The following is a 57,671-nucleotide window of genomic DNA, read 5'->3' as shown; positions in this document are numbered from 1 at the left end:
TTTTCAATTCAAGAGTGTTAACCCTTCAATTGAACATCTAACAGTCAATTTAGATTGTTTTAATGAATATATTGCTCAAAAAGACAGCTCAGCAACTATTGAAAAGATTGAATCGTTTTTACCTCCCCTGGACATTAATGTCGCTAATTTGCAACTTATAAAAAATAATAATAATCTTTTTAATTCCCAAGAATTTCCTATTAAAGGCAGATGGGTTTTTGCCAAAAAAATCCATCAATTCCTTTTTAATAGCCCATCGTTAGAATTGGAAGGGAAATTACGAAAAAATCAGTGGTATGAACAAATCCCACAGTTTATAAATAATAGCTCTTTAAAAAAAAATACTGAACTATTGCCACATTTCGTAACAAAAAATTCAACAACAGATCATCCGTACTTTGATTCATTTCCTTTAAATAACGAAAGTCATGATTTAAATCTTTTAGGTTTAAATACTCCTTTTGATTTTGAAAATAATGCTTATTTTCTTGAAATAACAAAAGTGAACCTGATATTTGAAAATGCGTTAAGGTTTAAAGGAAATGCTAGGTTTGTCCTAAATAATGACTTTAAAGAACGCCCTTTAACTGGACAGTTACGGACTCAAGTAAGAAGTCTTACAGATGAATTTGAACCAATATTAGTTAATGTAGATCTTATAGATAACGATTTGACAACCTACATTTTTGACTCAAATAATAATGAGCTATTGTATTTACCCATACTTTTTTCTAAAGACGATTTAAAAATAATTAACGGGCGATGGTCATATCCAAATAAAAAGCATAAGTTACAGGGTAACATTTATCTACAAGCTATTAACATTTTTAATGCAGATCCTGTTACTCTGAAAGGTCGATTAAATCTTATCACTTATGGAACCAGGGGGAAAAACACACTGGTATTATCTGTACCGCAAATCATTTTAAAACAGATGAAAGACAATATACCTTTTCAACTTAATGGTGGTGTCAATTTTAACGATCTCGTTTTTACGATTTCTATTCCAGGACAGCTAAATATTGAAGATACATCTATTAAATTATTACCAGGTTCCCTTGTTAGAGGATGGGGTGACTTATTTGATGGTGTTTATATCGAGGAAGTCCGTCTTCCACTTGCTGGGATAAAGGTAAACAAGTCGGGACTCAGTGGTAGGTTGCAAGCTATTTTAAAAACACGTGAAGCTTTGTGGGGACAAGTAGAGCTCCATCTTGATGGTAAAGCTTATGATTTTAATTTTGATAAAGGCTCTTGGTATTGGCTTGCTTGGGGTAATGGTCAAATGCCATTATTTGAAGCAATTTGGGATATGAAAGGTAAAGGAAAATTTGAGAATAACGGACTTTATCTATCTCAATTATCGACAGGCTTAAATCAACTCAAATATGGCATTGTTGATGTACAAAAACCACGTATTGAGATGCTTTACCCTCTCCGCTTATTGAATATTAAATCAGATGAGGCCACAAACCTACTCACTACAATTCAAAAACTCGATGTGACCCGGCATGATCTGGTGGGTGGATTGAGCCTCAAAGCTGATCATATAGATTTTAGAAATGGGGGTACTATAGTGGATCCCCATTTAGATCTAGATGTTCAAGGATTTGATTTTTCAAACTTTATTTACTCTGGAACACTTGCATCACCACTTTTTGAAAATATTGAATTGGCTGGGCGATGGGATGGTGTACGTTTAAGAGGTCAAGCGTGGTGGCCTGTACAAAATGCAGCTGCTTTTCGCCATTTATTTTCTAAAGATACTGATCTTGACGTTCATCAAGGTCAATTTAGGGCACAAGCAAGCTATTCTGCCGCTCCAGAACAAGGATTCATCATGGGCGGGCATTTAGTATTTGATGATGTCAACGTGCGTTATAAAAATAACCATATAAAAGCGCTAAATTTTACTATGCCCTATCAATTTAAAAATCACCGATGGCATTTTGGACATACTACGCCAGTCACTTTAAAATTATCTTCATTAGAGAATATCATTGCCTACGAAAACATTTCTCTGGAGTTTAAAGGCTATTATCCATTTAATAATCAATACCCTCTCGAATTCAAAGCTATTCATACAGATTTACTTGGTGGCAGTCTTAATATGGATGTGATCCGCTTGCCACAAATTACGCCAACCGAATTAGTTATTGAACATCTTGATACAACAAGATTTTGGTCTTTATTCGCAAATAATTATATTCAGATGACTGGAAGCTTAGGTGGAAATTTTAAGATCTTATTTAATGATTCAGATTATTTAATTAAAGAAGGCTATTTATTTAATGAAAATAAATTGACCCTACAGGTTGATGAAACTCTTTTGAGTAAAATGTCGAAAGATAGTCTTGTACTACCGCCTGTATTTGATTTGATTAAAACATTGAATATTGATAATTTTGAAACTAATCTAAGCCTAACCAATTTTGGTGATTTATTCTTAGAAAGTAAAATAAAAGCCACAAATACCCAACTTAATGCGCCAAGAGAAATTATTTTGAATTATAGTCATAAAGAAAACATTTACACTTTATGGCAAAGTTTAAGCTTTACAGATCGATTAAATTATTGGCTAGAAGAAACCATGGAAAAAAATAAATTATAGGGAATGAGTAATTTAAAATAACTTATTCAAAATAAATATTTTTAGAATACCTATAAGGTGAGTCTAAAAGAGCAACGAAATATTATCTAACACTTATAAAATTCAGCACAAATTGATAAAAATAGATAGACTAAAAGTAGTAGGATCAAATTAGCATTTAAAATTAACTCAGCACCAAGAAATTTCTGTAATAATTAAGCTAATAAACTATTATACTTTGTTTTCATCATGTATATCATCATGCTTCTCATGGCAAGCATTACATATACTTTCAAGTTCTAACTGCATTTCGTTAGATTTAAAACCTGCAGATAGAATACTCTTTTTTAATGATTCAATTGTACTTTCTTCAATATCAAACTCTTTAACATTGCCGCAAACTTTACAAATTAAAAATTGTGGGAACTTGTGATCATGACCACAATTCATATGAATACACGCTATATATTTATTTGCACTTTTAAGTCGGTGGATAAGATGATGTTCCTCTAGCACATTTAACATGCGGTAAATGGACATAGGCGTTATAATGAGATCATGTTCTATTCGGCATATATCTATAATTTCATAAGCAGATAAAGGAATATTAGAACCAACTATGGCACGCAAAATAACTTCTCTTTTAGAAGTCAAATTGACCCTTCTTTTCAAACAAGTAATTTTTGCTGCACTAATGATATCTTCTATGTTAGCCAATGGTTAAATTTCCTCTTTAAAATTTATATTTTTCATGCATTATATGGGATTAGATTAATTAAGTAAATTGAAGGTCAGCTTTCTCTTTTTCCTTTGACCTAACTTAGGTTTATTTTATATGAGGGCAGTTGCCGTGTTTTTATCTCTATCAGAAGTGGTTTTTAGATTAAATTACAATCGTTTTTTTACTATTAATTCAGCCAGAATTGAACGCAATGATTTCCTTGTTATTGTAGGTCAAAATGGCAGTGGAAAATCAGCTATAGGTGCGGCCTTAGCAGGCTATTTAGATATCTTATCTGGGGATGTAAATAACTCATTTGAATCAATTGAGCTTGTTTCTTTTGAGTATTTACAGCGTATCTTGAATAAAGAATGGGCTCGTGATAATACAGATAATCTTTTAGAAGACGAAATAGGCAAAACTGCCCAAGAATTTATCCTGGAAGATCAAAAACAAAAAATTAACGATAAAAAATTTAAAGATCTTATCTGTTTGTTTAATATTGAATATTTACTAAAGCGTCCATTTAAATTGTTATCTACAGGTGAGATGCGTAAAGTTTTTTTATGCCAAAAACTGCTTAAATCACCCGATTTACTTATTTTAGATGAGCCATTTGATGGGTTAGATGCTGAATCAACCCAATATTTAAAAAATGCTCTTACTCAATTGCATAATAAAGGAACAACGATTGTCCTCATTTTAAATCGTTTTAATGATATACCCTCTTGTGCTCTAAAGCTAGGGATCGTTTCACAGCTTGAGCTTATTGAAATAGGGCCTAAAGCGGCATTGATGGGTAAAATAGAGATAGAACAGTTAGCTTCTTTGGAAAATTTAAGTGCAAATAAATTGCCTCCTCCTCCAATCAGTGCCATAAGATACGACCATGAGCATCCAAAAGTTATTCTTAAAAATGGCCACATCAGCTATGGTGATAGCATCATTTTTGATAATTTTAATTGGCAAGTATCAAATGGACAGCATTGGCAAATTACAGGAGAAAATGGATCTGGAAAATCTACACTACTTAGCCTTATTACTGGCGATCATCCTCAAGGTTACGCAAACGATTTAACTTTATTTGGAATTAAAAGAGGGAGCGGAGAAACCATTTGGGACATTAAAAAGCATATAGGTTATGTCAGTAGCAGTTTTCATCAATCCTACAGAGTAAAAACAACTGTTGAAAATGTGGTTATTTCAGGTTATTTTGACTCAATAGGGCTATATGAAACACCCAGTGAAGAGATCAAATCTTTAACCAATCAATGGTTTGAATTTTTAAATTGGCCTGAGTCAATAAAAAAAGCCCCTTTTCACAGTCTTTCCTGGGGACAACAAAGGCTTATATTAATTGTGAGGGCTTTTGTAAAGCACCCTGCTTTGTTGATATTAGATGAACCTTTTCAAGGCTTAGATGCGTTAAATAGAGAATGGGTAAAAATTTGGATTAGCAAACTCATTGAACTTAGTAGTACACAACTCTTATTTGTGTCACACCATATTGAAGATGCACCTTCTATAATCACTCATCGTTTACGACTTTTTAAGGGAAAAACACCAGTTTTAGAGCAAATATGAGCAAAAAAAAAGCGCTTCTTGTGTTATTTTAATCAATTTCTAGAAAAAAGCCTCAAGATTACTTATAATTAGTAATTGTAATAACAATTGAAGAAAGTTTATCTTCTGTAATTTAATATGTAAGCAATTTATTTTTGTTACATAAGCAAAAAATTAATGTTGTTTTCAACAAAATAAAAATAAGTAGAATAAACCTTATTCATTAATCTGATAGTACAACCTCTGATAATCAATTATACTATTTATTGTCAGTAAATAAAAAAGGTAATTATCTTAGCTTGAAGTATGCTTGTTTTGGTAATTTCATGAATATTTGTTAACTTTAGGAATATGTCTTTATGCGTCGTATTTTAAGTTTTATTTTAGTATCTGTTATGTCGATTGGTACTATTTTTAACACCGCTCAGGCAACTGAGTATCCTCTTCCACCTGAGGGAAGCCGCCTTATTGGTGAAAACATTATTTACAAGATTCCTGATGACAGCACAATGGATTTAGAAACTATTGCAGCTAAATATAAAGTTGGATTTTATGCTATGCTCCAGGCTAATCCAGGAATAGATGCTTGGTTGCCTAAACCAGGATCTGAAATTATTATACCCCATCAAATGCTTCTCCCTGATACCAAGCGTGAAGGTATTGTAGTTAATCTGACAGAGATGAGACTTTTTTACTTCCCGAAAGGTCAAAATAAAGTTATCGTTTATCCTATAGGGATTGGTCTACAAGGTATTGACACCCCTTTAATGACTACGTCTATTAGCCAAAAAATTCCCAACCCAACTTGGACTCCTACCCCTTCAATCAGAAAAAGATATGCTGCTCAAGGTGTAACGTTACCTGCAGTGTGGCCTGCAGGCCCAGATAATCCTATGGGTGAGTTTGCATTACGCTTAGCTTATGGTTCTGGTACTTATCTCATCCATGGTACAAATGCTGATTTTGGTATTGGCTTACGCGTAAGCTCAGGTTGTATTCGTTTACGCCCTGATGACATAAAAGCACTTTTTGGCAAAGTCGCCAAAGGGGAAAGAGTTCAAATCATCAGTGAAGCAATTAAAGTTTCAGTTGAACCTGATGGTAGACGTTATGTTGAAGTTCATGAACCTCTTTCTAAAAGAGAAGGTGAAGACACCAAAACATTACCAATTCCTTTAAATCAATCAGTAAAAGCATTCTCTACCCATCCTAATACTGATACAGCACTATTTGAAGAACAGTATAAAAGACGTTCAGGATTACCAACTCAAGTCGGTCGCTTATAATCCTACTGAGTAATTACTGAGTATTAAAATAGAATATAAAAAAACCGAATTTCAGTTTTACTAATTTTCGGTTTTTTTTAATTCTAATACTGTCTGATTAAATACTTTTCAGATTTAGGTTTCCCCCTGTTTTATTTGCACTTCCCATTTACTTACATTAGGTTAAAACTTAAACTTAATCACAATAAAAAGACTACTATTTACTTCCTTTTAAACTTCAAAATGAAATTATCATTTAGCGAGTTAAGTCAAATGGGTCCATTTTTCTTGAGCAATGTCTACTTTACGCTCATTTTGTAGTAATAAAATTACAAAATAATATCAATTTATGTCTTGTCATTTTGGTAATTTCTTTTGAGCGAAAGCTTTAGCTCTTAACATATATGATTTATGATAACTCAATATTTTGATACAAAAAAAGAACTCAAAGGTTAACTATTTTTAATCTTGAACGACTTCAATTAGATTCTGAAATTATTAGCCTCATTTAAATTTTGCTCAATTAACCTGACAAATGAAATGATTTACCCAATTAGAATACCAAAAAATAGAGCTTCACTTAAACAAAGGGGGGTTAAATAAAGAGAGCTAACTTATCTTAAACCCTTTTGATTTTATATATTTAATTAACTATTTAAATGATTAAATGATTAAATGATTCTGAATAATGAAACCGACTTTATTAAATGAAAAGATTGTGACTCAAGCACTTGTGCAGAGCTTGAAAGATCGTTTACTAAATTTCCATTTTCTTGAATGGTAGTGTCAAGTTCACGAATAGATCTTGATACCACCTCAATACCAATGCTTTGTTCTGTTGATGCAGTTGATATCTCAGCAATTAATGCATTAACTTTTGCCACTGAGTGTACAATCTCTCTCATGGTATCACCTGCAACATTGACTAAATTGCTACCAAGCAAAACTCTTTGATTAGACTCTTCTATGAGTTGTTTTATCTCCGTTGCTGCTTCTGCACTCCTCAATGCCAAATTTCTAACTTCATCTGCAACAACAGCAAAACCTCGACCAAGTTCCCCTGCTCTTGCCGCTTCAACAGCGGCATTTAATGCCAATATGTTTGTTTGAAATGCAATTGAATCTATCATATTTAGAATATCAGCTATTTTCGAAGCACTCTCTTTTATGGAGTCCATAGTATTTGTTACTGTCTGTGTAATTTCCTCTCCTTTCCTCGCTGCCTTAGCTGAAAAATCGGCTATTTCTGATGCTTTAGAAGCATTAAGGGCATTTAGTTTTACCGTTTCAGTCAACTCATCCATACTTGAGGCTGTTTGCTGAATGGAACTGGCTTGCTGATCTGTTCTGACTGCTAAATCACTATTTTTTAAGACAACGTGACTAACTCCTTCAACTAAAATGTCAGAAGAATTACGGACCACTTGCACCGTTTCAATTAAGTAACTTTGCATTTTTTCAAAATAGGAAAAAAGCTGCGCAATTTCATTTTTACCACAATACTCTATTTTTTTACTCAAATCTCCATTGGAGATATAAGTAAAATGAGAGATCAAATCATTTAAAGGCTTTTTAAGGACTACATAATTCCATCTAATAGCCCCTAAGAGCATCAAGATTAAAAGTACTGTCTCGATAATAAATTGATTAAAAGAGTGCTCATGCATTTTTGCTGAAAGTGCATCATATTCTTTTAATAAATTAGAGACATTAAAAATCACTTCATCTGTTATTCGCAAAAAATTTTCTTGAGTAAGGTGCACATCTGCAGCCCGATACCCCATAAAACCCTCAGTTTTCAATTTTGCTTGCTGATAACGTAAGTCGGTAAAAAGTTGAGTATACGCCACTTCTAAATTTTTAATGAGTTCTGCATTTGTAGTTAATGGATTGTCTAGTGATAAAAAATAGTCCATCTCCTTTTGAACCCCATTAAGGTTAGCAATAGCTTTACCCAAATCTGACTCAAATTGCACGGGATTATTCTCTATTAATGAAGCAGCTGCTCTATAGGTGTCTAAACGTGACTGTATCAAATTCAATTTAATAGCAGCAAGAGAATCTATTTGGTGGTTTAAGGTAACAGTTTTTGAGAAATTATTATCATTGAGCGCAGAACGGTAAACTGAAATACATGAAGAGATAATATGCATCGTGACAAATGAAATAATTAGAATCGTAAGACTTGTAGTAATTTTAATTTTATTGAACATGGTTTCAATCCTTTGAAATGCAAAAATTAAGTCTAGAGTGAGCGATTTGTGGTACTATTCCATTTTTCAATGGACCTCAGACTTCTTTTGTGACGTTGAAGTGTATAAATGATACACGATTAGACATTTTTTATGATATATTATTACATTGAAAGCATTCGTCATTTTTGTCAAATTTATAAATCAATGCATAAATTGACAATAAAGCCATTATTTATGGTTTTCGATAAGAAATCATTTATTGAATGTAACATTTATTATGTATCATTCATTATAGTTAATAAAATCAACATACCGTTTTTGCATTACTTAACGCCCACTGAATAGGCTTATGCATATGTCTGTGCCTGCAACTTAATGTGATTTTGGTACATAAATGCTAAAAACTACTAAGTTTGATTTGCCGATAACGTTGTTCAAGAAAAAACAGAGGTGCTTCCAATGATTCAAAGAGATAATTATATTTTTAATGTTCCTAGACTAAACCTAATTACACAAAAAGATATGCATATCCTCCCTGAAGGTGCCATGATGGCCACTTTTGGTATGGGGTGTTTTTGGGGGGTTGAGCGCTTATTTAGTAAAATCCCTGGGGTCATTAATACATCTGTTGGCTATTGCGGTGGCATATTACCTTTCCCCACATACGAAGAAGTTTGTCAAGGTAAAACCCTTCATGCCGAAGTTGTTAGGGTATTTTATTCGCCCTCTGAGGTCACTTTTAAGACCCTTCTATCTGCTTTCTGGGAAAATCATAATCCAACCCAGGGAATGCGCCAGGGTAATGATATTGGAACACAGTATCGCTCAGTAATTTTTTGTCATGATAATGCACAATTCACTGAAGCTATTGCTTCAAAAGAGATTTACCAAGAAAAACTTAATGAATCAAGAATAGAAACGCCTATTACAACTGAAATTAATTCAGCATTAGATCATGTTTACTATTTTGCAGAAGATTATCATCAACAATATCTATTCAAAAATCCAGATGGTTATTGTGGTCTTGGTGGAACAGGCGTTTGCTTTATTTAAGCCTAAATGGATTTTTTTTAAACAAAGGAAACATTATTTATATGGTTAACGAAGTTTTAAACAGTTTATTTATTATATTCATACTCATTTTGATAAGCGCATTTTTTTCAGTTTCTGAAATTTCACTAGCAGCTTCAAGAAAAACTAAACTCAAAATGATTTCAGACAGTGGCGATACTCGTGCCGATTTAGTAATTAAATTTCAAGAGAAACCAGGTAAATTTTTTACAGTTGTACAAATTGGGTTAAATGCTGTGGCTATTCTCGGGGGGATAGTTGGAGAAGACTCTTTTGCTAGAAAACTAGATCTATTTTTCCAACGTTTTTTCTCTGAGTCTGTCGCTGGTAATCTTGGTTCTATTTCATCATTTATTCTTGTGACAAGTGCATTTGTGCTTTTTGCAGATTTAACCCCTAAACGAATGGGAATGATAGCTCCAGAATTAATATCAATAAGAATCATTAAGCCTATGAGATTCTGTATAACGATATTTTCTCCTATAGTTTGGTTTTTTGATGCACTAGCCAATTTATTCTTCAAAATTTTTAAAATCCCAACAACACGAAATGATGATGTAACTTCCGAAGATATTTATGCACTTGTTGAAGCGGGTGTAATGGCTGGTGTTCTTAACAAAGAAGAACATAAGTTTATTGAAAATGTGTTCGATCTTGATCAGAGAACAGTACCCTCTGCAATGACGCCTAGAGAGGACGTAGTCTATTTTGAAAAATCAGAGACGGATGAAATGATTAGAGCTAAAATCGCCGCTCATCCACACTCTAAATTTATTATTTGTGAAAATGACATTGATCATATTATTGGCTATGTTGACTCTAAAGATTTACTCAATAGAGTGCTCAGTAATCAAAGTATTTCTCTCGATAGTGGTGTTACAATTACAAGTGTTCTCATGTTCCCCGATACTATTACACTTTCAGAAGCCCTTGAGAGTTTCAAAACATCTAAAGAAGATTTTGCTGTTGTATTAAATGAATATGCCATTGTTATGGGTGTTATAACACTTAACGATGTATTGACCACTTTAATGGGCGGACTCGTTTCTCAAGGTGATGAAGAACAAATAGTTAAACGAGATGATCATTCTTGGTTAATTGATGGAGTCACTCCGATTGAAGATGTTCAATGGGCGTTAAATATTAATGATTTCCCTGATACCGATAATTACGAGACTATTGGTGGATTTATGATGTATAAATTGCGTAAAATCCCTAAAAGGACCGATGTAGTTTCTTTCGAAGGCTATAATTTTGAGGTTGTTGATATCGATAATCATAAAATAGATCAACTGCTCGTCACACGCATCAATAAAGAAGAAATTTATAAAGATGTAACTATGGAAGAAGTTTAAATTGCTACATAAATGCACTCATCTGATTATTAATTAGACATAGAGTCTTTAAATTGTGACAATTCTCAATCAAAAATATGATTTTACTTGACGAACGTCACACTTTTGGTAATTTATAGTAAGTATTTTGATTTTTTTAATTTCCACAAACAAAAAAGAGGTATTTTTTATGACAATTAAAATTGGTATTAATGGCTTCGGTCGTATTGGTCGTATCGTTTTTCGCGCTGCTCAAGCCCGCAAAGATGTAGAAATTGTTGCTATCAACGATCTTTTAGATGCTGACTACATGGCTTATATGCTTAAGTACGACTCAACTCATGGTCGTTTTGATGGGACTGTTGAAGTTGTTGATGGCCATTTAGTGGTCAATGGTAAAAAAATTCGTTGTACTTCAGAAAGAGATCCTGCCAATTTAAAATGGAATGAAGTAGGTGTTGATGTTGTTGCTGAAGCAACTGGCCTTTTCCTAACAGATGATACTGCTCGTAAACACATCGAAGCTGGTGCAAAAAAAGTGGTTATGACAGGTCCATCTAAAGATGATACACCAATGTTTGTTATGGGCGTTAATCAAAACAGCTATAAAGGTCAAGATATTGTTTCAAATGCGTCATGTACCACAAACTGTTTAGCCCCTTTAGCCAAAGTTATTAATGATAACTTTGGTATTGTTGAAGGATTAATGACTACAGTACATGCTACGACAGCAACTCAAAAAACAGTTGATGGTCCATCAGCTAAAGATTGGCGCGGTGGTCGTGGTGCAGCACAAAACATCATACCTTCATCAACAGGGGCAGCTAAAGCGGTTGGTAAAGTTATTCCTGAATTAAACGGTAAATTAACGGGCATGTCATTCCGTGTACCTACACCTAATGTTTCTGTTGTCGACTTAACTGTTCGTTTAGAAAAACCCGCTAGCTATAAAGCTATCTGTGAAGCAATTAAAAAAGCAGCTGATGGAGAAATGAAAGGGGTACTTGGCTACACTGAAGATGAAGTTGTTTCAACTGATTTTAATGGTGAAATTTTAACATCTGTATTCGATGCTAAAGCAGGTATATCATTAAATGATAACTTCGTTAAATTAGTCTCTTGGTACGATAATGAAGTGGGTTATTCAAATAAAGTTTTGGATTTAATCTCTCATATTTCTAAATAATTACTATTAAGTTCATTATAAGGCGGCCTAGGCCGCCTTTTTTACATATAAGATAAAATGAAAAAAACTTCTCCTCTCTCACAGTATCAAGGTGCCTTTTTTATTATTTTGGCAGGAAGTGCATTTGCAGGTGTGAATGCTTTTACCCCTTACGTGGCCTCTACTTTTTCTCTTAATGCTAGTTGGATCGCTTTATATCAGTATTTTTTCGCTCTCATTGTTATGCTTCCATGGCTATTAAAAAGTGGTATCGGCAAACATGTAAAAACAGACTTTTTTTGGCGCCATTTTTGGCGGGTTATTTTAGCCGTAATTGGTGTACATTTTTGGATAAAGGCGCTTACCGTTCCTATTCCTATCGGCCAAGGCTTATCACTTTTAATGATTTCACCATTATTTGTTTGTTTAGGTGCTGTTTTTTATTTAGGAGAAACCATTTCTACTAAAAGAAGCTTAGCATTAATTACCGGATTTATTGGTGCTTTGATTATCTTAAACCCCTGGTCTGATTCGTTTAGCTACGTGATGTTTTTCCCCTTAATAGCAGCTTTTTTTTGGGCTTGCCATACGGTTATGCTTAAAAATATAACAGGTAAAGATTCTGCATTAACGATTGTGTTTTATTTATACATTCTCACTCTTCCTTTTAATTTTATACTGGCAATTACCGATAATTTAACCCAATTTTCCACATTTATGTGGATTAAGCCTAATAACACTGGATTGTGGTATTTATTTTTACTAGGGGCATTAACTGCACTAGGACAATGGTCTCTAGCAAAAGCATACAGTGCAGCAGACGCTACCTATATCCAACCCTTTGATTATTTCAAGTTACCTATCAATGTGCTCCTAGGATATATTTTTTTCGGTTGGGGCATAGATGGCCTATTTCTCATTGGGGCCTCGTTAATTATTTTAGCAACTCTTTATTTGACCTTCGGGGACAAACCCAAATTACTAAAATAATTTTTAATAACTATTCTAATTGATAGGGGTACTTTAAATGCAGGCTAAAATATAGCCTAATGTCCAGTGAGTGGGTGTTAATTAATGCAAAAATCTGCATTTTGAATTACATTACATACATAAACATAAATTCATGCGCGTTTCAGGGCACTTAACTTATCCCTCCATACCCAAGCACCATTTTTTACAGATGAGAATTGATTACACTACTCTGTAGTGTAATCAATCTTTAAAAATCATAATCAATAATCACTCAACTTTAAGGAGTTTATTATGGCAAAAGATTATCAAACCTTGGTCAAAGAGATCATTACGCTTGTAGGTGGTAACACCAATATTAATTCGGTTGTACATTGTGCAACACGACTGAGATTCAACTTGAAACAGACTCATTTAGCGAATATTGACGCGATTAAAGATCTTAAAGGTGTCTTAACGGCAGTTTTAGCCAGTGGACAATTTCAAATTGTCATTGGTAATGAAGTACCAGAAGTATACGTTGCACTGACTAAAGAGCTTGCACTCTCCAGCGAAAACCATCCTCATATTTCTATAGAAGACTCTGTTGAAACAAAAAAGAAATCAATCGGAAGTCGTCTTATTGACACCATCTCAGGCGTATTTGCCCCAGTTTTAGGAGTCATGTGTGCATCAGGTTTGCTCAAAGGCATAATTGCAATTCTGATGATGAAAGGCGTGCTTATAGAAAATAGTGGGACACATCTCATCTTAAACGCTGTTTCTGATGCCCTGTTCTTTTTCTTGCCCGTTTTACTTGGCTATAGTGCTGCTAAAACATTTGGTGGTAATGTATTTATCAGCATGGTGCTTGGCGGAGCATTAATCCACCCAGCAGTTAGAGGCTCAGTAATTGATGATACAAATTTAGAATTTCTATTTTTTAAACTCACCTTAATTGACTATGCCTCTTCTGTCCTTCCTATCATATTAGCAGCATATGTTAGTGCGCACTTAGAACGCCTATTCAGTAAAATATTACCACAGGCCATTAAAAATTTTATTGGCCCTATGCTTGTATTATTAATAGTAGGCCCCCTTACTTTTTTACTTATTGGTCCTGTTGCCAATTTTTTAAGTTTTAAATTAGCCTCTGGATATCAAGCTGTTTATTCATTCAGTCCTGTTTTAGGCGGTGGGCTTATTGGAGCACTTTGGCAACCATTAGTTATTTTTGGTTTGCACTGGAGTTTTATTCCTATTATTCTTAACGACTATGCCACTGTAAAAACCAGCTTTTTAGATCCTATGACCCAAATTGCGGTAATGGGTCAGGTTGGTGCTGCATTTGGTTTACTCATACGTATGTTGATGACTAAAGACAAAGTCAACTCAGGATTAACTGCCTCAGCGACACTGTCTGGTGTTTTTGGTATTACTGAACCCATTATTTATGGTTTAACGCTACCAAGAAAAAGCCCCTTTGTTATGGGGATCATTGCCAGCGCATGCGGAGGAGCCATCGCTGGTCTTTTAGGTGTTAAAGGCTATACATTCAGTGCGCTGGGTATTTTTTTCCTCGCATCTACTATTTCACCTGAAGGAATAGGTGCAAGTTTCAATGCTGCTGTAATTGGTACATGCACTGCTTTTGGTATTGGTGCTTTGCTCACTGTAATATTTTATCGGCCCAAAAATAAAAATAAACTATAATCTTATTGTCTCAGAGCAATGTGAATAAGTTCTATCAATAAAGAGTTATATTTCTATAAAAATTATCTTCAATATTAATAGGTAAGTTATCTATATATTTATTAAATTAGCAAAAGGATTTTTAATATGCAATTATTTAACACAAAACTACTTAATGAATCAGAACGTTTTCCTGAAGGTTTTTTATGGGGCGGTGCTACTGCAGCGAATCAAATTGAAGGCGCTTATTTAACAGGTAATAAAGGACTTACAATCGCTGACATACTACCTGGAGGGAAAATAAGACTCGAATGGCTGCAAGATGAAAGACCACTTGAAATTATAGCAGATAAATACACCTACCCAAATCATGAGGGTATTAATCATTATGAACATTTTAAGCAAGATATAGCGCTTTTTGCTGAGATGGGATTTAAGTGCTACCGTTTTTCCATATCTTGGGCGCGCATTTTCCCGACTGGAGAAGAATTAACGCCTAACCAAGAGGGGCTAGATTTTTATGGGAATATTATTGATGAATTAATTAAGCACAATATTGAACCCGTTGTAACTATCTCTCATTTTGAGATGCCTTTGTATCTTGCCAAAACTTATGGTGGATGGAAAGACAGAAAACTTATTTCTTTATTCTTAAATTATTGTGAAGTTCTATTCAAGCACTTTGGCAAGAAAGTTAAATATTGGATGACCTTTAACGAAATCAATAGTGCATTTATGATGCCTATAATGAGCCTGGGTTTTCAGACTAATGGCGATAATTTTAAAAATAAAGACATATTTCAAGCGTTACACCATCAATTTGTTGCAAGTAGCTTAGCCATTAAATTGGGTCGAGAAATGATAAAATCTGTAAAAATTGGCTCTATGGTTATCGCAGCACCCTTTTACCCATTGACTTGTAATCCTAAGGATATCCTATATGCTTTTGACATAGAAAGGATGTGGAATTTCTACTGTAGTGATATCCAAGTGAGAGGCGAGTATCCTTCTTATAGCCAACGTCATTTTAAAGAAAATAATATCGAATTAGAAATAGCTCCTGGCGATTTAGATATAATCAGATCAAATACAGTGGATTATATCGCATTTAGCTATTACAACAGTTGTACAGAGAAACATCCCTCTGGTGATGAAGTTAGAGTGGGAGGAAATATGATGTCTGGTGTCGAAAATCCATATCTCACTGCAAGTGAATGGGGATGGGAGATAGATCCAACAGGTCTAAGGATTATTTTAAACAAAATATATGATCGTTATAAAACCCCCCTCTTTATTGTTGAAAATGGTCTAGGTGCAAAAGATACTGTTAAAGCTGATGGCTCTATAGATGATGATTATCGTATAGAGTATCTCAAAGAACATCTTATCGCGGCAAGTGAGGCAATTAAAGATGGCGTAGAATTAATGGGCTACACTATGTGGGGTTGCATCGATTTAGTCAGTGCATCAACGGGACAGATGAGTAAACGCTACGGATTTATTTATGTCGATAAACAAGATGATGGCTCAGGAACATTTGCACGCTCAAGAAAAAAATCTTTTTATTGGTATAAAGAAGTCATTACACAAAACGGAAATAACATTTAATTATCAATTAAAGACAGTTTAGCTTGTAAGTTGATATTTTTATAAATGTCAACTTATTGATAATAAAAACATCCTACTCATTTATATAGAAAGTGTCTCCTTTTTGTTAGACCGTAAACTATAAGCGTCTCAAATTAACGACACTTAAACTACTGTATTTAAAGCATATATTTTTATCATCTGTTTTTTGTCGTTTTTAAGCAACATTTTTAACTATTTTTTTCTTTTTATGGTCAATTTCCTCTTTTTTTATTCAGAGTTTAAAGCCTTGTATAATTAAGCATAATTAACCATTTCTAAGACTCATAAGAATAGCAGGAAATAAGCCTTTTAAAACATAAACTTAAATAAACAAAAGATGTTCTTTTAAATTATTATAAAAAACAAATAAAAGTTGGCACGACTTTTGCTTTAATACAAATAGCTCATTTGCTTTCGTATCATTCTATATAATAGAATTTACACTTAAAATGACGCCCTATATGGTGCCTATCGTCCTACTGTTGATATACCCATTTGGATTATCAAATTTTGGACGTAACGTTGAGTTAGGCACCTCCATAGTCTTATTTATGTTTCATTTGTCTTGATAATCGCACAAGTTACATCATTACAAAATTGTAGTAAAAAATACGCAAGTCTAATTTGATAATCAGTTATCGCCCCTAGACAATTGTGTATTCTTAATGTTCTTCTTCATTTTCTATTATTCATATTTCCTATCGTTAGTAACTGGTTTTCCAGTTACTTTTTTTGCTTATTTATAATCAAATGAATTCGCTTTAAAGAGCCATTTTCATGTACAATATAATTGATAAGCTTTTAAACTCTTTTCAATTATTCACGGTAGCTAATAATGCGTATAAACACAAAATTTAAAATGATCGCATTTTATTCCTTGCGCCAAATTGTCATGGTCGCATTTTTGCTTGTTTTACTCCCCTTACTTTGGCTCGCTTATCAAGCATATGATGGATTTAATCAATTAAGTAAAAAATCCAATGAGATTAACCGTAACACCGCAATATACGCCAGACGAAGTGAAGTAATGGCAACGGTCACTCTGGAACTAGAAAGAAGTGCTAGACAATATTGCATCTTAAATGATGAAACCTTTAGAGTTTTGCATCAAGAGCAAAAAAAACAATATGCTCAAATGTTAGAGGCTCATAAACCTGTTTTATCTGAACTCTTTTACTATAATACCCTTAGTAATATACTTAAAAAACTTTCTAATTTAACCTGTAACGATACTCTGCCTAGTGAAGACTATTTTAATTTATTGATCGATCTGACTTTAACACAAACAAAACTATCACAAGCTACAAGAGAGGCCATTTTTGATAAGGGGCAAGAGTTACAAGTGGCTATAGCAGACAAAGGCAACAGTATGGGACAGCAAGCCCTGCTTCTTTGTATCATCAGTTTTATTCTTGTCCTACTTTTTACACAAATGATCATCCGTCCGGTCAATCAGATAAGAGAAATGATATCTCTTATTGCAGAAGGAAGAAAACTTAACATCAACAAATTTAATGGTCCTAGAGAACTTCAAGTACTGGCTCAAAGGATTGTATGGCTTAATGAACGGCTTAATTGGTTAGAATCACAACGTCATGAGTTTTTACGACATGTATCACATGAACTAAAAACACCGCTTGCAAGTATTAGAGAAGGAACTGAATTGCTAGCCGATCAGATAGCGGGTGCTCTCTCCCAAGAGCAAAAAGAAGTGGTTACTATACTAGATAAAAGTGGAAGAGAATTACAAAATCTTATCGAACAATTACTTGAATATAATCGTTTAGCCTTAATCGATGAAATACAACTTTCAGAAATTGAACTTGAAAGAATCATTGATAATACCTTACAATCACATGAACTTCTTGTAACTCAAAAACAAACAACTGTAATTAAAGAGTTATCAATAAGAATAATTCAAGCAGATGAAATGCTTTTAAAAAGAGTGATTGATAATCTCATCTCTAATGCCGTTCATTATAGTTCTGCCAAGGGACAAATATTTGTAAAAAGTTACCATGATGAACTTCATGATTTTATTGAGATCGCTAATTCAGGTAAACCTATCTCTCAAAAAGATAGAACAATGATTTTCGAGCCTTTTTATCAAGGAAGTAGCCAACGCACAGGGCCTATTAAAGGCAGTGGCTTAGGTCTCAGTATCGCGCAAAATACTATCCGCCGAATGAGTGGAGAATTAACCCTTATAGATGTAGAGTATGCAGAGGTATGTTTTTTGATAAAACTTCCTAGAAATACGCTATAATAGACTATCTATTACAACAACAACTCTTGAAAGTGATATGACCGTGAGAAAAACCCATAAACTAGCAAATTTAAAGTTAAAGAGTAGAACAATCATTTTCCCACTATTGATTGCTTTAACACTTTATCCTCAGGTCAATGCGAACAATTTGTTGTATCCAGATACGCTGAAAAATTTTTATTCAGTGAGTTGTGAAGAAATTTTCAATGATACTCTCTATAGAATGACCAATATTACCTATTGGCAAAAATTGATTACATGTGCAAAGAGTAATACTTCCAGTGTAAATAGAAAATTAGCCAAACAGTTTAACTCCCCTATTATGCCAGATGCACTTATTTGGTCCATCTTAATCTCTTACGCTTCGCCCACCCCTGATGAAGTAAATCATATTATTAATTTGTTACATAAAAACGAACACCATATTCCACTAGAAATTAGTCCCATTACAGATTTAATGTTTGAATATATGCAAATGAAAAAAGCAGTAATGGAACAGGCTGAAACGACGGTCAGCATGGAAGAGTATGAAGCTATTGTGAAAGAGAATACCCTTTTGAGTGATTCTTTAGCTAATGCCGAAAAAAAATTATCTAATTTAGCTGAAATAGAAAGACAACTTTCTCAAAGAAGACAAATCCAGCTAGAAGCACAATTAGACGCTCCAGTTGAGGATAAAAGTTTAACTACAAGCAAAGACTCATCTGAGGCTAATTCACAAATTGCAGCTAAAATTGCAGCAAATCAGTCTCTAAATAATAATGACGCTGCTCACTCAGGCTTTCCCTTAAAACAATCTTTGGAGTCAATTAAATCCCCTCCAATAGTGCCTTATTTGCTCTCACAACAAACACCGAGTTTATATGCACAACCTCCAGAAAAAGCTAAGTTAAGGCAAATTAATGAAGGAGAGCTATTTTTTAGTTTCCTCTATCAAAACAATTTATTAATGCCATTAAAAGATATTAATGTCCATGATTTGAAAAAAAATATTAAGCAGGATTTATCTAAATGAGTACAACAAAACAAGCACATATCCTATTAGTAGATGATGATCCTAACTTATTAAAGTTATTAGGTATCCGTCTTAAAAGCGAAGGTTTTGTAATCACTACAGCACTCAGTGGACAAGAGGCGTTAAAAATTCTTAATAAAGAGTCTATTGATCTGGTTATTTCAGATCTTAAGATGGATGAAATGGATGGTCTAGACCTGTTTGTCGAGGTACAAAAATCCTATTCTGGTTTGCCTGTTATTATACTTACAGCACATGGTTCTATTCCTGACGCAGTTCTTGCGACACAGCAAGGTGTTTTTGGTTTTCTGACTAAACCTGTTGATAAAGATGCGTTGTATAAAGCAATTGAAAATGCTTTAGCTCAATCTTTTGGAAATAAGGCTAATGGAGATGAGTGGGATGAAAATTTTATTACAAAAAGTCCCATAATGCTACAAGTGATAGAGCAAGCAAAAATGGTTGCTCTATCTGAGGTATCCATTTTAATTAATGGTGCTAGTGGTACTGGAAAAGAGGTTCTTGCCAAAGCTATTCATCAAGCAAGCCATCGCAAAAACAAACCTTTTATTGCTATTAACTGTGGCGCACTGCCTGAACAATTACTTGAATCTGAACTATTTGGGCATACAAAAGGGTCTTTTACTGGCGCTGTTGCTAACCGAGACGGGCTTTTTAAAGCAGCTGATGGCGGCACACTCTTTTTAGATGAAATTGGCGATATGCCATTTTCTTTACAAGTCAAATTATTAAGAGTCATTCAGGAAAGAAAAGTCAGACCACTTGGTGCAAATAGTGATATTGATATTGATGTACGTATTATTTCAGCAACTCACAGAAATCTGATTGAAGCAATGGAAAAAAATGAGTTTAGAGAAGATTTATATTATCGTTTGAATGTGGTCAATCTAAAACTACCCACCCTAAATGAACGAAGTGAAGACGTACCGTTACTGGCTAATTTATTGTTAAAAAAAATTGCAGCAAAAAATAAGCCTTCTGTTAAATCATTTTCTCCCGAAGCATTAAAAAAACTAGCCAGTGCAAAATGGCCAGGCAACATCCGCCAACTCGTAAATGTCATAGAACAGTGTGTAGCGATCACCAATGCTACCGTCATAAATGACACCCTTATTGATAAGGCCCTTCAACAAGAGAGTAATTCATTCACAACACTCACTGAAGCAAAAAATCAATTCGAAGCGACTTATTTAAAAAAAATTCTACACATGACTAAAGGTAATGTTACCCAAGCGGCGAGACTGTCTGATAGAAATAGAACGGAACTTTACAAGTTATTTGCTAAACATGATTTAGATCCACAAGATTTTAAATAATCCACCTGAATATTATGTATAAGGTACCTATAAATGACAAATAAAGAAAATATCTGTTTTGGTATTGCCCAATTAAATTATCACGTTGGAGCCATAGAAGCGAATACTGCAAAAATAATTGAGGCACTTGATTTACATAAAACGCAAGGCGCTGATATAGTCATTTTTTCAGAGCTTGCAATTTGTGGCTATTCCCCTCAAGATTTGTTATACAGAAAGGACTTTCATGAAAAAATAGCGTCCGCCATTAAATTAATTCAGCTTAAAACCAAAGAATTAAATATTGTTGCTATTTTGGGTGTGCCTATTAGAGATGCAAATAAATCTCGCTCCACCCAAAGTGGAGAGTTTGTCTTATATAATAGTTTATTAGTCATTGAAAACGGCATTATCAAGCACACGTATCATAAACGTTCATTACCTAATTATGGTGTTTTTGATGAAAAACGTTATTTCTCTCCAGGCACTGATAACGGGATTTATGAATTCAAGGGGATTAAGTTAGGCCTACTCATTTGTGAAGACATTTGGGATAAAGCAACCATTAAGCAAACAGCAGAGGCTGGTGCACAAATTCTTATCTCCATTCATGGTTCTCCTTATTATTTAAATAAGCAAAATGTAAGATATGATTTGGTAGAGAATATAATCAAGCAATTCAATATCCCCTTAATTTATGTTAATCAAGTGGGTGGACAAGATGAGTTAATTTTTGATGGACACTCTTTTGCGCTAACCAGCAACGCCTATTTACTTCACTCTTTACCTGCATTCGAAGTGAATCATTGCCAAGTGAAAAGTATTGATTTATTTTCCAAAATCTTATCTTCACAATTGCCTCTAGCGTCCCCCTCCCCTGAGGCAGACAAGCTCCTTAGAGGTCTTACACATACCGAACTAGAAAGTTTATATCAAGCCCTCAGTTTGGCAACAAAGGATTATGTAACTAAAAATGGTTTTGACGGAATTGTTTTAGGCTTATCTGGCGGTATTGATTCTGCGTTAACTTTAGCAATAGCTGTAAATGCGCTCGGGGCAGAAGCTTGTAGGGCGGTTATGATGCCGTTTAGATATACTTCTGAAATAAGCATCATTGATGCTAAAGAAGAAGCTGATAATTTAGGGGTGCAATTTGATATTGTGCCAATTGAACCCATGTTTGAGAGTTTTATTGGGCCTCTGAAATCACTTTTTAGTAGTAATGAGAAAGATACGACCGAAGAGAACCTTCAAGCTAGATGCCGTGGAGTGATTTTGATGGCATTATCAAACAAAGAACGTAAATTAGTCCTAACGACAAGCAATAAAAGCGAAGTGGCTGTTGGCTACTCTACTTTATATGGTGATATGGCTGGTGGTTTTAATGTCCTAAAAGATTTACCTAAAACCTGGGTTTATGCCTTAAGCGAGTACCTCAACCTCAAAAAGGAAATAATCCCAAACCGTGTTATAACAAGACCGCCTTCGGCAGAGTTAGCTCCTGATCAAACAGATCAAGATAATCTCCCCCCTTATGAAGTTTTAGATCCCCTTTTAAAAGCATATGTAGAAGACGATGCGGGTGTAGAGGATTTAATTACACTCGGTTTTAGTCTCTCTGACATTAAACGTGTTTTGCGATTAGTTAATCTAAATGAGTATAAACGTGCACAATCACCAATCGGTCCTAAGCTAACAAAAAGAAGTTTTGCTAAGGAAAGGCGTTACCCCATTACGAACGGATTTAATCCTGTAAATAAATAAGCATTTGCACTGTGCTATGATAAGCCAACATAAGGAGCAGCACTATGAAAAAAATAGAAGCTATTATTAAACCTTTTAAATTAGATGATGTCAGAGAAGCACTTAGTGAAATTGGCGTTAACGGCATGACCGTGACTGAAGTTAAAGGATTTGGCAGGCAAAAAGGTCATACTGAGTTATATCGTGGTGCTGAATATATGATAGACTTTCTGCCTAAAATAAAATTAGAAATCATTGTCACTGACGATCTTGTTGAACGAGCCATAAATGTCATTATGTCAACAGCACAAACAGGTAAAATTGGTGACGGAAAGATCTTTATTTATGATATTGAGCGCGTTATTAGAATTCGCACAGGCGAAGAAGACGAAGAAGCAATTTAGGTTTAATTGTGGATATACGTTCTCAATTTTAACCTATCATGTTATACTATTTGATTAAAAAATTAAAATATACGTGATGATAATGTGTCATATTACTTATGAATATGTGATTCATACGAGGAATCACTAAAAACCCGGTACAATGAAAAAATGAATATGCTAAATACAATAAGAACGACTGAAAGTTTAATTGATTGGATTATCAATGAAGTGGAAGAAGTAAAAGGCCAAGATGTTACTACTCTTGATGTGACTGGTAAATCAAGTATCACCAATGCCATGATCATTGTGACTGGTACTTCTACAAGACACATCGCTTCTATGGCAGAATTGATTCAAGTGAAAGCCAAAGGGGCTGGTGTTGAGTTATTTAGTTGCTCTGGTAAAGATACAGCTGAGTGGGTCATTTTAGATTTTGGTGATGCGATACTACATCTTATGCAACAAGAATCTAGAGACCTATACGCTCTTGAAAAACTTTGGGGTTAATCTCGAAGGCTCGTATCGCGATGAAAATTCAAATGATAGCTGTTGGCACCAAAATGCCAGATTGGATAACTGTAGGTTTTACTACTTACCAAAATCGTTTAACTCATGATGTCACATTAGAACTCATTGAAATTCCAGCTGGTAAACGTACTAAAAATGCTGATATACCTCGGATTTTAGAAGCCGAAGGTGAAAAAATGCTGCACGCAGTTTCGAAGGGTTTTCATATTGTTACGCTAGATATTCCTGGCAAAAAATGGACAACACCTCAATTAGCCTCAGAGTTAAGTCAATGGCAAGCAAATTGTAAAGGTGTTAGCCTTTTAATAGGTGGACCTGAAGGGTTGTCTGCTGAGTGCAAGCAAGCAGCTATGCAATCTTGGTCTCTTTCTGCACTTACTCTTCCCCATCCTTTGGTCAGGATTATTGTTGCTGAAACAATTTTTAGGGCTTGGAGTTTAAATAACAATCATCCTTATCATCGAGAATAAAGATGAAACATAAAAATAGCACAAATAATGACGGGATTTTTCGAAATCACACTGCTGAATCTAAATTATTTCTTAGACGTGTTCTCGTTTGTCTTCTTTTTATCATTATTTTTATTGGTATATTACTCTCAAATCTTTATTATTTGCAGATTACTAACCACGAATTTTATAAAACTGAAACTGATAAAAACCGTATTAAACTTCAATATATAGCACCTACTAGAGGCCTAATCTATGATAGGAATGGTTTGCCTATTGCGAAGCATAAAAATATTTGGCAATTAGAAATTCAACCTGATAACATCAAGGATTTAGAAGCTACGATTACTGAATTGAAAAAACTTATCAACATCACTGAAGAGGATATTAATAATTTTAAAGAAGAACGAAAAATTGCCACTAGGTACTCATTTATTCCTCTTAAAAGTAACCTTGATGAAGATGAAATTGCTCGATTTTCGAATGATAGGCATAAGTTTTATTCTAAAGACTACAGTCAACCTACCGTCATAATAAAAAACTACCAGAGACGTTACTACCCCTATGGTGAATCTCTTGCGCATATTCTAGGGTATGTAGCAAAAATTTCAGCAAAAGATGTTGAACGACTAAAAGCTGAAGACAAATTTAATAATTATAAAGGCTCATCACAAATTGGGCGTGCCGGCATTGAAAATATCTACGAAGATATTCTTCATGGCACTACAGGAACAGAGGAAGTTGAAGTCAACAATCGTGGCAAAGTTATTCGTCAATTAAGTAAAACACCCCCTAAAGCTGGTCAAGATATTTATTTAACGATTGATTTAAAACTACAACTGCACATACAAGAGTTACTCTCTCATATCAATGGGGCTATCATTGTCAGTGATCCTAAATCAGGAGAAATTTTAGCATTATTTTCAAGTCCATCTTATGATCCTAACCTTTTTGTGGATGGTATCTCTGTTACCAACTATAAAAACTTAAACGACAATCCTAATAGACCCTTATTTAACAGGGCAACAAAAGGATTGTACCCACCAGCTTCTACAGTGAAGCCATTTATTGGTCTTGCCGCTTTAGCAGAAGGTACTATATCACCCACAACCAGTATTTACGATCCGGGTTGGTGGCAGTTACCGAATTCTGAAAAAAAATATAGAGATTGGAAGCGGTGGGGACATGGTCAGTTGAACATTGAAAAATCAATTATAGAGTCCGCGGATACATTTTTCTATCAGCTCAGTTATGATATGGGAATCGATAAGATGCATGACTGGATGGTTAAATTTGGATATGGACGCCCTACAGGTATTGATATAGACGAAACCACAGCTACGGTTATGCCAAGCCGTGAATGGAAAGAAAATAATAGAGGCGCTAAGTGGCTAACCGGTGATACAATACCTGTGGGTATAGGCCAGGGCTATTGGAGTGCTACGCCTATACAAATGGCTAAAGTTTTGAACACATTAATTAACGAAGGTGCCGTTAAAACTCCACACCTTTTTCTGCGTAGTCAACAACATAATGAGAAACATAATTATCTGCAGGTTGAAAAATCTGAACTAGAAAATATTGATAAAAGCTATTGGGAGTTAATTAAAAAATCAATGTATGGCGTGGCTCATGCAAGTAATGGTACCGCAAAAAATTATTTTTCAGACGCCCAATATCAAGTCGCTTTAAAAACTGGGACTGCGCAGGTGCATTCGTATGAAGTGGATTTAAATAAAGATAAAGCGAAAAGATTAAGAGATCATCGCATGATGATAGGCTTTGGCCCCTATGATGATCCTAAAATATCAGTCGTTATTGTTCTTGAAAATGCAGGTAAAGGGTCATTAAATGGTGAAATGATGCGAAGTATCATGGACTATCATCTTTTAGGGGAAAAATATATCCCCGAATCTTTGATTGAGTACAGAAAAGAAGCCATTAGAGAAGCGGAAAAATTAAGGGTTTTAGAAGAAAAATTGCGTATTGAAAAAGAAAAAGCAGCAGAAGAACAACGCCTTAAAGAAATAGAATCTCAAGTAAATTAAATACTGATAGCACAAATGTCCTGCTCATGAGAATTCTAACAATAAAGCAATCATTTTATTTAATTAATATATATTAATAAAAAATAGCATCATAAAGTTGAACTCATAGGTTATGAATTTCATAATCTATTTAACTGTTAACCTCTAAGTAAAAGTAACGACTATGACCCATTCAAAAAGCAATGCTTCATTTTTAACGAAACTGCACATAGATTTGGTATTTCTACTTATCATTTTCATGCTTTTAAGTTACGGTCTGATTATTCTTTGGAGTGCGAGTGGACAAGATATCGCTATGATCAATAAGCGATTGATTCAAATGCTTGTCGCGTTGATTGTCCTTTTTTGCTTTGCACAAGTTCCCCCTCGCTTATATGAAAAAAGTGCTGTTTTTCTATATTGTGTCACTGTATTTTTACTGTTGCTTGTAGATCTTTTTGGGGATACAAGTAAAGGTGCACAACGATGGTTAGATTTAGGTTTTGTACGATTTCAACCCTCAGAAATAGCCAAAATCACTGTACCTCTTATGGTTGCTCGTTTCATAAATAGAGGTTCTACCCCTCCGACCTACAAAGAAACTTTTTTTACAATAATAATCATCATGATCCCAACGATTTTAATCGCAATTGAACCTGATTTAGGTACCTCAATTTTAGTTGCCTTATCCGGTTTTTTTGTTCTTTTTCTTGGAGGGTTAAGCTGGATTTTAATTATTTCAGCGATTATCATCGTAGCAATTTCAATTCCTTTACTTTGGGAGTTTTTCCTTTTAGATTATCAAAAACAACGTGTTTTAACTTTTATTCATCCAGAAACAGATCCTCAAGGCGCAGGTTATCATATTATTCAATCAAAAGCCGCGATCGGTTCAGGCGGTTTGTCTGGAAAAGGCCTGGGCTTAGGCACACAATCACAGCTTGAATTTTTACCAGAAAGACATACTGATTTTATTTTTTCAGTTCTTGCTGAAGAATTTGGTTTAATTGGTGTCTGTATTTTACTATTTATTTATTTTCTTTTGCTCCTTAGAGGTTTTATTATTGCTGCAAAAGCACAGACAATGTTTGCCCGTGTTTTAGCTGGTGGTTTGACCTTAATTTTCTTTATTTATATCTTCGTTAATATAGGCATGGTAAGTGGTATTTTACCTGTTGTAGGAGTTCCCCTCCCCTTAATTAGTTACGGAGGATCTTCCTTGGTTGTTTTAATGGCAGGATTTGGTATCATCATGTCAGTACACACACATCGTAAAACATTATCTAAGAATTTATAGTTTATGAATTTAGCTAATAATCATTCGCGCCATAAATACATACTAAAATCACATGTTAAGAAGAAAATTCCGCATGAAGTCAAAGAGCGTGAATCTAAAATTCTCTTGTTTAATAAGCCTTATGATGTTTTAACCCAATTTACCGACGAATTAGGCCGCTCTAACTTAAGCCACTTCATTTCTGTCCCACACGTCTATCCCTGTGGTAGGTTAGACCGTGATAGTGAAGGTTTACTTGTATTAACTAATAACGGACAATTACAAGCCAAACTGAGTAACCCCAAAAATAAAACGCATAAAATCTATTACGCTCAAGTCGAGGGAATACCTGATAAAGCCGCATTAAATCAATTTGAACAAGGTCTGATGCTAAAAGATGGGATCACTTTACCTGCAAAAATTGAGCAAGTACAAGCCCCTAGCTGGTTATGGCAAAGAGTACCACCTATTAGAGAAAGGAAACTTATACCCACGTGCTGGCTTAAAATTTCTTTATATGAGGGACGTAATAGACAAGTAAGACGCATGACTGCACATATAGGTTTTCCAACCTTACGTCTTATTCGATATCAAGTTGGTTGCTATACAATTGACGACCTGCCAATTGGACAGTACAAGTTGGTATGATATTTTACTAGTTCTTATGATTTATTTTATTTTCTAAATACAATTGAGCAAAAAATTTCATACTTAAACTGATATAGGTTAGGCTGTTATTAATGAGGGTAAAATTAGGAATTTATTCATCTTTGAAACTAACAATGAGAGGACGTATGGATACAAAACATTCTTTGACAACTGAACAATTTATTAATGAAATAAGAGAAAATATAGGGGCTTCAAAAATACTAACAAAACCTGCCAAAATAGACCGTTATTCAAAAGGTTTTCGTTCTGGCGGTGGTAAAGCTATAGCCGTTTTGATCCCAACTGATCTTCTTGAACTTTGGAATATGCTCAAAATATGTGTGAAACACGATAAAATAGTCATTATGCAAGCAGCCAAAACAGGGCTTACCGAAGGCTCTACACCGAGCGGTGACGACTATGACAGGGACGTTGTGATCATAAGTACATTAAAAATTGATGATCTCTTTTTGTTAAACAAAGGAGAACAAATAGTAAGTCTTCCTGGTACTACGCTATATCAACTCGAAAAAGCCTTAAAGCCCTTGAGAAGAGAACCTCATTCAGTAATAGGTTCTTCATGTATCGGTGCTTCAGTCATTGGTGGAATCTGTAATAACTCAGGAGGTGCGCTTGTTCAAAGAGGCCCTGCTTATACAGAACTCTCCTTATTTGCAAAAGTAAATACCGACGGTAAATTAGAATTAGTTAATCATTTAGGGATTGATTTAGGTGAAACTCCTGAAGAAATTTTAACCAATCTCCAAGCAGGAAATTTTTTAAAAGATAATCTGCCTGCTACAGAAAAAATTGCATCTGATAATGAATATATAGAGCGAATCAGAGATGTAGATGCAAATACACCTTCACGATACAATGCAGACAAACGCAGACTTTATGAGGCGTCAGGTTCTGCAGGTAAAATAGCAGTTTTTGCTGTTCGCTTGGACACCTTTGAACAAGAACCCGAACAAAAAGTTTTTTACATTGGAACAAATGATGAGCAAGTACTAACACAATTACGCAGGGACTTGCTTACTAAAACAAAGCAATTGCCTATTGCTGGTGAATATATGCATAGAGATATGTATGATATTTCAGAAAAATATGGCAAAGACACTTTTATGATGATCAATAAATTTGGCACTGATAAAATGCCAAGATTTTTTGCTATTAAGGGACAAATCGATACATGGCTTGGCATGCCTATTATAAAAAATATTTTGCCTAATAACCTCAGTGACAAATTGATTCAATTTGCTAGCCGTTTTTTTAAAAATCAACTTCCTTCTCGAATGAACGAATTTCGTGATAGGTACGAACATCACTTAATGCTTAAAGTGGCAGGAGAAACGATTAAAGAAGTTCAATCCCTTTTAGATGAATTTTTTAATCAAGCAGGTTCACAAGGTGCTTTCTTTGAATGCAATGATGATGAAGCTAAAAAAGCCTTTTTACACCGTTTCGCGGCAGCAGGTGCTGCTATAAGATACCATGCTGTTCATGACGATAAATCAGAAGGTGTTTTGGCCTTAGATATTGCTCTTAGACGCAATGAAAGTGAGTGGCTTGAGAAATTACCTTCTTCTATTGAGAAAAAACTGATAAATAAACTCTATTACGGGCACTTTTTATGCTATGTCTTCCATCAAGATTATATTGTAAAAAAAGGTGAAAATATAGAAACAATAAAAAATGAGATGCTAAAACTACTCGATGCAAGAGAAGCACAATATCCGGCTGAACATAATGTGGGGCATATCTATAATGCAAATGAGGATTTGGTTAATTTTTATAAAACAAGTGATCCTACCAACTGTTTTAATCCAGGTATAGGAAAAACAACTAAACTCAAAAACTGGTGCGAATGTGAGGAAAAATCTCATTAAAAGTAGTTATGAATTTCAGTAATTAAGCAATTTTACCAATTTTCTATGAATGTATTAATTTGTGCTGTATTTGATTGACGTAAACAGTTAAACTATTCACTTAATTTTAAGCAAAAGTATTTTTTTAACGTTTAATTTTATTAATTAAACACAATCCCTTAACAAGCCTGAGGTTTATGTGTCTGATATGAAGATTTTTGCCGGTAATGCAGTTCCCGATCTTGCCCAACGTGTAGCTAAACGTTTATATTCAAGTCTTGGTGATGCCTCTGTAGGTCGCTTTAGTGATGGTGAAGTCAGCGTCCAAATTAATGAAAATGTTCGCGGTGGAGATATTTTTATTATTCAATCAACGTGTGCTCCTACTAATGACAATTTAATGGAATTAGTGGTTATGATTGATGCTCTACGTCGTGCTTCTGCTGGACGCATCACTGCTGTTATTCCTTATTTTGGCTATGCAAGACAAGATAGACGCGTGCGCTCAGCTCGTGTACCTATTACAGCTAAAGTAGTAGCTGATTTTTTATCGAGTGTTGGTGTAGATAGAATCCTAACTATGGATTTACACGCTGAGCAAATTCAAGGTTTTTTTGATGTCCCTGTAGATAATGTGTTCGGCAGCCCAATCATATTAGAAGATATGAAGAAGCAAACACTAGATAATCCAGTTGTTGTTTCTCCTGATATAGGTGGTGTAGTAAGAGCTCGAGCAATCGCTAAACTACTTAATGATACCGACATGGCTATTATTGATAAGCGTCGCCCTCAAGCGAATGTTTCTGAAGTAATGAACTTAATTGGTGACGTAAAGGATAGGGATTGTATTTTAGTCGATGACATGATTGATACAGCAGGTACTTTATGTAAAGCGGCTGAAGCACTTAAAGGTCGCGGAGCTAAGCGTGTATTTGCATATGCAACTCACCCTGTTTTTTCTGGTAATGCCTACAATAACATTAAAAATTCAGTCATTGATGAAGTGATTGTTTGTGATACTATTCCTCTATCTGAGAATATCAAGTCTTTAGGTAAAGTGAGAACTCTGAGCATTTCAGCGATGCTCGCTGAAGCGATTCGTCGTATCAGCAACGAAGAGTCTATTTCTGCCATGTTTGAGTACTAGACTGCTTTTTTAAACTTTTTTTACACCTATCCAATGCTTTTAAGAAATACGGCATTGGGTAGTCGATAACTTCTACCTTAGTCTTCCTTTTTTCATACTCAAAGCCCCCTGCTTTACTCTCAGCATATTAACACCTAGATGACAATGGGTAATTGCAATAGCTAAGGCATCTGCTGCATCAGCTTGAGGGCTTTTTTCTAATTTTAATAGGTATTTTACCATCATTTGAATTTGCTGTTTATCGGCTGCACCTGTGCCAACAACGGTTTGTTTTACTTGTCTTGCAGCATATTCATAAATTGGTAATTCCTTGTTTACCCCTGCTACCATAGCTACGCCCCTAGCTTGACCTAGTTTAAACGCAGAATCAGGATTTTTAGCCATGAAAATTTTTTCAATCGCCATACAATCAGGAGAAAACTGTTCTATGATTTGTGTTACCCCAGCAAATATTATTTTTAATCTTGAGGGCATATCATCTACATCTGTCTTTATACAACCGCTTCCAAGATAACTAAATGCATTACCCTTGTGTAAAAGAACACCATACCCAGTTATTCTTGAACCAGGATCGATACCTAATATAATCGCCATAGAAAAAATAATTACCTTTTAAAAGTCGTTCCTAGTCGCAAAGCATTTTTTGTATACTGAGGAATGCAGAAATATACAATATATATCACCGTCATTTGAATTAAATTTCTTTTGTTAAAGGAAGAAGTATCAAAAAGAAGGCAGAACTGTAAAATTATAATTCTTATTCTTGCTAATAACTACTCTTATGGTAAAAGCAAGTGCATCGTATCATCAAGTAAATTAAGAAAACAAGCTTTTACGCTACCCATGAAGGACAAACGGGTGAGTTTTAATCAGTAAAATTGCTTGGATTTAAAAGTTTTAATAATTATTCATTAAGCATAAGTGGATACTTTTTTGTTGTCCATACTTGCTTTAACAGCTTTTAAGTTTTTCAGTTTTTCAGTTTTCCATTTTTCAATAAGCTTACAGTGAGTTTGTTTATAAAAGATGTTTCTGCTGCATTATCCCTTCGTAAGCAGATCTCATTTCTCACCTAATTGACAATGAAAATTGATTCTACATTCCTGTGATTTCTAGTAGTGCTCGCTATCCATTTACCACCTTATTATTCATTGTTGTTGATGGCTTGCAATGTAGGAGATTAAATACCAAGATAAAGATGTTATATATTGGGTTTGTGATTCATTTATGATGAATTACTTAATCAATAAAAACCCATTTAAGCATTAATTCAATAGGGTATAAAAATTCACCCGCCTGCCCTTTTCCTATATTACTTAATATATTATCCATAACAATTAAATACGGTGAACTTTACTAAATTTATCACTTATTGAATAATAACTTACACATTGGTGTTTAGGGATAAAAAAGCCAGCTGTCGCTGGCTTTTTCTTTGAAGGCAATAGCTGAGTATAATTATAACAACGCAGCTATTTCATCCGAGATGTCGCCGTTGTGATAGACTTCCTGGACGTCATCACAATCTTCAAGCATATCAATAAGTTTGAGTAGTTTAGGCGCTGTTTCTGCATCTAATTCGGCTTTAGTCGATGGGATCAGTGCAACTTCAGCATTATCGGCTTGAAAGCCTCTTGCATCCAAAGCATCCTTGACTGCACCAAAACTCTCCGGTGTTGTGTACACATCAATAGCACCATCATCGAATACTTCAACATCATCTGCACCAGCTTCAATAGCCACTTCCATTATGTCATCTTCACTGATCCCAGGAGCATAAGAAATGACACCACGCTTAGTAAACAAATAGCTAACTGAACCATCAGTACCTAAATTACCACCAGTTTTAGTAAATGCATGTCTAACTTCTGATACTGTTCTTTTTCTATTATCACTCAAGCACTCAACCATTACAGCGGTACCACCAGGGCCATAACCTTCATAGACAATAGACTCCATATCCGCATCATCATCACCACCGACGCCTCTGGCAATAGCTCTATTTAGGGTATCTCTTGTCATATTATTTGACAATGCTTTATCTATAGCAGCTCTTAGTCTTGGATTTGAGCCTGGATCACCCCCACCTAATTTGGCAGCTGTGACTAATTCTCTAATGATTTTAGTGAAAATTTTTCCACGCTTTGCGTCTTGGGCCGCTTTGCGATGTTTAGTATTTGCCCATTTACTATGTCCTGCCATATTAAATCTCCTTTAAAACATGCAGATATTATATTTGTAAACAAAGAAAAAATTACATTGGTAATTTATAGGTTTTAATTTATATATTCAAGTTGACTAAGTCTGCTAAGTCTCTTTCTAATGCTAACAAAGTATATAGCACTTAAGAGTAATAATTAACTTGACTTGACTTGACTTGATATCAGTTTAAGCAGATTTAACTAAATAAACTTAGCATCAAACCACGATTAATTTGCTAAGACTTAAAAAATTTCTAATCTAGTTAAAAAATCAAAAGTTGCGAACGAATATATTTATTGCTTCAGCATTATTTGGTGATTTGGTTTTTAAAATTGCTTCTTCAAGATCTAACCAACAAAAAGCGAGGTGCTCAGATATTTTTATCTCTGGTACTTTGTCTAAAGGTAATAAAAACCAATGCTCTAAATTGTGTGTCACTCCTGGCGCATAACGTTTTTTCATGTTTTCAAACAGTTCAAAAACAACTGAATGTTTACAATCAATTAATGATATTTTTTGACCATCAATGAGAATGCCAGTCTCTTCATAAACTTCCCTTATTGCAGTTTCTAAAGGTAACTCCCCCTCTTCTAAGCTACCTGTAACAGATTGCCAAAAGGTGGAGTCATCTTTCCTTTGCAGCATAAGTACCTTTTTATCAAAACGGCTAAAAATAACCACTAAGACAGATTCAGGTTTTTTATACTGTGGTGCTACACTTACCATGATGTAATTACTAAATAAAAGTATTGAAAAGCCAACATGCTTAATTTGCCTTATTCAGATTTTATCGCTTTCACAGCAATAGCAAGTTCATCTAATGCTTGCGCATTAGCAAAACTTGGGGCATCCGTCATTAAACATGATGCTGTTGTAGTCTTTGGAAATGCGATAACATCACGAATATTATCTGTAAAAGTCAAAAGCATGGTCAATCTATCAAGACCAAATGCAAGGCCGGCATGTGGTGGAGTGCCATATTTTAATGCATCAAGTAAGAAACCAAATTTTTCTTTTTGTTCACTTTCGTTAATGCCCAAAATTGAGAATACTGTTTGTTGCATATCCGATTTATAGATACGTACTGAGCCGCCACCCACTTCATATCCATTAATAACCATATCATATGCATTAGCCACTGCAGTGAGTGGTGCTTTTACTAATTCTTCAGGCGTCATCTCTTTAGGGGAGGTAAAAGGATGATGCATAGCACTTAAACTGCCATCGCTGTTTTCTTCAAACATTGGGAAATCAATAACCCATAGTGGTGCCCATGTTTTAGTGAAGAATCCAGGAGTTGTTGCTTCGATGTCATTACCTACTTTTAATCTTAAAGCACCCATTGCATCTGTTGCAATTGATTTTTTATCTGCACCGAAGAAAATTAAATCACCATCGGTTGCTGCTGTTCTTTGGATAATTTCTTGAATAATCTCTTCAGTTAAAAATTTACTCACTGGGCTTTGAATTCCTTCAATCCCTTTAGCAACCTCATTAATTTTCATCCAAGCAAGTCCTTTAGCACCATAAATATTCACAAAGGCGCCATATTCATCAATTTGCTTGCGAGTAAACACTGCCCCTTGAGGTACTTTTAACGCAATAACGCGACCATTTACATCATTTGCAGGTTCATTAAATACCTTAAACTCTACACTTTTAACTATATCAGCAATATCAACAAGTTCTAAAGGATTTCTTAAATCGGGCTTATCAGAACCATAGCGACTCATGGCTTCACTGAAAGTCATCACTGGAAAATCACCTAGTTCAACAGAAATGATTTCATTGAAGAGTCCACGAATCATTTTTTCCATCATGGCACGAACACTATCTGCACTTAAGAAAGAGGTTTCAATATCTATTTGCGTAAATTCTGGTTGTCTATCAGCTCTTAAATCTTCATCTCTAAAGCATTTTACAATTTGGTAGTATTTATCGTACCCTGACATCATCAACAACTGTTTGAACAATTGAGGCGATTGAGGCAAAGCATAAAATTTACCTTTATTCACGCGACTCGGTACCAGATAGTCACGAGCGCCTTCAGGGGTCGCTTTAGTTAACATTGGTGTTTCAATATCTAAAAACCCGTTATCATCTAAATAGCGGCGAACGAATCGGGTGATAAGGCTTCTTTTCATTAGTCTTTCAGTCATTTCTGGACGTCTTAAATCGATATAACGATATTTTAATCTTTGCTCTTCGGTATTCACTTGATTACTGTCTAATGGCAGAGGTTCAGAACGATTTATAATAGTCAATTGAGTTGCTTCAATTTCAATTGAACCTGTTTTTACGTCATGATTCACTTGATTTTCTGGGCGAGCTCTCACGATACCCTCAATTGAAATACAAAATTCATTCCTTAGTTGCTGGGCAATTTCAAAAGATGCTTGATTTTTAGGATCGAAAAAAACTTGAACTAACCCTTCTCTATCTCGTAAATATATAAATATCAGTCCACCAAGATCTTTACGTCTATGAACCCAACCTGCTAACGATATGGTTTGATTCACGTGGGATTGATTTACTTGACCGCAATAGTGAGTACGCATGAAATACCTCTGTTAAGACTTGTTTTAAGTGATTTAAAATGAACGTATGATCTTTATAATATATCAAAAAATCATAGTAATTAACAGAGCCTGTTATTTAATTAAAATATAGAAATACAGGTGTAATAGTTGTTTGATCGTAATTAAAGAATTAATAGTAATGTAAAATATATGCGGTCCTTTTAAATTACCTATATAATTTTGTTTTGATTTAGCATCATGTATTGCGCGCTTTAACCATTAAACACATTGTTTATCTTAGAAAAATATATTCAGTTTAGCCAATTTAATTATTTTTATAACCACTTAATGTTCTATTATCCATGCATTATCTCTTTAAGAAACAAGTGCATAACCTCACAGAAAAGTAATAAAAGTCAGTTACTTATGTAACGATAAGAATAAAAAGGATCATATTATATTTAGTGGCCTTACTAAAGAGTGACTTGAGTGTTTAATATACAAATTCATCGTCACTTTTGTTTTAGGTGGGTTCATTATTTTTCTGTTAAGAGTATAATCTTGGTTTTATTTTGCTATTTTTCTTGCCAGCGCTATTAATAATTTCTTGGAATGTAAATATGTCTTTGCTTAAACTGTTACATCATAAAAAACGACTGATTGGATGTTCTATTTTGTTGGTAACCTCTGCTTTGACATTCTGTGCTCAAGGTAATGAATTTAAAAGACATGTAGACAATCCTTTTTTTAATCAACGCATGGTTTACTGTGCTAACGACGTTATCCACACCTTTAATCCACAACGCGCAGCTAGAGGAATAACTGTAGATATTATTGGACCACAAATATATAACCGTTTATTACGTACTGACGATGATGCGTTGACTTTGGTTCCAGAATTGGCTGATACATGGGAAGTCAATGAGGACTATACACGTTTTATTTTTACGTTAAAAAAAGGAATTCCCTTTCATTCATCCAAACTCTTTACTCCCACCAGAAATCTAACTGCTCAAGATGTAAAATTTAGTTTTGATAGATTAATCAATCAGAAAAATCCATTTTATCATGTTGATTATTTCCCCTATTTTGAAGCCATAGGATTAAAATCAAGAATAAAATCTATTGATGTGCTCGATGAACACAGGATTGAATTTACTCTTCATCATCCTGATGTCACTTTTTTATCTCATTTAGCCAGTTATTTCGCCCCAGTTCTTTCGAAAGAATACGCTGAAACGTTATTGAAATTAGGAAAACCTGAATTGTTAGATAAAGATCCAATTGGTACAGGCGCTTTTCAATTAGTAGGTTACTTAGTTGATGAACAGGTAAGATTAAAAAAATTTGATAATTCTTGGCAGAGAAAAGATGAATCTGAGCATACATTTGAGCAAGTCATTTTCGAACTATCCTCTAGTGGTGTAGGCAGATTGGCAAAATTATTATCTGATGAGTGCGACTTATTGGCTTATCCAGCTGCGGCACAACTATCAAAAGTGGATGATGAAACTCGATTGAATCATTTAGAACGTTCAACTTTTGGTACTGCTTTTTTAGCATTTAATACACAACAACCCCCTTTAGATAATCCTAAAGTTCGTTCAGCAATCGCTTTCGCTATAAATAATCCTAGATTAATGCGATCGATTTATAGAGATTCAGCTGAAACAGCCAGTGCATTTTTGCCCTCATACCACTGGGCCTTTGACCCACAAGTTCAAATTACTCATTATTCACCTAAAGCAAGTAAACAAATCTTAAAAAGCCTGGGTATTGAGGATTTAACGTTAACTTTAAGAGTCTCATCGAATCCTCAGCCTTACAACCCAAGCCCAATAAAAATGGCTGAATTAATTCAAGCAGATTTAGCTCAAATTGGCATTTCACTTAAGATTATTGTACATGATGGACTCACCACGGCTTCTTATTATGATTCACATAAGGTGGATTTAGAATTGACAGGATGGAGTGCACCTAATGCAGAACCTGATAGTTACTTAAGACCAGTGTTAAGCTGTGCTGCTATATCTGCAAGGACTAATAACTCTTTTTGGTGTAATGAAGAATTCGACTCCCTGCTTGATAAAGCGTTACTTGTAGATGATAAAATGGCTCGCAAATTACTTTATCAAAAAGCACAAAAAATTCTGTTTGAAAAATTACCTATATTACCGATTGCTTATTCCAAAAATATGGTTATTTATGATACAAATATTAAAAATTCTCAGTCATTAACTCATGGAAACTTCAGTTTTTATAGGTTGGAGCGTATTTCTGAGGATGACTCAGAATAGTGTATTTAGATGAATAATCATTCCAACACTTAATTCTAATAAACGGATAAATATATTTAAATTATGCTGCATTTCTTATTTCAAAGGCTGTTACTTTTATGTGTAACCCTACTATTATTAATTATTATTAGCTTTAGTATCAGCTGGCTGCCAATTGACGCACCACTTGATGGAAAACCAATAGTACAAGCTTTTAATGCTTACCTTGGACTCCTAATTGATTTTGATTTGGGTATATCTTCTGTGAGCCAACAATCTATATTAGAACAATTAATTGTTGTATTTCCTGCAACACTTGAGCTGGCGTTTCTCTCCTTTTTAGTGGCAGTCATGCTAGGTATTCCGTTAGGGGTTATTTCAGCTCTTTATGAAGATAAGTTAGTTGATAAAATATTACGTATTTTCTCTCTCATGGGTTTCTCTATGCCTGTCTTCTGGGTAGGATTGATATTCATTCTCTATTTTTCCTTAAAATATGATACATTGCCACTTTCAGGCAGACTAGATTGGCGATATGAAGTTGATTTTGTCACCGGATTTTTGTTTATTGATGTATGGTATATGCCTGAACAAATAAGAGGCTATATTATTAATGATATGCTAAGACACCTGCTTCTTCCTGTACTAACTTTAACGATAGCTCCATTAGCTGAAATAACTTATCTTGTAAGAACAAATTGCATTGAAGTGAATAATTCTTTGTATGTAAAAGCGGCACGAACGCGAAGAATAAATTCATTTACTATAGTTAGACGTCATATTCTCCCCAACGCTTTGCCTGAATTGATCCCAAGATTTGGCTCTCTCTTTTCAAGCATGTTAACTATGGCAATTATTACAGAATATGTATTTACATGGCCAGGCATGGGGCGTTGGTTGATAAACGCGATAAGGCAAGATGACTATGCTTCTATTTCTGCGGGCGTTTTAGCTATAGGGTTATTGGTCATACTAATCAATACGATAACGAACATATTGGCTATTTTACTTTCACCTCAAGATAAAAAGGAGTGGCTTACCCTTGGATAGTATTTATCAAGAACAAATCACCTATTCAAGGTGGAGAACGACCTGGTATGCACTTCAGGCTGATTGGTTGGCAAAATCTGGCGCTATACTTTTTTTTGTCCTGCTTATCCTATCTGTATTAGGTCAGTGGATTCAACCTTATCCAATTGATAAGCAATTTTTAGATAATACGCTGATGCCCCCAATATGGGATAAAAATTCTGATTTGGCTTTTGTATTTGGTACTGATGATCTGGGTCGTGATATTCTAAGTCGTTTAATTGCAGGGGTATCTTCTACTTTTGGAGCAGGACTCTTAGTGGCATTATTTGTTTTTACAGTAGGGATATCATTGAGTTTATTTATCGCTCTTGGTCATCATGTTAGAGCGTTAATTATCAATCATATACTTGATATGCTCCTATCTATACCGTCGCTGTTACTGGCTATTATCTTTATCGCATTTATGGAAGCATCACTCTTTAATGCTTGTATCGCTGTATCATTGGCACTTTTACCTCGTTTAACAGTAACTTTGTACAGTGCTATCAGTAATGAGCTAGAAAAAGCTTATGTATGTGTTTTAAAACTGGATGGTGCTAGTTTATCATTTATTGTTAAGCGCATTATCCTTCCTAACATCAGTCCAATTTTAGTCAGTGAATTTACAAGAACTTTATCACTGGCCATTTTAGATATTTCTGCACTAGGTTTCCTTGGGTTAGGAGCTCAACTGCCCTCTTCTGAATGGGGGACCATGATAGGTCACTCATTAGAATCCATCTTCTTAGCGCCATGGACTGTGATGTTGCCAGGCTTTTGCATATTTATTACTGTATTAGCTATTAACTTGCTGGGTTTTGGTGTTAGCCGTGCAATTACTAAAGGGGTTAGCTAATGCCACTTCTAGATATCAAAAATTTATCTATTCATTTTGAGGATACCGAATCAAATACTGGTCTGCCTGTGAAAGCACTTGATAACGTTAGTCTCTCTATAAATCCTGGGGAAATTTTAGGCTTAGTAGGTGAATCAGGTTCTGGGAAGAGTATTATCGCAAAAATTATCAGTGGTATGAAGAGAAATGATTGGTGTATTGAGGCGGAACGTTTTCGTTTTGAGGACATTGAATTATCTAAGCTAACAAATAAAGCAAGACAAAAATTAATTTCAGAAAATGTTGGATTTATAATGCAAGAGCCTCAAGCTGCGCTCGATCCCTCTATGCGGATTGGTAAACAACTTGAACTGTCATTACATAGTAGTAGTTTTAAAGGTAAATGGTGGCAAAGATTTAATTGGCGTAAAGAGCGCGCTATACAATTACTCCATCGAGTAGGTATTAAAGATCACCAAGATATTATGCATTCTTATCCATACGAACTCACTGATGGTGAGTGTCAAAAAGTGATGATAGCTATGGCAATAGCTAATAGTCCAAAATTATTAATTGCAGATGAACCGACAAGTATCATGGACAGTTCAACTGAAGCTAAAATATTTAGACTACTCTCTAGCTTAAATCAAAATCATAATATGTCGATTTTATTAATTAGCCACGATTTACGGATTCTGAGCAAATGGGCAGATAGAATTAACGTGCTTTATTGTGGTCAAACTGTAGAAAGTGCTGAAACTGAGGATTTACTAAATTCTCCTCGCCATCCTTATACAGAAGCATTAATTCACTCTATCCCTGACTTTAGCCGTAAAATCGCACATAAAAGTAAATTAGATACATTACCTGGTGCTATTCCCGCATTGGAACATTTACCAGTCGGTTGTCGATTAGGACCAAGATGCATGTACGCTCAAAAAGAATGCATAGAAAAACCCCTACTTATTAAAGAACGTACACATGCTGTTGCTTGCCATTTTCCCCTAAATGAGCATTAATTTAACTGAGGATGCAATGAAAAGTTCCGAATCATTATTAATCATAAAAAACCTTGAAAAACAGTTTACTTATAAAACACGCTTAGGTCTTAACGAAATTTTACATGCAGTAAAACCATGTAGCTTTGAAGTAAAGGCTAAACAAACGCTGGCTATCATTGGTGAAAATGGTTCAGGCAAATCAACGCTTGCAAAAATGATTGTCGGTATGGTTGAACCTACAGCAGGTGAGATATCAATTGGAGATAAAGTATTAGAATTTGGGGATTATAGTGTTCGTTCACAATTAATTAGAATGATTTATCAAGATCCTGCCGCATCACTTAATCCCCAGCAACGCGTTGGTGAAATTTTAGATATGACTTTGGAGCTTAACACTAATTTTGAAAAAAAAGAACGGCTATTTTTAATACAAAAAACCCTAAAGCAAGTAGGCTTACTTGCAGAACATGCACAATATTACCCATCAATGCTTGCTGCAGGTCAAAAGCAACGTGTAGCGATGGCGAGAGCCATTATTTTACAGCCGATGGTTATTATAGCCGATGAACCTTTAGCTTCCTTAGATATGCCGATTAGGGCACAAATAATTAATTTGATGTTAGAGCTACAAGAAAAAGAGGACATCACATTTATTTATGTGACTCAAGACATAGAAATAATGAAGCACATCAGCGATTATGTTGTTGTAATGCATGAAGGTGAGGTAATCGAGCTAGGAACACTTGACGAAATTGTACATAAACCACAGCATCCAATTACTCAAAAACTAATGAATTTTGAAGTGCCATCACTTTAATTCGCCTTTTAATTATAATTATTAAATCTAAATTTATTACTTAAGGGCTTAATTTGTTAAACTTAATTACGCCCTTAAGCGTTAACTACATCATGCTTTCTTCTTGAGGAGACTTAGAACAATACTGATGAATAATACCGACATCACAATGATTAAACTATGAGACGCTTCTATAGAGTAGCCATGATGGAAAAGATGATTAGTCGAGTTTAAACCAATTTTAAATGCAACAAAGAATAATAAGATCACTACTGCTTTTTCCAGATAATGAAGTTGGTCTTTGAGAGCTTCAAGAACAAAGTACATAGTTCTTAAGCCTAAAATTGCAAACATCATAGCACTATAAACAATAATTGGCTCTTTACTTACTGCTATAATGGCTGGGACTGAATCAAAAGCAAACATCACATCAGATAATTCAATTATCGCTAAACATACAAAAAGAGGCGTAGCAAAGTATTTACCTTTTTTTCCTTTGTTAGTATCAATTTTTATCTCTTTATTTTCAGGTTTTAATAATTCTTCTTCCACCACATTTCTTGAAATAAAAAATTGATTACCATGAATTTTGGGCCAAAGTGGGAACCATTTTTTTACCAATTTAAAGGCAAAATGTGAAGAATAATCCTCGACCTCTTCTGTCTTAGCACTCTTTTTAAGCATCATCACGGCTGTCCAACCTACGATTAAAGCAAATACGAGTTCTACATAAGGCCCAAGAGCAAAAAGACTTGTACCAATTAGAACAAAAATCCCTCTAAAAACGATGGCACCTATAATACCCCAATATAAAATACGATGCCTATATTGTTCAGGAATATTAAACCAAGCAAAAATAGCCATCATAACAAATAAATTATCTACGGAAAGGATCTTCTCTAGCGCATAACCAGTTATAAATAGACTGGCCATTTGAGGGCCTGCGATCGTCTCTGTTCCACCAAAAAAATAAAGATATACAGCAAATAATAATGCAGTAAAAATCCAGAATACAGACCATAAAGAAGCATTTTTAAGAGTAATAACTTTACTTTCTTTATGCATAAAAATGTCTAAAAATAAAGCAAAGCAAGAAAAAAACACAAAAACAATCACAGTGCGGTACTGAGTGAAAATATCAATAAACGATTCCATATAACCCTTGTATTAGAAAAAAATTAAAACAACGCTAAAAGTGTCCTATCTTCATGATGGCCTTTCGACCATTTTTTCAAATATTTGATTGCATTGATTTCCTTATCTTTGGTTTCTAATACTTGTTTATTAAGAGCACTTATTGCACTTTGGTTTATAGCTGAAGAACCCTCCTTTGGAGGATCTTCAAATATATATTTTTGAGCCCCTAAATTCAAAAGCAGCAATAATTCTATTTCATCTGTAAATAAGAAAGACATTTGCCTATTTACAATGGATAAATTTAATGAGGCTGGACTAAGATACTGACCTATTGTGATATCCTCATCAAATTTATTGCTTAAAATATTAGCTTTAGCTTGATTTAGCAATATGATGAGGTCATCTTTAAGACTATAGCTTAGTACAAACCATTTATTATCAATATATTTACATAGAATAAACGTTAAAGAGCTTCGTAAATCATCAATGCTTATATCATTAAGTTTTGCTTCTGCAGAATTTACATATTCCTCTAATGATTCAAGACCTACATTTAAAGCATCCTTGACAAGTTCACTCATTGTCTCATGAATTAATTGAAAGTCCAAAATAACCTTTTGAAAGATTGAATCGGTTGGTTCAATATTCAACTTTTGAAGTTCAATTGAAGACCAATAAGCGAATTTATTAAGTTCACTTTCATTTATTTGTTGAACTCTGTTCATATAAAGCTTGGTTGTTGATTCAATTGACTGATTTAAAACTTTACTATTAAGCCTATCACATAAAAAACAACCTACATTCCTAGAAAGTAAACTAGAAGCTTTTCGACTCGCTTGACTATTTATATCGCCATTTGCCATAAGAAGGATTTGCCAACCAGTACTTAAGCGATTGACAAAAAAGTCATCTTGGCTTGATTTACCTAAATGCGCATTTAATGTGCCTCTCATGCGGGCTCCAAAGACATTTTTAAATCTGGGATCCTTCTCCTGATTTTCAAAATATTTAATATCAAAATCGGATTTGTAATAGATATCATCAGGTGCACTAGGAATAAATTGCCAGTTAGATTTATTATCAGCAGTAACCTGTATTTTTAAAAGAGACATCAAAATAAGATTATCCTCTTTTTTTATTGTACTTTCACTGACTGATCGATCGCCTAAATGATTTTGCCATAAATATCTCTTATTTAAATTTTCATATGTGGGAGAAAAGGACTGTTCCTCATTTACTTGATTAGGCGATTGAGTTTTAAGACCAGTTTTTATTACATGATTGTCGTTAGCTTCATCTGTTAATTTATAAGACAAAGTAAATGTAAATTCTCCTGATTCTAAACACATTCCTTTGATCATTTGAGAGGATTTATCAAAAGTAAAAGCCTTATTATCTAAAAAATCTATATCAATAATAGTTAATTTTCTTTCAGAAGAATGGCCTATTTGTTCACAAAAAGGCATATTTTGCTTTATAGGGGGACAAAAAAAAGAAACTATATCATTTATGTCTATTTCTTTAGTATCAGTTTCACATTCAGGAGAAGAATCGGCATTTTTAATGTTATCTACTCCCTCAATTTTTTCTGCTTTATCTGCTTTATCTGCTTTATCTGCTTTATCTATGCTATTTTTGTTGATTTTTTTTGCCATGGCATTGCCTTATCAAGAATTATTCCATTATCTTGCCAGATATGCTTAATTATTAATTCATATTTGTATTTTATTCTAGCATAAATATATATTTTATTATTAAATTTTACTTTTAAATTAAGTTTAAAAAGCTGATTCGATTTATAAACAAGTTTTTAATAAAAATGTATATGTAATCTCTTTATGCTTAACTCTAATAAGAAATTAATAATTCGATGATTTAAATTTATGGAAAGCAAATTGCTAAATGAGGTATTTATTTTAAGATTCATTAAATGGATATAATAGCTCATATAATTGTTTTATAAACTATTTTTAAATCTTAAAAAACTAAGGGCACATAAAGATGATCACTACAAATTTAATCTTTGCTGATAAAACGATATAGATGAGCACCTTTAAACTAAAGGAATCTTGACATTAAAAAGATCGTGGCAAATATCTTGAATAATATATGAAATAATTTGCATAGTAGCTTTCTAATCGTCGATGAAAAACATCTTTGAGATATTCGACGAAAATCTCTTTTTCTCGCCATAACAGTTGATTAGTTTATGCAGCGCATGAATGCATTTCACTATAGGAAAAAATCACACATTATAAAAAAAATCAAACTCTATAGATGTTATCATTTAAATCCTTCGTAACAGAACCCTTTTAGTTACACTGTAACTTTTAATATCCAAATCAATAAACAATTTAAGCTCTAGCTGGTTATCCTCCCTACTCTTTAGAGGAGAATACCTCGACAGGAATAACTTTAATTAATTCTTTATTATGTATTGTGTCGGCTAATGTGTATTTATTAAGTGTATTGATAAAATTTTGTGATGCTTCAAAAAAATAATGTTTAAGCTTACAAGAGTTTGTGATCTTACAACCATTATCATTTTCATTAAAACATTCAGCAATATACATATTAGGCTCTAATAATTTAATAAGATCTCCTAGGCGTATCGAATCAGTTTTTTCCGCAATTTTGATCCCACCGCCTTTACCTTTTATAGTTTCTAAAAAACCAAGTTTCGATAACTTATGTACTACTTTTACAAGATGATTACGAGAAATGCCATAATATTCAGATATTTCTTTTACACTTGCTATATTTTCTGGGCAAGAAGCGACATACATCAAAGTCCGTAACCCATAATCTGTAAATCGTGTTATTTGCATTTTATGTCCTTTATCCCTAATTATTTGTTGCAGTTTTAGAATGAACCCTTTAATATGTATTTTTAATGCATATTAAAGGGAGATAATCATGATTTCGCAAAAAAGCATTGAACTGGTCAAATCCACAGCCCCTATTCTACAACAATATGGTGAAACCTTAACTAGGCATTTTTACAAACGCATGTTTTTGTCTAACCCAGATGTTTCTGCGTTTTTTAATGTAAAAAATCAAGCTATTGGAACACAGCAAAGAGCACTAGCGAATGCAATATCCGCTTATGCTGAAAATATTAAAAATTTAGATGTGCTACATAGCGCAATTGACTTGATAGCAAATAAACATGCTTCTTTAATGATAAAACCAGAACACTATCCAATAGTTGGTGAAAATTTACTTGCATCCATAAAAGAAGTTTTGGGTGATAACGCAACGGATGAGGTATTTAATGCTTGGAGAGAAGCATACTGTTTTTTATCTGAACTTTTAATTAACCGAGAAAACCAAATTTATAATAATAATGCCAATAAATCAGGAGGTTGGCATGGATTCAGAAATTTTAAAGTTATAAAAAAAGAAAAAGAAAGTAGCCTAATTACCTCATTTTATTTACAACCAGAGGACAAAAAAGCCCTACCTCATTATTTTCCTGGTCAATATATTACGCTAAGAGTACCAACTCCAGATGGTTTTAAAACTATGCGCAATTACAGCTTATCTGATAAGCCTGGATTGAATTACTTCAGGATCAGTATTAAGCGTGAAGTTGCTCTTAATCAAGAAATCCCAGCTGGTATTGTTTCCAATATATTGCATGACAAAATTGATGTTGAAGATATTCTTGAGATTGGTCCCCCATGTGGTGATTTTTTTCTCAATACTGATGAATACAATGGTAAATCTTTAGTTCTCTTAGCTGCAGGCGTTGGAATTACCCCTATTTTGAGTATTTTGAACTTTGCTACTGACAATATGCCTGAGCGTGAAATCATTTTAATATATGGGTGTAAAAATCAAGTGGTGCAACCTTTTAAACATAAAATAGAAGCACTATCAAAAATTCACTCTAAGCTTAGAGTTCACTATCGATTTAGTAATCCAAAACTTAACGATTTCAATGCTAATCAAAGTTGTTCAATTGGAAAAATTAATATGCAATTAATTGAATCTCTTATTACGGAAAAAGATGCAGATTATTATTTTTGTGGACCTAAGCCTTTTATGTCAACACTCTTTAAGGGGCTTTTAGATTGGGGTATTCCAAATAACCAAATACACTTTGAGTTTTTTGGGCCAAAAGAAGATTTACAAAATAATAGCAAGGGTACACTACGCTAATTAAATACTGTTTAAATTTGTTTTTTGGTGTGTTCTATTCAAATTTAGTTGCATACTAGTGTATGGAGTCATTTGAATTTCATGCCAGTAGATTCTTTTCAAGAGTTAAGTTTTGCTAGATTTGATAATTGGCAAAATCAAAAACATAAAATACATCAACTGAATTGCTTTTTTTGAGCTAAAAGATTAAAGTGAGAACAATTCATTATCAAAAGTGAATGATATAATTCATTTACTCATCTTATTTTTACTTGGCCAACACTTTATTTTTTACATATTTTGCCTTATGTATATCTTTATTAAGTTCATCATTTTTTTCAAAAGAAGCTATGGAGAATTTGAATGTTTAAACAAAAGCAAATTGTTCTTATCTTATCAATTTTATTATCAGGTGCTTGTGCTTCTAAAGATAATGTTCTTCAGTCTAATGTTGGTAGTTCATATATTGAAGTAATTCCATCGGGTGAATTGATTAATGGTACGGTTGATTCAAAACTACTATACGTTAATGAAGCCGATAAAAAACCTTGGAATTATTCAGTCTATCTACCCGCTAATTTTTCTACTGGAAATGAATATCCTGTAATTTATATGCTTCATGGAGCCGGTGGTGATTTCACTGACTGGCCTAATAAAGGGTATATTGTCCAAAAATTAGATAGATTAATTGCAGCAAAAGATCTACCTCCCAGTATTGTTGTGTTTCCAGATGGATTTACATCGTATTATATAGATGGTGATAAGCATCAAATGCAAACAGCATTTATTAACGAGCTAATACCCCATATTCAGAAAAACTACCCAATTATCAAAAATAGACAAGCGCATGCCATAGCAGGTTTATCTATGGGTGGATATGGTGCTTCGCGTTTTGCTTTATTATTTCCAGAATATTTTGCCTCAGCGGTTATGCTCTCACCTGCATTATGGACTGTGGACTCTATGCCCGTATCTCGTAAGGAAAGTTTTGCCAAAGATAGGAGTGATGTCTATGGAAATCCTTTCGATGATGAGAGATTACGCAAGCACCAATTTGATCAAATTCAGTTAAAAGATCAAACAGCATTGCCTATTCATTTTTATGTTTCTTATGGTTCAGCTGATACAATAACAGCACCTGTTGATGCCGAGAATTTTGTAATTTGGGCCAAAGACAACCATTACGTTGTTGAGTCTCAAAAATACAATGGCTACGGTCATTCATGGGATTTTTGGAGTACTTCCATAGATGATGGTTTAAGATTTATTGGTAAAAAATTTAATGTATCCAATTGATTTAATTGCAACTGAGCTATATAGTCAAATAAAATGACGATACTGGTTTTAGTATTACTTAGCTCAAACTGACTGAAAATCAGAATAATATCTTCTCCTGCAGCCTAGACTGATTTTTGTGAATTGATTTATTTATTGTTTGGTGAATCCACGTTTATTTAATGGCTAAAATTACTTTTTTATAGAAAACAAATACTCTTCTTAAGATATTCCATACAAAAGATTTTAAAGATGTTTGTTTTGCAGAATTGACTCACTAATAACTTAAGGAGTTTTGAATGCAGAGATTAGAAAATTTTAATGCTGCGCTAGGCAATTAATTTGAATAGTACTTTATGTTAGTATAGTTGATGTTTTTAATATTCTTTGATTCTTTTTTAAAGTTAAAAATATAAAAAATTAGAGCACAATTGTACATCCATTAATTTTGTCTAGAGACATAAAAAATCAATTTAGAGTCGCGTTTATGAAATAACATTAAACTATCCAAAAACCCATTATCATAGGTATTGATAAAACACTTATCAGAGTTCCCCACGTAATAATTGCCGCCATTGCATGTGAGTCCCCTCCCATTTGTCTCGATAAAATGTAGGCATTACCTGCGCAAGGAACGCAACTATATAACAAAGCTATGCTGGCATAAGTTCCTGTAATATCAAAAGTAAGCAATAAACAAAATGTAATCAAAGGAAGTAAAATTAATTTTAAACAAACAGCATAACTTATTGCAAATAAATAGCTCCTGTTCATTGTTAAAATTAACCCAGCACCAACAGACATAAGGCTTAACGGTGACGCCGCTGATCCTAAATAATGCATATAATCATAAACTGGCCCATTAATACCTATATCAGCTAGTTGCAAAAAAAATCCTAAAAGTACGGCTAAAATTAAAGGATTTTTAAAAATAGAAGTAAAGAGAGTAAGTGCATTTTTTTATTATCACTATCTCCATATAAGTTCATTACAACAACACTCATAACGTTTGTAATAACGATCATATAGGCTATAAAAACACCTGCAATTGCGACGCCTTTTTCAGAAAATAGTGAGGCACTTAAAGCAAGAAAAATATAAGAATTATATCTTATACTTCCTTGGAATAGCGAGGTAAAGAGCCTATTGCTTTTGATTAAAGGTTTAGTGAAAAATAAAACTATAGCCACTAAAACTGTACTTACTGATGTTACTACAATCCCTTTAATTACTTCGCTTGAAAAAACCGCAGCATTTATTTCTAATACTAATAATGCTGGGAAAAACAGGTAGTAAACTAATTTGTCAATGTATGACCAAAATACATCATTATTAATGAAAAATTTTTTAGATAAGAAACCTGAAATAATTAACAAAAAAATGGGAAAAATAGAAAACAACGCTGGGATCATTTTTGATATCCTACTACTAAACGAAATTTGAATTTATCAAGATGTCGACAAACAACATTTCAATGATACTTGAGGAATAATGAATTAATTTTTATCCATTGTCTATGGTTATTTGAAGCTTATTAGCTTTAATTCAGCCCAGTAAAATAATAATATCATACTAATTATAATGTATCAAAAAATGACTAGCATAGTTAGTTGTTTGCAGACTGCTGACTTTCTTAGTTTAATGATATTCTAACTTACTCATGTAAGTTCAATTTCAATATATATAGCTACGATGAGAGTAAATTTGATATAGTTAAAGCGTTATAAAATTTGTAATATAGAAATGATTATTCATTCCAAAGCACTTATGGTTGGTTAATAATCAATTTCTGTCCAAATTATTGTTTAACATATAATTTCATGCCTAACTGAAATAAAGCAGTATTACTGTCGGAACTTGACAAGTTACGATGCATGTGTGCCAACCAATTCGTTATTGCAAGTCACGCTTAGCTTGTTAGTGCGTTATTAATAAGAACACAGTTTTGCATCACGATTATGACAAACGACACTTCACTAATGGTTCATTTTCATTCAGCTTATTACTTCACATCTGACGATTTTAGCATTGCCTTTTAAACTCAACGTTCACCACTATATCTCTTAAATAACGTAGCTAGAGCCGATTTAGTACTTGATCTTGCCAGCCGATCCTGGTGGGCCTACCACAATCTTTGATAAAGCATGTTAGCCACCTAATGGCTAACTTCACAAAACACAATCAATTACAATAAGATCCTGCGAATAATTCAAGTAATGTAAATTTTATTGTTATCATTATATTTTGAAAATTCTTTTTATTAGACTAAATTAACCCCAAGAAAATATTATGGAAGGAAAAATTATAATATATAGTTGTCGTCATAGCTAAAGACTGAATAAGATTTTAATCCTGTGAATTTTATAAAAAACCTTCTAAATAAATAAGTTTGCATTCACTCTTATTTATCGATAAGATTCATTTTTTTAAGAATGAATTTTTTTACACTATGAATTGAATAATTTTATTTAATAATACTCATTGATATTTTTATTTTTGAATTTTTTTTACTGAAATTAGGATTGCTTTAACTCATTTCTAATATAAGCCATCTATTCCTTTCTTAATTACATTTCTTCATAATAAAAACTAACTCTTATATTTAAGGTTTGAAATGATAAAAACAAATAAGTTACTAAGATATATTTTTTTGATTTTAGGGATAGCTCTTTTAATAGGGTTAATTTTTTCAGTTTTACATGTCTCGAATCAAATCAACACCTACAATAAAACATCTGGCGTGGTTGTTTCTTTGAAAGAAGAAACATCTAATAATCACTCAAGCTCACAAAAGAATTCTTTGGTTTATTTCCCTGTTGTAAAATACAAAGATAATCAAGACAAAGAACATCTACTTATTGAAAGTACTGGTTCAAATCCCCCTGCATTTTATGTTGGTGAATATGTAGAGGTTCTTTATGATCCCCTATCACCAGACAAAGCAGAAATTAACACTTTTTTAACTCTATGGTTTGGAACAATAATCCTTGCGGTTTTTACTGTCGTATCGCTGATTATTGGTATTGTATTATTTATTTTATTAAAAACTAAAGACTTAAAGAAATACAAACAAGATGGGATTGCCGTCATTGCAACTGTTTTTGAAATAAAAAGAATGGACAACTTAAAAGTAAATGGTAAAAATCCCTATCGTATTTATGCAAAATGGGAAGATAAAATCAATTTTAAGACCTATAATTTTGTCAGTGACAACCTTTTTATCGATCCATCAGACAAGATTAAAAATAATCAAGTTACCGTTTATTATTTAAAAAATAATCCTAAAAAATATGCTATGGATTTAAGTCATATAACCCAATAAATGTTTTTTGATCGATTGTTTTAATATTTCAAGACACGAAGGTTTAATTTATTCTTGCGTTTTTTATGTGTTTGTTTACAGGCTAAAAACTCTGATTTTAGCCTAATTCTATATATCGACTTTTAGTTTAACCTTGCCGAATTTCCAAAATCAGTATTTAAACGTTGGAATTTCTGTCTATTCTGACAGGTTAAGCATTGCCTTTTAAGTCCACGCTCACGACGATATCTCTTAAATAACGCAGCTGGAGCCGATTTAACGCCAGTCTTGTAGCCGATATTGAAAGGCCTTTCATCATCACAAATAAAGCATACAAATCTCCTAATGATTGGTTTCACAAAACACCATTCCATCAGCACATTTTAATCTATATGTGATTGCAATATCGCGGTGAACACATCTATGTTTTAATTACTTAAAAATTTTCTAGCTTAAAAAAAGAAGTTTTTTAATATAAATTATTTTTGTTTGGAAATAATTATACTGAAGCCACTACTAGTTGCCGATGCAGATTTTATTTCGATCCAATAGTATGTAGGAAATGCCGAACCCCCCATCTTAATTTCTATTGAGTATAAATATTTTATCCAAATGTACTCATAATTTTGACATGTTAGAAACTTTTTTGTTCAATTTTTCAGACGAATCACAACCATTTTGATATCCCTTATCACATGCTAATCCGTAATAATACTTAGCTTTATTGAAATCTACCTCCACTCCATTTCCAAAATGATACAACTCTCCAAGAAAGAATTGAGCATCTACATTCCCTTGATTAGCAGCTAATTCATAATACTTTTTAGCTTCCAGATAATTTTTTTCTACACCTTCACCTTTGTCATACATGAACCCAAGTTTAAATTGTGAATTCGCATCTTGTTTAAAAGTTCCTATTTCAAAATAATATTTCGCTTTTTTGTAATCTTGTTTTACCCCTTTTCCATCATAATACATAACTCCAAGGGCAGATGACGCTCTTACATCACCTTTACTACTCGCTAAATTAAAATATTTTTTAGCTTTCTCGTAATCTGGATTTACATTTTTACCTTCATAATAGATAGTTCCAAGTTTAAATTGTGCATCTACATGATCTTGACTAGCCGCTGATTCATAATGTTTTAAAGCTATTTCGTGATCTTGCTTTACGCCTTTACCATCATCATACATAATCCCAAGCATAAAATTTGCTCTTGGTTCATCTTGTTTAGCTGCTAATTCATAATATTTTTGAGCCTTTTGATGATCTTGCCTCACATATTCCCCCTTATCATACATATATCCAAGATCGAATAGAGAATTTGCATCACCTTGTTTAGCTGCTAATTCATAATATTTTTTAGCTTTCAGGATATTTCGCTTCACACCAAATCCATAATAATACGCAGTTCCAAGCAAATTTTGCGCACTTACATCACCATGAATGGCAGCTATTTCATAATATTTTATTGCCTTTTCTAGGTCTTTCCCTACACCTTTCCCATCATGATACATATCTCCAAGCCTAAATTGTGCTCTTGCATCATCTTGTTTAGCTGCTAATTCATAATATTTTTTAGCCTTTTGGTAATCTTGAATTACAACTTGACCATCATCATAGATGGTTCCAAGAATATATTGTGCATTAGCAGAACCTTTATTAGCCGCTAACTCATAATATTTTAAAGCCTTTCCGCGATCTTGCCTCACACCTTTACCATCATAATAAATAACTCCAAGCCTAAATTGCGCTCTTGGATCATTTTGCTTAGCCGCTAATTCATAATATTTTCTGGCTTTTTCGTGATCTTGCCTTATACCTTTGCCATCATCATACATAACTCCAAGTCTAAATTGTGCTTTTGCATTATTTTGATCAGCGGCAGATGCAAAATATTTTTTAGCTTTTAAATAATCTTGTTTCACACCTTTACCATCATTATACATAAGACCAAGAGCAAATTTTGCTCTGGCATCACCTTGATTAGCTTTATCTGATAAATCTGAAATATTTATTTCAGCCAAAATAGATAAAGGTACCAAGCATAAAAAACAAAATAATAACTGTTTCATTATCACCTCAATTGTGGATGGTTACGGTTAAATTTTTTTCTTAATATAAACCTGCGATACTTTATATTACAGAGATTATGGGAGATTGACATTTAAAGAATATTTTTAGACATTCATAGGCAACCCGAAGGCTGTCAAGTGATTTTTCCCTTTTTATTTAATCAACGTGTGATTCTTTTTGTTTGATTGTTACTCTTCACTGGATTTATTAACACGATATTAATTCTATTCCAATTGCGTCTCTTACGTCCTTTTCAGCGTTCAGCCTGCCTTAAAAGTGCTTCTTGATACACGAGGTTCCTTATCTCAAGTAGCCATTTATCTTCTTGTATATGACACTGTACTAGGGTGACATACAAAATGCCTTTATGTCTATGTGCTTCATTGCACCTATAAACAAAATCTCCTACTCATTATTGTGCTTTTTAAAGAGTATTGAACCCCTCTTTAGGGTATATCGTTCTAATTTTCATGCTATTAAACAAGCTCTCAGAATAAGCGTTGTCATTACTCACGCAGGTCAGCTAAATGAAGATATAACACCTAAACTATCTAATTTGGCTACCATTGTTTTACTTTTCATAGGAGAACCATTATCACTGTGCAATACTAATTGATCTTTATGAATATTATTTGGTGACTGCCTTTTATATTAAATTCGCTGTTTGATCGGATGTCACATGATAATGTATTTCCCAGCAAACAACCGTTCTGCTAAAGGTATAGAAAACCATATAAAGATTATAATATTGTCCATTAAAATGTGTAGAGATGTAGATAATATCCCTTGTCCAGACCTAATTGGCGCTTTAGTTACTTGTATTCTGAGCAGTTATGGTAACCTATTTTGTTTTATCTTTTTACGACTTTTTAAGAGTTTCTCTTCTTTTAGTATTCAGTAAAGATTTGATTGTGAAGCTAAATAAATACTTTCACCTGCCAAAACAACACAATTTGTTCAGGCGATAACTTTAAAAAATCAGTCTCTTAAACAGATATAAATGACCCGTTACCTTTCCTCTTGCGAGATTGCATGCCAATTGGTTCGCTAACGATTTGCCTTTGCACGCGCACCTTCAGTATAATTAACTGTATTTATTGAATATTTTCAACTTAGATAGGTTTTAGGGTGAATGAATAAAATATCACAAACTTGATAAAGCTTTGTACCTGACTTGATAGCTTCATCTATCAAAATAATTGCCATTTGACGGACTTCTGAAATACCAATCTTCCAGTGTTACCCTTAAAATCACGCGGGCATTTTTTGATAAAACCAGTAAAGCAGTTGTTGGAAAAAAAATCTCAACTTGTTTAGTCGCCCCCTCAATTGTTGACGTTGTGTTTTAGCCTTTATCGTTTTCAAATATTCTTAATCACAAATATGCTAAACTCAACTTTCAACATGCGGCTGTCTCTGACTGGTTCTTTGTAAATATTCAGTCCAAAACTATCAGCAATAAGATATATTTTAGTAGAATTAACTCTTCAGCTTTTACCAATTTCTTAAGAGCCATCAAATGCCTTAGCTGTACTATGCTGTTTTACACGTCTAAATCTTACAGGTTTCTTTAATATCTAAATTGTAAAGATATCAAGTTATAACAAGAAAAACATATCATTTAAAGTTGGAAGTCACCCTATTAAAACAGTTGCAAAATTTCAACATAAAATGTTGATTTTCATGCAAACTAATAAAGAAAAGTTTTCAAGCCTTGCTTACAAAAGCTCTCTTTAGCCTGATTTTTTCTCAAAATTTGTTATCAAAGTAAACATAAAATCTAACTATAAAGATAATAAAATTTTTAGAAATTTCTGTCTGGAGCTAAGCTAAAAACCTATTTTGTGAAATTTTGCGTACCCTTCATAAACACTTTGTAAGACAGCACATAATAATAACTCACATTCTAGGCATCTTGGTTGTAGTAATAAACATCAGAGAGAATAACTTGACTGGCTAAAAAAATGAATTCATATTTTATTTTAAATCTTAAAAACCCCAAACTAAATAGACCACAAGGGTTATAAAAAGCAAATAAAATGCTAAACAAGATAAACCCACATAAAGTATCCAACGCAACCAACGTAATAATGATTTTTTCATTCCGACCTCAAATGTAAGATTATAGTTAATCTTTTTTCGAAATTTTCTGGATTTATTCAAATAATGTTATTTTATTATATATTATTTACAATCTAATTCAATCGCAACAAAATTCAATATAAACATTTATCTAACACAAATTTCTTTAAAGCATAAGAAGTGTTTTACTCTCGACATGTGGGCTCTGAAAATTGTTCGATTGCCACTTACAACCTAAATAAGCCAATAACTACACCTAAATCTGAATAATCAACTTTAGCTTGCTCATTAGATTACAGATTTAAACATAAAAAGATAAAGTTTTTTGATTTAATCCTAATGGGCGCTAATTGATGTCTAAAATATTTTTTACTTTATAGTCCTTAGTAAAAACTATCTAATATGACCGAGAGAAATTAAAGTCTGTAGCATTTTGATAAGTCTCTTCTGTTAAGAGAATAAACTTACTAATTTCACTTGATCGCTTGCCCCGCCCCGATTCATTTACCAAAAAAGCCTGCTAAGAATTAGAGAAATATGTCTTTGTTTCAGGATGTAAAATATCTTCATTTTCATGAATATGGCTTGCGATTGTGCCGTTCGCCATAGTTCGACCTGCCGATAGTAAATGATTTGAACTATAATTTGTTTAAAGTTAGTCGAGAATCCCCCATTTTTTAAAGGCCTATTAGGAAGTGTAATCCCCGTAATCTGCAAAAAGTCACTCCTAGCCAATAGCGGTAAGTTTGAACGACAAAAAGTACATACCTAGTGAGTTTTGCTAATCGTGCTTTAGTGACCTAAGTCAGATCATAAAATGATTTTGGTATCCCATAAGTTGGAGTTGTCATTACAGCATGAGTCGCTAGAGAAAGTGAACTCCTCTCTATTATAAAACCAAAAAAATCATTAATATAAGTGTAGATATGAGAGATTTAAATAAAAAATACAAATTCTTGCACCAATAAAATTATAGTGGTAGCAGCAACGAATCTTGCAAATGTTTTAGCTAAATTTTTTAGTGGTCAGTTTAATTTCTCCCTGCTTCATTCAAGTCAACTAGAGCCTTTTTTACATACTTAACTTATTAAGTGTTTACTCTTATATCTAGATTGGCTTTGTATGCTAATTTCTACTCTCCAGAATCAAAAAAATGTCTCGAGGGAAGTTGAAATCACTAAATTTTCTTTAGTCTTTTAAAGTAATTAATTTTAAAAATATTGAAATAGGTGCAAAGTTGGTTTGGAACGTTTTTTAATCTCTACATCACCGTTAAGGACTGTTCACGAATATTAAAAGGTTTTAGATCAAACTAAAACCATAATCTTTCAAAATTGTACTAGCAAGCGCCCTCATTCCGTGTGCTTGCATCTTGCCTTTTAATCCATTATTTTTTAAAGCGCTATTTGACATATGCTTAGTAATGTCAGATCGATTAGGAAACACATAAATGGTAGGATAATTACCAATTGAAATTACAGCTTTTTTTGTTGCAGGCACCAAAAATCTAAAGCGCCAAGTTTTAGTACCTGTCATTCTAATTAATAACTCTAGTCCCTTCCCATAAATCAAAATATAATCTTTAGCTTTAGGCTTTGATTGATTAATTTCTGTATCTGTTAAAGGCCTTATAATTCTTTCCATATCTGCGTTCTCCATGTTTGATGTAACAAAGTCAAAAAAATAAATTTCTGTCTTACATGCCATGTTACATAAAAGAATAACTGCTGTGGAATATGACCGACCAAGTGAGAACATTTGAAAAGATAAAATTTACAAAAGATACGTTAAATCGATGTCTTAAAAGGGAATTTTGAGGATAACAAAATAGATAAGAACAAGTAAGAATATTTGAATGGCGTCCCCAGCAGGAATCGCCATTCTAATTAGTTAATTGAATTAAAAAGGATTTATTTTTTGATGGTGCGACTTATACCATCAAAACCCTACCCTTATCTCAGAATCTAACCTGAATTTTATTTAATATACAATAGGTTACACACCAAAAAAAAGCGCGAAAAACGAAGTGATGAAACTCGTTATTTACGTTAATTTACATTGTAAAAGGCTTTTAATCTACCATCAATTCATTAATCAAATCTCAATTTACCTTC

At 33.6% G+C, this 57,671-nt stretch carries 43 protein-coding genes (1 of these 43 only partly in view); 29 read left to right on the top strand and 14 right to left on the bottom strand.

From position 1 onward, the window contains the following. Positions 1–2,611 carry the 3' portion of an intermembrane phospholipid transport protein YdbH family protein gene (locus ACFFIT_RS03050; protein ID WP_385876173.1) on the top strand. 311 nt of this gene lie to the left of the window's left edge, so 2,611 of the gene's 2,922 nt are visible here — the last part of the coding sequence; its start codon lies off the left edge, out of view; it ends in the stop codon at positions 2,609–2,611. A gap of 210 nt (positions 2,612–2,821) precedes the next feature. Here the strand turns inward: ACFFIT_RS03050 and ACFFIT_RS03045 are convergent, their stop codons facing one another. Next, positions 2,822–3,307: a Fur family transcriptional regulator gene (locus ACFFIT_RS03045; protein WP_385876172.1), complete on the bottom strand. Its 486-nt coding sequence runs from the start codon at positions 3,305–3,307 to the stop codon at positions 2,822–2,824. Positions 3,308–3,425: 118 nt separating this feature from the next. On the opposite strand from ACFFIT_RS03045, the gene modF reads away from it, so the two are divergent. Beyond that, the gene (gene modF, locus ACFFIT_RS03040; protein WP_385876171.1) at positions 3,426–4,895 is read left to right on the top strand and encodes a molybdate ABC transporter ATP-binding protein ModF; all 1,470 of its coding nucleotides are present in this window, start codon (positions 3,426–3,428) and stop codon (positions 4,893–4,895) included. Positions 4,896–5,233: 338 nt separating this feature from the next. Beyond that, positions 5,234–6,160, top strand: a complete 927-nt coding sequence (locus ACFFIT_RS03035; protein WP_385876170.1) for a L,D-transpeptidase family protein — start codon at positions 5,234–5,236, stop codon at positions 6,158–6,160. Between the two features lie 650 nt (positions 6,161–6,810). Here the strand turns inward: ACFFIT_RS03035 and ACFFIT_RS03030 are convergent. Further along, complete coding sequence (locus ACFFIT_RS03030; protein ID WP_385876169.1) at positions 6,811–8,352, bottom strand: methyl-accepting chemotaxis protein; 1,542 nt, start codon at positions 8,350–8,352, stop codon at positions 6,811–6,813. Between the two features lie 441 nt (positions 8,353–8,793). Here ACFFIT_RS03030 and msrA point away from each other — a divergent pair, with 441 nt between their 5' ends. From msrA to ACFFIT_RS02940, 18 genes are all read left to right on the top strand, one after another. Further along, positions 8,794–9,387, top strand: a complete 594-nt coding sequence (msrA, locus tag ACFFIT_RS03025) for a peptide-methionine (S)-S-oxide reductase MsrA (RefSeq protein ID WP_385876168.1) — start codon at positions 8,794–8,796, stop codon at positions 9,385–9,387. A 41-nt stretch (positions 9,388–9,428) separates the two neighbouring features. Next, a complete protein-coding gene (paeA, locus tag ACFFIT_RS03020; RefSeq protein WP_385876167.1) occupies positions 9,429–10,760 on the top strand; it encodes a polyamine export protein PaeA in 1,332 nt (443 codons plus the stop codon). Between the two features lie 169 nt (positions 10,761–10,929). Continuing rightward, positions 10,930–11,925, top strand: a complete 996-nt coding sequence (gene gapA, locus ACFFIT_RS03015; RefSeq protein ID WP_385876166.1) for a glyceraldehyde-3-phosphate dehydrogenase — start codon at positions 10,930–10,932, stop codon at positions 11,923–11,925. A gap of 57 nt (positions 11,926–11,982) precedes the next feature. Beyond that, positions 11,983–12,894: a DMT family transporter gene (locus tag ACFFIT_RS03010; protein ID WP_385876165.1), complete on the top strand. Its 912-nt coding sequence runs from the start codon at positions 11,983–11,985 to the stop codon at positions 12,892–12,894. Between the two features lie 273 nt (positions 12,895–13,167). Then, positions 13,168–14,565 carry a PTS transporter subunit EIIC gene (locus ACFFIT_RS03005; protein ID WP_385876164.1) on the top strand — a complete coding sequence of 466 codons (1,398 nt, stop codon included), beginning with the start codon at positions 13,168–13,170 and terminating at the stop codon, positions 14,563–14,565. Between the two features lie 126 nt (positions 14,566–14,691). Next, a complete protein-coding gene (locus tag ACFFIT_RS03000) occupies positions 14,692–16,152 on the top strand; it encodes a glycoside hydrolase family 1 protein (protein WP_385876163.1) in 1,461 nt (486 codons plus the stop codon). An 856-nt stretch (positions 16,153–17,008) separates the two neighbouring features. Continuing rightward, positions 17,009–18,439, top strand: coding sequence for a sensor histidine kinase (locus ACFFIT_RS02995; RefSeq protein ID WP_385876162.1), 1,431 nt, complete (start codon positions 17,009–17,011; stop codon positions 18,437–18,439). Between the two features lie 37 nt (positions 18,440–18,476). Then, positions 18,477–19,454, top strand: coding sequence for a hypothetical protein (locus ACFFIT_RS02990; RefSeq protein WP_385876161.1), 978 nt, complete (start codon positions 18,477–18,479; stop codon positions 19,452–19,454). Further along, on the top strand, positions 19,451–20,791 hold the full coding sequence (glrR, locus tag ACFFIT_RS02985; protein ID WP_385876160.1) for a two-component system response regulator GlrR: 1,341 nt from the start codon (positions 19,451–19,453) through the stop codon (positions 20,789–20,791). The genes ACFFIT_RS02990 and glrR overlap by 4 nt, the downstream gene beginning before the upstream one ends. A 33-nt stretch (positions 20,792–20,824) precedes the next feature. Further along, positions 20,825–22,534, top strand: a complete 1,710-nt coding sequence (locus ACFFIT_RS02980) for an NAD+ synthase (RefSeq protein ID WP_385876159.1) — start codon at positions 20,825–20,827, stop codon at positions 22,532–22,534. Between the two features lie 44 nt (positions 22,535–22,578). Then, complete coding sequence (glnB, locus tag ACFFIT_RS02975) at positions 22,579–22,917, top strand: nitrogen regulatory protein P-II (protein ID WP_385876158.1); 339 nt, start codon at positions 22,579–22,581, stop codon at positions 22,915–22,917. A gap of 156 nt (positions 22,918–23,073) precedes the next feature. Continuing rightward, the gene (gene rsfS, locus ACFFIT_RS02970; protein ID WP_385876157.1) at positions 23,074–23,406 is read left to right on the top strand and encodes a ribosome silencing factor; all 333 of its coding nucleotides are present in this window, start codon (positions 23,074–23,076) and stop codon (positions 23,404–23,406) included. A gap of 20 nt (positions 23,407–23,426) precedes the next feature. Continuing rightward, positions 23,427–23,897, top strand: a complete 471-nt coding sequence (rlmH, locus tag ACFFIT_RS02965) for a 23S rRNA (pseudouridine(1915)-N(3))-methyltransferase RlmH (protein WP_385876156.1) — start codon at positions 23,427–23,429, stop codon at positions 23,895–23,897. A gap of 2 nt (positions 23,898–23,899) precedes the next feature. Next, on the top strand, positions 23,900–25,924 hold the full coding sequence (gene mrdA, locus ACFFIT_RS02960) for a penicillin-binding protein 2 (protein WP_385876155.1): 2,025 nt from the start codon (positions 23,900–23,902) through the stop codon (positions 25,922–25,924). A gap of 163 nt (positions 25,925–26,087) precedes the next feature. Then, on the top strand, positions 26,088–27,200 hold the full coding sequence (rodA, locus tag ACFFIT_RS02955; RefSeq protein WP_385876154.1) for a rod shape-determining protein RodA: 1,113 nt from the start codon (positions 26,088–26,090) through the stop codon (positions 27,198–27,200). A gap of 3 nt (positions 27,201–27,203) precedes the next feature. Next, entirely contained in the window at positions 27,204–27,827 is a 624-nt protein-coding gene (locus ACFFIT_RS02950) for a pseudouridine synthase (protein ID WP_385876153.1), read from the top strand. Positions 27,828–27,973: 146 nt separating this feature from the next. Next, positions 27,974–29,716, top strand: coding sequence for a D-lactate dehydrogenase (gene dld, locus ACFFIT_RS02945; protein ID WP_385876152.1), 1,743 nt, complete (start codon positions 27,974–27,976; stop codon positions 29,714–29,716). Positions 29,717–29,894: 178 nt separating this feature from the next. Further along, positions 29,895–30,842 carry a ribose-phosphate pyrophosphokinase gene (locus ACFFIT_RS02940; protein ID WP_385876151.1) on the top strand — a complete coding sequence of 316 codons (948 nt, stop codon included), beginning with the start codon at positions 29,895–29,897 and terminating at the stop codon, positions 30,840–30,842. Positions 30,843–30,914: 72 nt separating this feature from the next. On the opposite strand, the gene ruvC is transcribed toward ACFFIT_RS02940, so the two are convergent. The 4 genes from ruvC to aspS form a co-directional block, all read right to left on the bottom strand. Next, positions 30,915–31,436 (bottom strand): crossover junction endodeoxyribonuclease RuvC, encoded by a 522-nt coding sequence (gene ruvC / locus ACFFIT_RS02935; protein ID WP_385876150.1) that lies wholly within the window; start codon positions 31,434–31,436, stop codon positions 30,915–30,917. A gap of 864 nt (positions 31,437–32,300) precedes the next feature. Continuing rightward, entirely contained in the window at positions 32,301–33,044 is a 744-nt protein-coding gene (locus tag ACFFIT_RS02930; RefSeq protein WP_385876149.1) for a YebC/PmpR family DNA-binding transcriptional regulator, read from the bottom strand. A gap of 270 nt (positions 33,045–33,314) precedes the next feature. Next, entirely contained in the window at positions 33,315–33,770 is a 456-nt protein-coding gene (nudB, locus tag ACFFIT_RS02925) for a dihydroneopterin triphosphate diphosphatase (protein WP_385876148.1), read from the bottom strand. 50 nt (positions 33,771–33,820) lie between these two features. Further along, positions 33,821–35,602, bottom strand: coding sequence for an aspartate--tRNA ligase (gene aspS, locus ACFFIT_RS02920; protein ID WP_385876147.1), 1,782 nt, complete (start codon positions 35,600–35,602; stop codon positions 33,821–33,823). Between the two features lie 581 nt (positions 35,603–36,183). Between aspS and sapA the strand changes: the two genes are divergently transcribed. The 5 genes from sapA (at position 36,184) to ACFFIT_RS02895 (ending at position 41,563) form a co-directional block, all read left to right on the top strand. Further along, on the top strand, positions 36,184–37,860 hold the full coding sequence (sapA, locus tag ACFFIT_RS02915) for an ABC transporter substrate-binding protein SapA (RefSeq protein WP_385876146.1): 1,677 nt from the start codon (positions 36,184–36,186) through the stop codon (positions 37,858–37,860). A gap of 63 nt (positions 37,861–37,923) precedes the next feature. Beyond that, a complete protein-coding gene (locus tag ACFFIT_RS02910) occupies positions 37,924–38,889 on the top strand; it encodes an ABC transporter permease subunit (protein ID WP_385876145.1) in 966 nt (321 codons plus the stop codon). After that, entirely contained in the window at positions 38,861–39,766 is a 906-nt protein-coding gene (locus tag ACFFIT_RS02905; RefSeq protein ID WP_385876192.1) for an ABC transporter permease subunit, read from the top strand. The genes ACFFIT_RS02910 and ACFFIT_RS02905 overlap by 29 nt, the downstream gene beginning before the upstream one ends. Then, complete coding sequence (locus tag ACFFIT_RS02900) at positions 39,766–40,764, top strand: oligopeptide/dipeptide ABC transporter ATP-binding protein (RefSeq protein ID WP_385876144.1); 999 nt, start codon at positions 39,766–39,768, stop codon at positions 40,762–40,764. Before ACFFIT_RS02905 ends, ACFFIT_RS02900 begins: the two co-directional genes overlap by 1 nt. Positions 40,765–40,780: 16 nt before the next feature. After that, positions 40,781–41,563 (top strand): ATP-binding cassette domain-containing protein, encoded by a 783-nt coding sequence (locus tag ACFFIT_RS02895; RefSeq protein ID WP_385876143.1) that lies wholly within the window; start codon positions 40,781–40,783, stop codon positions 41,561–41,563. A 90-nt stretch (positions 41,564–41,653) separates the two neighbouring features. On the opposite strand, the gene ACFFIT_RS02890 is transcribed toward ACFFIT_RS02895, so the two are convergent. The 3 genes from ACFFIT_RS02890 to ACFFIT_RS02880 all read right to left on the bottom strand — a co-directional run bounded on the left by ACFFIT_RS02890 (position 41,654) and on the right by ACFFIT_RS02880 (position 45,507). Further along, entirely contained in the window at positions 41,654–42,697 is a 1,044-nt protein-coding gene (locus ACFFIT_RS02890) for a TerC/Alx family metal homeostasis membrane protein (RefSeq protein WP_385876142.1), read from the bottom strand. A gap of 23 nt (positions 42,698–42,720) precedes the next feature. After that, positions 42,721–44,334 carry a hypothetical protein gene (locus ACFFIT_RS02885; RefSeq protein ID WP_385876141.1) on the bottom strand — a complete coding sequence of 538 codons (1,614 nt, stop codon included), beginning with the start codon at positions 44,332–44,334 and terminating at the stop codon, positions 42,721–42,723. 723 nt (positions 44,335–45,057) lie between these two features. Continuing rightward, a complete protein-coding gene (locus tag ACFFIT_RS02880; RefSeq protein ID WP_385876140.1) occupies positions 45,058–45,507 on the bottom strand; it encodes an Rrf2 family transcriptional regulator in 450 nt (149 codons plus the stop codon). Between the two features lie 88 nt (positions 45,508–45,595). On the opposite strand from ACFFIT_RS02880, the gene hmpA reads away from it, so the two are divergent. Both hmpA and ACFFIT_RS02870 read left to right on the top strand, forming a co-directional pair. Continuing rightward, complete coding sequence (gene hmpA / locus ACFFIT_RS02875) at positions 45,596–46,843, top strand: NO-inducible flavohemoprotein (RefSeq protein ID WP_385876139.1); 1,248 nt, start codon at positions 45,596–45,598, stop codon at positions 46,841–46,843. A 342-nt stretch (positions 46,844–47,185) separates the two neighbouring features. Next, positions 47,186–48,118, top strand: a complete 933-nt coding sequence (locus ACFFIT_RS02870; protein WP_385876138.1) for an alpha/beta hydrolase — start codon at positions 47,186–47,188, stop codon at positions 48,116–48,118. 477 nt (positions 48,119–48,595) lie between these two features. Here the strand turns inward: ACFFIT_RS02870 and ACFFIT_RS02865 are convergent, their stop codons facing one another. Continuing rightward, positions 48,596–48,985 (bottom strand): AEC family transporter, encoded by a 390-nt coding sequence (locus tag ACFFIT_RS02865; protein ID WP_385876137.1) that lies wholly within the window; start codon positions 48,983–48,985, stop codon positions 48,596–48,598. Between the two features lie 26 nt (positions 48,986–49,011). After that, on the bottom strand, positions 49,012–49,497 hold the full coding sequence (locus tag ACFFIT_RS02860) for an AEC family transporter (protein ID WP_385876136.1): 486 nt from the start codon (positions 49,495–49,497) through the stop codon (positions 49,012–49,014). 1,214 nt (positions 49,498–50,711) lie between these two features. Between ACFFIT_RS02860 and ACFFIT_RS02855 the strand changes: the two genes are divergently transcribed. Further along, positions 50,712–51,419: a DUF3592 domain-containing protein gene (locus tag ACFFIT_RS02855; protein WP_385876135.1), complete on the top strand. Its 708-nt coding sequence runs from the start codon at positions 50,712–50,714 to the stop codon at positions 51,417–51,419. Positions 51,420–51,541: 122 nt separating this feature from the next. Here ACFFIT_RS02855 and ACFFIT_RS02850 read toward each other — a convergent pair whose 3' ends face one another. The 3 genes from ACFFIT_RS02850 to ACFFIT_RS02840 form a co-directional block, all read right to left on the bottom strand. Next, a complete protein-coding gene (locus ACFFIT_RS02850) occupies positions 51,542–51,757 on the bottom strand; it encodes a hypothetical protein (RefSeq protein WP_385876134.1) in 216 nt (71 codons plus the stop codon). A gap of 259 nt (positions 51,758–52,016) precedes the next feature. Further along, entirely contained in the window at positions 52,017–53,474 is a 1,458-nt protein-coding gene (locus ACFFIT_RS02845; protein ID WP_385876133.1) for an SEL1-like repeat protein, read from the bottom strand. A gap of 3,385 nt (positions 53,475–56,859) precedes the next feature. Continuing rightward, positions 56,860–57,201, bottom strand: a complete 342-nt coding sequence (locus ACFFIT_RS02840) for an integrase arm-type DNA-binding domain-containing protein (protein WP_385876132.1) — start codon at positions 57,199–57,201, stop codon at positions 56,860–56,862. Between the last annotated feature and the right edge of the window lie 470 nt (positions 57,202–57,671).

The organism is Thorsellia kenyensis, from assembly GCF_042432445.1.
Lineage (GTDB): Bacteria > Pseudomonadota > Gammaproteobacteria > Enterobacterales > Thorselliaceae > Thorsellia > Thorsellia kenyensis.
This window is presented reverse-complemented; position numbering and strand designations above follow the sequence as displayed.

Coding starts and splice junctions, on each gene's coding strand:
- modF (WP_385876171.1), top strand. CDS start 3,426: ATGAGGGCAGTTGCCGTGTTTTTATCTCTATCAGAAGTGGTTTTTAGA.
- ACFFIT_RS03035 (WP_385876170.1), top strand. CDS start 5,234: ATGCGTCGTATTTTAAGTTTTATTTTAGTATCTGTTATGTCGATTGGT.
- ACFFIT_RS03030 (WP_385876169.1), bottom strand. CDS start 8,352: ATGTTCAATAAAATTAAAATTACTACAAGTCTTACGATTCTAATTATT.
- msrA (WP_385876168.1), top strand. CDS start 8,794: ATGATTCAAAGAGATAATTATATTTTTAATGTTCCTAGACTAAACCTA.
- paeA (WP_385876167.1), top strand. CDS start 9,429: ATGGTTAACGAAGTTTTAAACAGTTTATTTATTATATTCATACTCATT.
- gapA (WP_385876166.1), top strand. CDS start 10,930: ATGACAATTAAAATTGGTATTAATGGCTTCGGTCGTATTGGTCGTATC.
- ACFFIT_RS03010 (WP_385876165.1), top strand. CDS start 11,983: ATGAAAAAAACTTCTCCTCTCTCACAGTATCAAGGTGCCTTTTTTATT.
- ACFFIT_RS03005 (WP_385876164.1), top strand. CDS start 13,168: ATGGCAAAAGATTATCAAACCTTGGTCAAAGAGATCATTACGCTTGTA.
- ACFFIT_RS03000 (WP_385876163.1), top strand. CDS start 14,692: ATGCAATTATTTAACACAAAACTACTTAATGAATCAGAACGTTTTCCT.
- ACFFIT_RS02995 (WP_385876162.1), top strand. CDS start 17,009: ATGCGTATAAACACAAAATTTAAAATGATCGCATTTTATTCCTTGCGC.
- ACFFIT_RS02990 (WP_385876161.1), top strand. CDS start 18,477: ATGACCGTGAGAAAAACCCATAAACTAGCAAATTTAAAGTTAAAGAGT.
- glrR (WP_385876160.1), top strand. CDS start 19,451: ATGAGTACAACAAAACAAGCACATATCCTATTAGTAGATGATGATCCT.
- ACFFIT_RS02980 (WP_385876159.1), top strand. CDS start 20,825: ATGACAAATAAAGAAAATATCTGTTTTGGTATTGCCCAATTAAATTAT.
- glnB (WP_385876158.1), top strand. CDS start 22,579: ATGAAAAAAATAGAAGCTATTATTAAACCTTTTAAATTAGATGATGTC.
- rsfS (WP_385876157.1), top strand. CDS start 23,074: ATGCTAAATACAATAAGAACGACTGAAAGTTTAATTGATTGGATTATC.
- rlmH (WP_385876156.1), top strand. CDS start 23,427: ATGAAAATTCAAATGATAGCTGTTGGCACCAAAATGCCAGATTGGATA.
- mrdA (WP_385876155.1), top strand. CDS start 23,900: ATGAAACATAAAAATAGCACAAATAATGACGGGATTTTTCGAAATCAC.
- rodA (WP_385876154.1), top strand. CDS start 26,088: ATGACCCATTCAAAAAGCAATGCTTCATTTTTAACGAAACTGCACATA.
- ACFFIT_RS02950 (WP_385876153.1), top strand. CDS start 27,204: ATGAATTTAGCTAATAATCATTCGCGCCATAAATACATACTAAAATCA.
- dld (WP_385876152.1), top strand. CDS start 27,974: ATGGATACAAAACATTCTTTGACAACTGAACAATTTATTAATGAAATA.
- ruvC (WP_385876150.1), bottom strand. CDS start 31,436: ATGGCGATTATATTAGGTATCGATCCTGGTTCAAGAATAACTGGGTAT.
- ACFFIT_RS02930 (WP_385876149.1), bottom strand. CDS start 33,044: ATGGCAGGACATAGTAAATGGGCAAATACTAAACATCGCAAAGCGGCC.
- nudB (WP_385876148.1), bottom strand. CDS start 33,770: ATGGTAAGTGTAGCACCACAGTATAAAAAACCTGAATCTGTCTTAGTG.
- aspS (WP_385876147.1), bottom strand. CDS start 35,602: ATGCGTACTCACTATTGCGGTCAAGTAAATCAATCCCACGTGAATCAA.
- sapA (WP_385876146.1), top strand. CDS start 36,184: ATGTCTTTGCTTAAACTGTTACATCATAAAAAACGACTGATTGGATGT.
- ACFFIT_RS02910 (WP_385876145.1), top strand. CDS start 37,924: ATGCTGCATTTCTTATTTCAAAGGCTGTTACTTTTATGTGTAACCCTA.
- ACFFIT_RS02900 (WP_385876144.1), top strand. CDS start 39,766: ATGCCACTTCTAGATATCAAAAATTTATCTATTCATTTTGAGGATACC.
- ACFFIT_RS02895 (WP_385876143.1), top strand. CDS start 40,781: ATGAAAAGTTCCGAATCATTATTAATCATAAAAAACCTTGAAAAACAG.
- ACFFIT_RS02890 (WP_385876142.1), bottom strand. CDS start 42,697: ATGGAATCGTTTATTGATATTTTCACTCAGTACCGCACTGTGATTGTT.
- ACFFIT_RS02885 (WP_385876141.1), bottom strand. CDS start 44,334: ATGGCAAAAAAAATCAACAAAAATAGCATAGATAAAGCAGATAAAGCA.
- ACFFIT_RS02880 (WP_385876140.1), bottom strand. CDS start 45,507: ATGCAAATAACACGATTTACAGATTATGGGTTACGGACTTTGATGTAT.
- hmpA (WP_385876139.1), top strand. CDS start 45,596: ATGATTTCGCAAAAAAGCATTGAACTGGTCAAATCCACAGCCCCTATT.
- ACFFIT_RS02870 (WP_385876138.1), top strand. CDS start 47,186: ATGTTTAAACAAAAGCAAATTGTTCTTATCTTATCAATTTTATTATCA.
- ACFFIT_RS02855 (WP_385876135.1), top strand. CDS start 50,712: ATGATAAAAACAAATAAGTTACTAAGATATATTTTTTTGATTTTAGGG.
- ACFFIT_RS02845 (WP_385876133.1), bottom strand. CDS start 53,474: ATGAAACAGTTATTATTTTGTTTTTTATGCTTGGTACCTTTATCTATT.
- ACFFIT_RS02840 (WP_385876132.1), bottom strand. CDS start 57,201: ATGGAAAGAATTATAAGGCCTTTAACAGATACAGAAATTAATCAATCA.